The 57,671-nt window shown below is 64.3% G+C and carries 47 protein-coding genes, 1 other RNA gene and 1 pseudogene (2 of these 49 running past the window's edge); 20 read left to right on the top strand and 29 right to left on the bottom strand.

Going from position 1 to position 57,671, the window contains the following annotated elements; genetic code table 11:
* The 16 genes from HV744_RS19485 to gyrA form a co-directional block, all read right to left on the bottom strand.
* Nucleotides 1-195, bottom strand: the 5' portion of a protein-coding gene (locus HV744_RS19485) for a ComEA family DNA-binding protein (protein ID WP_175151088.1). 171 nt of this gene lie to the left of the window's left edge; the window shows 195 of its 366 coding nt (coding positions 1-195); its start codon is at nt 193-195; its stop codon lies off the left edge, out of view.
* Nucleotides 196-272: 77 nt separating this feature from the next.
* Nucleotides 273-1,265, bottom strand: coding sequence for an ADP-glyceromanno-heptose 6-epimerase (rfaD, locus tag HV744_RS19480; protein WP_175151087.1), 993 nt, complete (start codon nt 1,263-1,265; stop codon nt 273-275).
* Between the two features lie 190 nt (nt 1,266-1,455).
* Nucleotides 1,456-2,463, bottom strand: coding sequence for a D-glycero-beta-D-manno-heptose-7-phosphate kinase (rfaE1, locus tag HV744_RS19475; protein ID WP_281363658.1), 1,008 nt, complete (start codon nt 2,461-2,463; stop codon nt 1,456-1,458).
* On the bottom strand, nt 2,429-3,832 hold the full coding sequence (locus HV744_RS19470) for a UDP-glucose dehydrogenase family protein (RefSeq protein WP_175151086.1): 1,404 nt from the start codon (nt 3,830-3,832) through the stop codon (nt 2,429-2,431). The genes rfaE1 and HV744_RS19470 overlap by 35 nt, the downstream gene beginning before the upstream one ends.
* Nucleotides 3,833-3,976: 144 nt before the next feature.
* Complete coding sequence (gene lapB / locus HV744_RS19465) at nt 3,977-5,152, bottom strand: lipopolysaccharide assembly protein LapB (protein WP_175151085.1); 1,176 nt, start codon at nt 5,150-5,152, stop codon at nt 3,977-3,979.
* A gap of 69 nt (nt 5,153-5,221) precedes the next feature.
* Entirely contained in the window at nt 5,222-5,515 is a 294-nt protein-coding gene (locus tag HV744_RS19460) for a LapA family protein (protein WP_063496915.1), read from the bottom strand.
* A gap of 449 nt (nt 5,516-5,964) precedes the next feature.
* Complete coding sequence (locus HV744_RS19455) at nt 5,965-6,288, bottom strand: integration host factor subunit beta (RefSeq protein WP_074765091.1); 324 nt, start codon at nt 6,286-6,288, stop codon at nt 5,965-5,967.
* Nucleotides 6,289-6,309: 21 nt separating this feature from the next.
* Nucleotides 6,310-8,043, bottom strand: coding sequence for a 30S ribosomal protein S1 (gene rpsA, locus HV744_RS19450; RefSeq protein WP_175151084.1), 1,734 nt, complete (start codon nt 8,041-8,043; stop codon nt 6,310-6,312).
* A 165-nt stretch (nt 8,044-8,208) separates the two neighbouring features.
* Entirely contained in the window at nt 8,209-8,895 is a 687-nt protein-coding gene (gene cmk / locus HV744_RS19445; RefSeq protein WP_175151083.1) for a (d)CMP kinase, read from the bottom strand.
* Between the two features lie 35 nt (nt 8,896-8,930).
* A complete protein-coding gene (aroA, locus tag HV744_RS19440) occupies nt 8,931-10,235 on the bottom strand; it encodes a 3-phosphoshikimate 1-carboxyvinyltransferase (protein ID WP_175151082.1) in 1,305 nt (434 codons plus the stop codon).
* Nucleotides 10,236-10,254: 19 nt separating this feature from the next.
* On the bottom strand, nt 10,255-11,196 hold the full coding sequence (locus HV744_RS19435) for a prephenate dehydrogenase (protein WP_175151081.1): 942 nt from the start codon (nt 11,194-11,196) through the stop codon (nt 10,255-10,257).
* 65 nt (nt 11,197-11,261) lie between these two features.
* The gene (hisC, locus tag HV744_RS19430) at nt 11,262-12,374 is read right to left on the bottom strand and encodes a histidinol-phosphate transaminase (RefSeq protein WP_175151080.1); all 1,113 of its coding nucleotides are present in this window, start codon (nt 12,372-12,374) and stop codon (nt 11,262-11,264) included.
* A 95-nt stretch (nt 12,375-12,469) separates the two neighbouring features.
* Nucleotides 12,470-13,552 carry a prephenate dehydratase gene (gene pheA, locus HV744_RS19425; protein WP_175151079.1) on the bottom strand — a complete coding sequence of 361 codons (1,083 nt, stop codon included), beginning with the start codon at nt 13,550-13,552 and terminating at the stop codon, nt 12,470-12,472.
* A 64-nt stretch (nt 13,553-13,616) separates the two neighbouring features.
* Nucleotides 13,617-14,699 carry a 3-phosphoserine/phosphohydroxythreonine transaminase gene (gene serC, locus HV744_RS19420; RefSeq protein WP_175151078.1) on the bottom strand — a complete coding sequence of 361 codons (1,083 nt, stop codon included), beginning with the start codon at nt 14,697-14,699 and terminating at the stop codon, nt 13,617-13,619.
* Between the two features lie 351 nt (nt 14,700-15,050).
* Entirely contained in the window at nt 15,051-15,671 is a 621-nt protein-coding gene (locus HV744_RS19415) for a DUF2059 domain-containing protein (protein ID WP_175151105.1), read from the bottom strand.
* Nucleotides 15,672-15,798: 127 nt separating this feature from the next.
* A complete protein-coding gene (gyrA, locus tag HV744_RS19410; RefSeq protein WP_175151077.1) occupies nt 15,799-18,435 on the bottom strand; it encodes a DNA gyrase subunit A in 2,637 nt (878 codons plus the stop codon).
* A gap of 477 nt (nt 18,436-18,912) precedes the next feature.
* Between gyrA and ompA the strand changes: the two genes are divergently transcribed.
* The 4 genes from ompA (at nt 18,913) to ssrA (ending at nt 21,727) form a co-directional block, all read left to right on the top strand.
* A complete protein-coding gene (ompA, locus tag HV744_RS19405; RefSeq protein WP_175151076.1) occupies nt 18,913-19,560 on the top strand; it encodes an outer membrane protein OmpA in 648 nt (215 codons plus the stop codon).
* 229 nt (nt 19,561-19,789) lie between these two features.
* The gene (ubiG, locus tag HV744_RS19400) at nt 19,790-20,488 is read left to right on the top strand and encodes a bifunctional 2-polyprenyl-6-hydroxyphenol methylase/3-demethylubiquinol 3-O-methyltransferase UbiG (protein WP_175151075.1); all 699 of its coding nucleotides are present in this window, start codon (nt 19,790-19,792) and stop codon (nt 20,486-20,488) included.
* A gap of 31 nt (nt 20,489-20,519) precedes the next feature.
* The gene (gph, locus tag HV744_RS19395) at nt 20,520-21,233 is read left to right on the top strand and encodes a phosphoglycolate phosphatase (RefSeq protein ID WP_175151074.1); all 714 of its coding nucleotides are present in this window, start codon (nt 20,520-20,522) and stop codon (nt 21,231-21,233) included.
* Between the two features lie 124 nt (nt 21,234-21,357).
* Nucleotides 21,358-21,727, top strand: a transfer-messenger RNA (tmRNA) gene (gene ssrA, locus HV744_RS19390).
* 86 nt (nt 21,728-21,813) lie between these two features.
* Here the strand turns inward: ssrA and HV744_RS19385 are convergent.
* The 4 genes from HV744_RS19385 to HV744_RS19370 all read right to left on the bottom strand — a co-directional run bounded on the left by HV744_RS19385 (nt 21,814) and on the right by HV744_RS19370 (nt 27,725).
* Nucleotides 21,814-23,373 carry a TolC family outer membrane protein gene (locus HV744_RS19385; protein WP_175151073.1) on the bottom strand — a complete coding sequence of 520 codons (1,560 nt, stop codon included), beginning with the start codon at nt 23,371-23,373 and terminating at the stop codon, nt 21,814-21,816.
* A complete protein-coding gene (locus HV744_RS19380; protein WP_175151072.1) occupies nt 23,366-25,468 on the bottom strand; it encodes a peptidase domain-containing ABC transporter in 2,103 nt (700 codons plus the stop codon). The genes HV744_RS19385 and HV744_RS19380 overlap by 8 nt, the downstream gene beginning before the upstream one ends.
* A 2-nt stretch (nt 25,469-25,470) precedes the next feature.
* The gene (locus HV744_RS19375) at nt 25,471-26,664 is read right to left on the bottom strand and encodes a beta-barrel domain-containing protein (RefSeq protein ID WP_175151071.1); all 1,194 of its coding nucleotides are present in this window, start codon (nt 26,662-26,664) and stop codon (nt 25,471-25,473) included.
* 107 nt (nt 26,665-26,771) lie between these two features.
* Complete coding sequence (locus tag HV744_RS19370) at nt 26,772-27,725, bottom strand: lysophospholipid acyltransferase family protein (RefSeq protein WP_175151070.1); 954 nt, start codon at nt 27,723-27,725, stop codon at nt 26,772-26,774.
* An 845-nt stretch (nt 27,726-28,570) separates the two neighbouring features.
* Here HV744_RS19370 and HV744_RS19365 point away from each other — a divergent pair.
* Entirely contained in the window at nt 28,571-28,939 is a 369-nt protein-coding gene (locus tag HV744_RS19365) for a COG4315 family predicted lipoprotein (protein ID WP_175151069.1), read from the top strand.
* Nucleotides 28,940-29,011: 72 nt separating this feature from the next.
* On the opposite strand, the gene HV744_RS19360 is transcribed toward HV744_RS19365, so the two are convergent.
* On the bottom strand, nt 29,012-29,278 hold the full coding sequence (locus HV744_RS19360) for a hypothetical protein (protein ID WP_175151068.1): 267 nt from the start codon (nt 29,276-29,278) through the stop codon (nt 29,012-29,014).
* Nucleotides 29,279-29,410: 132 nt separating this feature from the next.
* Nucleotides 29,411-30,487 carry a substrate-binding domain-containing protein gene (locus HV744_RS19355; protein ID WP_175151067.1) on the bottom strand — a complete coding sequence of 359 codons (1,077 nt, stop codon included), beginning with the start codon at nt 30,485-30,487 and terminating at the stop codon, nt 29,411-29,413.
* Between the two features lie 133 nt (nt 30,488-30,620).
* Here HV744_RS19355 and HV744_RS19350 point away from each other — a divergent pair, with 133 nt between their 5' ends.
* The 4 genes from HV744_RS19350 to HV744_RS19335 are packed head-to-tail and all read left to right on the top strand — an operon-like array spanning nt 30,621 to nt 35,906.
* Nucleotides 30,621-31,106 carry an NAD(P)H-dependent oxidoreductase subunit E gene (locus tag HV744_RS19350; RefSeq protein ID WP_175151066.1) on the top strand — a complete coding sequence of 162 codons (486 nt, stop codon included), beginning with the start codon at nt 30,621-30,623 and terminating at the stop codon, nt 31,104-31,106.
* On the top strand, nt 31,103-32,686 hold the full coding sequence (locus HV744_RS19345) for a formate dehydrogenase beta subunit (RefSeq protein ID WP_175151065.1): 1,584 nt from the start codon (nt 31,103-31,105) through the stop codon (nt 32,684-32,686). Before HV744_RS19350 ends, HV744_RS19345 begins: the two co-directional genes overlap by 4 nt.
* 14 nt (nt 32,687-32,700) lie before the next feature.
* Nucleotides 32,701-35,646, top strand: coding sequence for a formate dehydrogenase subunit alpha (gene fdhF / locus HV744_RS19340; RefSeq protein ID WP_175151064.1), 2,946 nt, complete (start codon nt 32,701-32,703; stop codon nt 35,644-35,646).
* 8 nt (nt 35,647-35,654) lie between these two features.
* The gene (locus HV744_RS19335; RefSeq protein ID WP_175151063.1) at nt 35,655-35,906 is read left to right on the top strand and encodes a formate dehydrogenase subunit delta; all 252 of its coding nucleotides are present in this window, start codon (nt 35,655-35,657) and stop codon (nt 35,904-35,906) included.
* A 172-nt stretch (nt 35,907-36,078) separates the two neighbouring features.
* Here HV744_RS19335 and HV744_RS19330 read toward each other — a convergent pair whose 3' ends face one another.
* From HV744_RS19330 to HV744_RS19320, 3 genes are all read right to left on the bottom strand, one after another.
* A complete protein-coding gene (locus tag HV744_RS19330) occupies nt 36,079-37,803 on the bottom strand; it encodes an FAD-dependent monooxygenase (RefSeq protein ID WP_175151062.1) in 1,725 nt (574 codons plus the stop codon).
* Nucleotides 37,804-37,976: 173 nt separating this feature from the next.
* Nucleotides 37,977-39,068: a cation diffusion facilitator family transporter gene (locus HV744_RS19325; protein WP_175151061.1), complete on the bottom strand. Its 1,092-nt coding sequence runs from the start codon at nt 39,066-39,068 to the stop codon at nt 37,977-37,979.
* A complete protein-coding gene (locus HV744_RS19320) occupies nt 39,065-39,448 on the bottom strand; it encodes an ArsR/SmtB family transcription factor (RefSeq protein WP_246279116.1) in 384 nt (127 codons plus the stop codon). Before HV744_RS19320 ends, HV744_RS19325 begins: the two co-directional genes overlap by 4 nt.
* A gap of 149 nt (nt 39,449-39,597) precedes the next feature.
* Here HV744_RS19320 and HV744_RS19315 point away from each other — a divergent pair, with 149 nt between their 5' ends.
* On the top strand, nt 39,598-41,445 hold the full coding sequence (locus HV744_RS19315; protein WP_175151059.1) for a tetratricopeptide repeat protein: 1,848 nt from the start codon (nt 39,598-39,600) through the stop codon (nt 41,443-41,445).
* 179 nt (nt 41,446-41,624) lie between these two features.
* On the opposite strand, the gene tcuC is transcribed toward HV744_RS19315, so the two are convergent.
* Nucleotides 41,625-42,926: an MFS transporter gene (gene tcuC, locus HV744_RS19310; RefSeq protein ID WP_175151058.1), complete on the bottom strand. Its 1,302-nt coding sequence runs from the start codon at nt 42,924-42,926 to the stop codon at nt 41,625-41,627.
* A 307-nt stretch (nt 42,927-43,233) separates the two neighbouring features.
* Between tcuC and HV744_RS19305 the strand changes: the two genes are divergently transcribed.
* Both HV744_RS19305 and HV744_RS19300 read left to right on the top strand, forming a co-directional pair.
* Entirely contained in the window at nt 43,234-43,758 is a 525-nt protein-coding gene (locus tag HV744_RS19305; protein ID WP_175151057.1) for a GNAT family N-acetyltransferase, read from the top strand.
* 304 nt (nt 43,759-44,062) lie between these two features.
* Nucleotides 44,063-45,157, top strand: a complete 1,095-nt coding sequence (locus HV744_RS19300; RefSeq protein WP_175151056.1) for a hypothetical protein — start codon at nt 44,063-44,065, stop codon at nt 45,155-45,157.
* A 100-nt stretch (nt 45,158-45,257) separates the two neighbouring features.
* On the opposite strand, the gene HV744_RS19295 is transcribed toward HV744_RS19300, so the two are convergent.
* The 3 genes from HV744_RS19295 to HV744_RS19285 all read right to left on the bottom strand — a co-directional run bounded on the left by HV744_RS19295 (nt 45,258) and on the right by HV744_RS19285 (nt 50,110).
* Nucleotides 45,258-46,037, bottom strand: coding sequence for a DUF2968 domain-containing protein (locus HV744_RS19295; protein ID WP_175151055.1), 780 nt, complete (start codon nt 46,035-46,037; stop codon nt 45,258-45,260).
* A 604-nt stretch (nt 46,038-46,641) separates the two neighbouring features.
* Nucleotides 46,642-48,147, bottom strand: a complete 1,506-nt coding sequence (locus HV744_RS19290; RefSeq protein WP_175151054.1) for a type 1 glutamine amidotransferase — start codon at nt 48,145-48,147, stop codon at nt 46,642-46,644.
* A gap of 205 nt (nt 48,148-48,352) precedes the next feature.
* Nucleotides 48,353-50,110 carry a cation:proton antiporter gene (locus HV744_RS19285; RefSeq protein WP_175151053.1) on the bottom strand — a complete coding sequence of 586 codons (1,758 nt, stop codon included), beginning with the start codon at nt 50,108-50,110 and terminating at the stop codon, nt 48,353-48,355.
* 230 nt (nt 50,111-50,340) lie between these two features.
* Here HV744_RS19285 and HV744_RS19280 point away from each other — a divergent pair, with 230 nt between their 5' ends.
* The 8 genes and pseudogenes from HV744_RS19280 to xdhB all read left to right on the top strand — a co-directional run.
* Nucleotides 50,341-51,027: a DUF2848 domain-containing protein gene (locus tag HV744_RS19280; protein ID WP_175151052.1), complete on the top strand. Its 687-nt coding sequence runs from the start codon at nt 50,341-50,343 to the stop codon at nt 51,025-51,027.
* 7 nt (nt 51,028-51,034) lie between these two features.
* Nucleotides 51,035-51,604: pseudogene (locus HV744_RS19275) on the top strand (MFS transporter); the annotation flags it as partial.
* Between the two features lie 133 nt (nt 51,605-51,737).
* Nucleotides 51,738-51,887 (top strand): hypothetical protein, encoded by a 150-nt coding sequence (locus HV744_RS38510; RefSeq protein WP_425497776.1) that lies wholly within the window; start codon nt 51,738-51,740, stop codon nt 51,885-51,887.
* A 66-nt stretch (nt 51,888-51,953) separates the two neighbouring features.
* Nucleotides 51,954-52,634 carry a GntR family transcriptional regulator gene (locus HV744_RS19270; RefSeq protein WP_175151051.1) on the top strand — a complete coding sequence of 227 codons (681 nt, stop codon included), beginning with the start codon at nt 51,954-51,956 and terminating at the stop codon, nt 52,632-52,634.
* A gap of 100 nt (nt 52,635-52,734) precedes the next feature.
* The gene (locus HV744_RS19265) at nt 52,735-54,114 is read left to right on the top strand and encodes an amidase (protein ID WP_175151050.1); all 1,380 of its coding nucleotides are present in this window, start codon (nt 52,735-52,737) and stop codon (nt 54,112-54,114) included.
* 103 nt (nt 54,115-54,217) lie between these two features.
* Nucleotides 54,218-54,727, top strand: a complete 510-nt coding sequence (locus HV744_RS19260; RefSeq protein ID WP_175151049.1) for a disulfide bond formation protein B — start codon at nt 54,218-54,220, stop codon at nt 54,725-54,727.
* Nucleotides 54,728-55,228: 501 nt separating this feature from the next.
* A complete protein-coding gene (xdhA, locus tag HV744_RS19255; protein ID WP_175151048.1) occupies nt 55,229-56,776 on the top strand; it encodes a xanthine dehydrogenase small subunit in 1,548 nt (515 codons plus the stop codon).
* Nucleotides 56,776-57,671, top strand: partial view of a xanthine dehydrogenase molybdopterin binding subunit gene (gene xdhB, locus HV744_RS19250; RefSeq protein ID WP_175151047.1) — the 5' end (the start) only. Its footprint extends 1,528 nt past the window's final position; 896 of the gene's 2,424 nt are visible here — the first part of the coding sequence; it begins with the start codon at nt 56,776-56,778; the stop codon falls past the right edge of the window. Before xdhA ends, xdhB begins: the two co-directional genes overlap by 1 nt.

Raw genomic sequence — 57,671 nt, 5'->3', positions numbered from 1 at the left:
GCGCTTGCCGAGATCGGCCGGATCCTTGAACGGACCATGCGCTGCACGCTCGTCGAGAATGGCTTTCGCTTTGGCAGGACCGATGCCCTTGATGCCGCGCAGCGCGTCCTCGTTGGCGGTGTTGACGTCGACCGCCGCATACGCGTGGCCGAAAGCGGCGAGCATGGCCGCGGTAACCAGAATTTTTCGAAACATATGGAATCTCCCTCGTACAACCGGTTGGCGACCATCACCAACCGGGAGATTCCAGTTTAAAGAGGGATCCGAAAGATTTACACCTGGCCGAATAGCCAACGTATGTAACGATCGACCCCTTCCTGCACGCTCAGGAACGGCGCGTCGTAGCCGGCCGCGCGCAGCTTCGACTGGTCGGCTTGCGTGAAGCACTGGTACTTGCCGCGCAGTGCGTCGGGAAACGAAATGTATTCGATCAGCCCGCGCTGCACCTGATCCGCGAGTGACAGCGCCGGTTCGTGGTTCAGCGCGCGCAAGGTATTGACCACCGTGCTCGCGATGTCGTTGAACGGTTGCGCGCGGCCGCTGCCCAGATTGAAGATTCCCGACTTGTCCGGGTTGTCGAGGAAGAACAGGTTGACCTTCACCACGTCTTCGACGGACACGAAATCGCGCGTCTGCTCGCCGGCGGCATAGCCGTTGTATTCACCGAACAGCTTGACCTTGCCTTCGGAGCGGAACTGGTTGAAGTTGTGAAACGCGACCGACGCCATGCGCGCTTTATGCGTTTCGCGCGGCCCGTACACGTTGAAGTAGCGAAAGCCCGCAATCTGGCTCTTGGCGGTGGGCAGCACGCGGCGAATCACCTGATCGAACAGGAACTTCGAATAGCCGTACACGTTCAGCGGCTGCTCGACTTCGCGCTCTTCGACAAAGCGGCTCGATCCGCCATACGTGGCCGCCGACGACGCGTACAGAAACTGGATGTTCTGCGCGAGGCAGACATCGAGCACGTCGCGGCTATAGCGGAAGTTGTTGTCCATCATGTAGCGGCCGTCGGTTTCCATCGTGTCCGAGCAGGCGCCTTCATGGAAAATCGCGCGCACCTTGCCGAAGTCGCCGCGCCTGAAGCGCTCGACGAATTCGGTCTTGTCGAGATAGTCGTCGATTTCGCAGTCGACCAGATTCTTGAACTTGTCCGCGCGCGTCAGATTGTCGACAGCGATGATGCGTTGTTCGCCGCGCTCGTTGAGCGCCTTCACGAGATTGCTGCCGATGAAACCGGCCGCGCCGGTGACGATGAGGGTCATGATGATCCTGCGGTAATGAGCCTTGCATGGGATCGGAGTAAGCGCTAAAGCGCTAACTCCGATCGACAGCCTTGCATGGGATCGGAGTAAGCGCTAAAGCGCTAACTCCGATCGACACATCCAGTTGACGCCCGCGAATCCCTGTTGCACGTCGCCGGCAGGCGCATGGCCAGGGATCCGGCCGGCCGCATCAATGAAAGAGTTCGTCGTAGTCGACGGTGGCGGTGCCGAGTTTGCCGACCACGATGCCGGCCGCGCGATTCGCGAGGCCAACCGCTTCGACCAGCGTGAGACCCGCGCCCAGCATGGCGGCGAGCGTGGCGATCACGGTGTCGCCCGCACCCGAAACATCATACACTTCGCGGGCGACGGCCGAAGCGTGCAGGACGCCGTCGTCGGAGAAGAGCGTCATGCCCTCTTCCGAGCGCGTCAACAGCAACGCCTTGAACGCCAGCTCGGCGCGCAGCTTCGTCACGCGCGCAAGCAGATCCTCTTCGGATTTCCATTGACCGACGACCTCGCGCAACTCGGCGCGATTTGGTGTGATCAGCGTCGCGCCGCGATAGCGCTCCCAGTCATCGCCCTTCGGATCGACCAGCACCGGCTTGCCCGCTGCATTCGCCTTCGCGATCATCTGCGTGACGTGGGTCAGGCCGCCCTTCGCGTAGTCGGACATCAGGATCACGTCGTGCAACGGCAGCAACTCGTCGAAACGCGCGAGACCCGCGAGCAGCACTTCGTGCGCCGGCGAGTTTTCGAAGTCGACCCGCAGCAACTGCTGCTGACGCGACAGCACGCGCAGCTTGATCGTGGTGAGGAGCGCCGGGTCGCGTTCGAGATGCGGCGTCACCCCGCTTTCGCTGAGCAAATTGACGATGCGCTCGCCGGGTTCGTCATGGCCGACCACGCACAGCAGACCGGCTTGCGCGCCGAGCGCGACCGCGTTGCGCGCGACGTTCGCCGCGCCGCCGAGGCGGTCTTCCTGGCGCTGCACATGCACCACCGGCACCGGCGCTTCCGGCGAAATACGGTTCACGTCGCCGAACCAGTAACGGTCGAGCATCACGTCGCCGACCACCAGCACGCGCGCCGCGCTGAGCTGCGCGCGCGGCACGACCGGCAACTGCGGCGCCGGTGTGGACGCGGGAGCCCCCGGCATGGCCTCAGGCATCGGCCGGAAGTTCAGAGGGTTGGGCATATGGGCGTCCAATCGAGTGATAGTCGATGCCGAGTTCGGTCATCGCGTCCGGTTCGTACAGGTTGCGGCCGTCGAAAATCAGCGGTGACTTCAGCACCGATTTCAGGTGCACGAAATCCGGACTCTTGAATTCCTTCCATTCGGTCACGATCACGAGGGCATCGGCGCCGGTCAGCGTTTCGTCCTGCATGCTCGTGAAGGTCAGACGCGCGAGTTGCTCAGGCGCATCGTGCAGATCGATCGCGAACACGCGACGCGCTTCAGTCACGGCGACCGGATCGTACGCGCGCACCTGGGCGCCGCACGCCAGCAGTTCGGCGATCACACGACGGCTCGGCGCTTCGCGCATGTCGTCGGTATTCGGCTTGAACGCGAGGCCCCACACCGCGAACGTGCGGCCGCTCAGATCTTCACCGAGCCTCGCCGTGATCTTGTGAATCAGCACGTCCTTCTGCCTGTCATTCACGTCCTCGACCGCTTCGAGAATGCGCAGATTGTGGCCGCTCTCGCTGGCGGTGCGAATCAGCGCCTGCACATCCTTCGGGAAGCACGAGCCGCCGTAGCCGCAACCGGCATACAGGAAGTGATAGCCGATCCGCGGGTCCGAGCCGATGCCGCGACGCACCGCTTCGATATCCGCGCCGACCCGGTCCGCCAGATTCGACATCTCGTTCATGAACGAGATGCGCGTGGCGAGCATCGCATTGGCCGCGTATTTGGTGAATTCGGCCGAGCGCACGTCCATGTACAGCGTGCGTTCGTGATTGCGGTTGAACGGTGCGTACAGACGCTTCATCAGTTCGCGCGCACGCAGGCCGGCTTCATCTTCGTCGCTGCCGATCACGATGCGATCGGGGCGCATGAAGTCGTCGACGGCCGCGCCTTCCTTCAGAAACTCGGGGTTGGACACCACCGAAAAGCGATGCTGTGCGCTGTTGCCAAGCCCGCGTTTGGCCAGTTCCTCGTCGATCACCGCGCGCACTCGCTGCGCGGTGCCGACCGGCACCGTCGATTTGTCGACGATCACCTTGAAGCCGTTCATCGTGCGGCCGATGTTGCGGGCCGCCTCGAGCACGTATTGCAGATCGGCCGAGCCGTCTTCGTCCGGCGGCGTGCCGACGGCGATGAACTGCACGTCGCCATGCGCGACGCTCGCTTCGACATCCGTCGAAAACGTGATGCGGCGAGCCGCGCGTGTGCGGGCGATCATCTCCTGCAAACCGGGCTCGTGAATGGGCACGCCGCCGTTGTTGAGGATTTCGATCTTGCGCGGATCGACGTCGAGACAGAATACGTCGTGACCGATCTCGGCGAGACACGCGCCAGTGACGAGGCCGACATAGCCCGTGCCAATAATGGTGATTTTCATACGCTTTCTGGTAGAGGGTTCCGGTGATGATTGCCGGTCATGATGCCGGTGATGATCTCGTTGCGAACTCCGCCCGCGCAGACGCTGCCGCCATAGGCGCGGCGCGGCGGCCGCGCGGCCGAAGCCGCCACCGCCGCCGTAGCGTCAGCTCGACGCGGTAATTGGTTCGACGCGACGCGGTGCATAGGTTTCCCACCCGCTGCAACCTGGGCACTGCCAATAGAAAAGCCGCGCCCTGAAACCGCAATTCTGGCACGTATAGCGCGGCAGATTTTTGGTGCGCTGACGGATCAGCGTACGCATCAGTTCGAGCTCGCTGCGCCGCGGCTCTTCCGCGACGGCTTGCTGCGCCTCGAGCAGGCGCGTCATGCCGGCCAGATTCGGCGACTTCTGCATCTGCGAGCGCGCCAGCGCGTGCGCCGCATCGGGCCCGCGCAACGACGCGACGTGCTGATAAGCCACATCGAGCAAATCGTTGCTCGGATGGCGATCGACCCACGTGGTGAGCAGGTCGGCGCCATCCTGCGGACGGCCGAGCGCCTCGTAGGCCTTCATGATTTTTTCCGCGACCAGCGGCAGATAGGCCGGATTCTGTTCCTCGACGCGCCGCCACTGCGCAATGGCCGCTTCCTGCGCACCGCCGGCGGCGTCGACGTCACCGAACAGGATCGTCGCGCGCACGTTGGTCGGGTTCGCCTTCAGCGCGAAGCCGAGTTGACGGCGGGCTTCGTCCGGGCTTTTCAGCTGCAGCGCTTCCTGCGCGAGTTCGCAATGGAACTGCGCGATTTCCTTGTCGAGCGATTCGGCGCCCATCGTTTCCAGATGGCGCGCGGTATCGATCGACTTGACCCAGTCTTTCTCGATTTCGTATATGGTGAGGAGCGCGCGTTGCGCGCCCAGCGCGTAGTCGCCGGTTTCGAGCGAGCGGAAGGTTTCCTCCGCACGATCGAGCAAGCCCGCTTTCAGGAAGTCTTGCCCCAGTTCGTAGAGCGCGTGATCGCGCTCGCTGACCGGCAGATCGGCGCGGCTCAACAGATTCTGATGCACGCGAATCGCGCGGTCCGTTTCGCCGCGGCGCCGGAACAGGTTGCCCAGCGCGAAATGCAGCTCGACCGTTTCAGGGTCGAGCTTGACCACTTCGATGAACGCATCGATCGCCTTGTCCGGCTGCTCGTTGAGCAGGAAGTTCAGGCCGCGGAAATACGAGCGCGGCAGGTTGGCGCTTTCGGACAGCAGCGTCTTGAGGTCGTAGCGCGCAGCCATCCAGCCGAACGCGAAAGCGACGGGTATGACAAGCAGCCACCAGAAGTCTAGATCCATGCGATTAATGCAAATGTGCGGGAAAGCGGGAACGGAAAGCCGCGCTCAAACCGCGCGGCAGAAGGAATTTCAGATCAGCGGCGGCATGGGCGGCTGCTCGACCACCACCGGGGTTTCGCGCGCCACGCGCAACTCGCGCTTGAGCCGGCCATTTTCCATGCGCAAGCGCACCATCGCCGGCATCGACGACACCAGGCCGGCCAGCAGCCCCACCACGAAGAACGCGAGGCCGATCAGGATCAAAGGCGCCGGCCACGCGTAGCCAGCGAGGAAATTCAGCGTAGCAGGTTGTGTGTTGGAGAGCGCCAGCACCAGCAGCAGCACGAACACCAGCACACGGATCAACCAGACGATAAATTTCATGAATAGGTCTCTTGACGGCAGTTGCGGGGTGACGCCGGCTTGATGACGCGTCGCGCCACGGTGTCGCCCGCGCCGAAGTGACCCGTATTGTAATTGAAGCCCTCGCGGCTGGGCAGGAAGTGGCGGATTGTGGACTTACGCGAGGTTTATCTTGCCGCAAACGGATGCGTGGGTGCGTGCGTCTGATTTGCGTGACTAACAGGTGCGTGGGCATGCGTAGCTGATCGCAGGAGCGAATGTGTGGACACGCGTAGCTGATTGCCGGATTGCGTGGGCTGCAACGCAGGCCTGCACGCATGCGAACCAGAACCCAAACCAGCCGCGAAAACGCCGCTCGAAAAGTACGGACGAAAAAAAAAGCGCCCGAAGGCGCTTTTTCTGGTCTTTTGCCGACTGGCTTTGGCCGCTGACGCTACCAATGCCACGCTGCAAAACGCACAACGGAGCATTTACAGGTCGTCATCCGGCTCTTCGACCTTCAACGGCTCGCCCGCGCGACGATCCACCCGCTCACGCAATTCCTTGCCCGGCTTGAAGTGCGGTACGTACTTCTCAGGTACCAACACCTTCTCGCCCGACTTCGGATTACGTCCGACGCGGGAGGGACGGCGGTTGAGGCCGAAGCTGCCGAAGCCGCGAATTTCGATGCGATGACCGTTGGCAAGCGCCTCCGACATCGCATCAAGCATCGTCTTCACCGCGAAATCCGCATCTTTGAGTACAAGCTGCGGAAATCGCGTAGCCAGCTGGGCGACCAGTTCCGATTTGGTCATACTGCAGCAGACCTCTCAGGCTTACTGGTTCTGGCCGTCGAGCTTGGCCTTCAGCAGCGCGCCGAGGTTCGTCGTGCCGGTGGCAGCCGTGCTCGAATCCGACGAAGCCAAGCCACGGATGGCTTCCTGTTGCTCAGCCGAATCCTTGGCCTTGATCGACAGGTTGATGCCACGCGACTTGCGATCGATGTTGATGATCATCGCGTTGACCTTGTCGCCTTCCTTCAGCACGTTGCGAGCATCTTCCACGCGGTCTTGGGCGATCTCCGAAGCGCGCAGATAACCTTCGACTTCCGCCGACAGCTGAACCACCGCACCCTTCGCGTCCACCGTCTTGACCACGCCGTCGACGATCGAACCCTTGTCGTTCATGGCAACGAAGTTGCTGAACGGGTCGCCTTCGAGCTGCTTGATGCCCAGCGAAATACGTTCCTTCTCGACGTCGATGCCGAGAACGATCGCTTCCACTTCGTCGCCCTTCTTGTACTTGCGAACTGCTTCTTCGCCCGTTTCGCTCCACGACAGGTCCGACAGGTGAACCAGACCGTCGATGCCGCCCGGCAGACCGATGAAGACGCCGAAGTCGGTGATCGACTTGATTGCGCCTTGCAGCTTGTCGCCCTTCTTGAAGTTGCGGCTGAAATCGTCCCACGGGTTCGGCTTGCACTGCTTCATGCCGAGGCTGATACGGCGGCGGTCTTCGTCGATTTCGAGAACCATGACTTCGACTTCGTCGCCCAGTTGCACGACCTTCGACGGTGCAACGTTCTTGTTCGTCCAGTCCATTTCCGACACGTGGACGAGGCCTTCGATGCCCGATTCCACTTCGACGAATGCGCCGTAGTCGGTGATGTTGGTGACCTTACCGAACAGGCGCGTGCCCGACGGGTAACGGCGCGAGATGCCTTCCCACGGATCGTCGCCCAGTTGCTTGATGCCCAGCGAAACGCGGTTCTTCTCTTGATCGAACTTGAGGATCTTCGCGGTGACTTCCTGGCCAACCGACAGCACTTCGCTCGGGTGACGCACACGACGCCATGCGATGTCGGTGATGTGCAGCAGGCCGTCGATACCGCCGAGGTCCACGAACGCGCCGTAGTCGGTGATGTTCTTCACCACGCCTTCGACGATCGCGCCTTCCTTCAGCGTTTCGAGCAGCTTTGCGCGCTCTTCGCCCTGGGTCGCTTCGATCACGGCACGGCGCGACAGCACGACGTTGTTACGCTTGCGGTCGAGCTTGATGACGCGGAATTCCAGCGTCTTGCCTTCGTACGGGGTCGTGTCCTTGACCGGACGCGTGTCGACCAGCGAACCCGGCAGGAACGCGCGGATGCCGTTGACCATCACGGTCATGCCGCCCTTGACCTTGCCCGTGATCGTGCCGGTCACGAGTTCGTTGTTGTCGAGAGCCTTTTCCAGCGACAGCCACGAAGCGAGGCGCTTCGCCTTGTCGCGCGACAGGATCGTGTCGCCGTAGCCGTTTTCCAGCGCGTCGATCGCGACGGAAACGAAGTCGCCCGCCTGCACTTCTACCTCGCCCGCATCGTTGAGGAACTCTTCGAGCGGGATGTAGGCTTCGGACTTGAGACCAGCGTTGACGACCACGAAGTTGTGGTCAACGCGCACGACTTCGGCGGAGATCACTTCGCCGGCGCGCATGTCTTGCTTGGTCAGCGACTCTTCGAACAGAGCCGCAAAAGATTCGGTATTCGGGGTAGAGGTTTGCAGGTCGGACATAAAAATCAAAATTTGCATGGTTCGCGCGGTGCCCGGCTGGCCGGACGGTCAGCCACAACGGCCAGGAATGCGAATGCCACGCGGGGTTAAAGGGTTAATACAACGCTTCACGACAACGGTGAAGCACCTACCGACAACGAGATTTTTACTGCACCAGCCGCTGATGTACAACTCGTACTTCCATCAGGCTTGCGGGACTAAAGCTTCATACCATTGCACCACCTGCTCGACCGCCTGGTCGACCGACAATGCGGAGGTATCAAGCAGCTTTGCATCCGCTGCGGCCTTGAGCGGCGCGGCTGCGCGCTGACTGTCGCGCTCGTCGCGCTCACGCAAATCCCGGAGCAAGTCATCTATATTAGCAGAAAATCCTTTTTGGATCAATTGCTTATGCCGGCGCGCCGCGCGGGCCTCGACGCTGGCGGTCATGAACACCTTCAGCACGGCGTCCTGGAAGATTACCGTGCCCATGTCGCGGCCATCGGCAACCAATCCCGGCTCCTTGCGGAAAGCCCGCTGACGCGCCACCAGCGCGGCTCGCACGGGGGCGTGCACGGCGATCGCCGACGCGCGGCTGCCGACTTCCTCGGCGCGAATTTCGGCCGACACGTCGGCGCCGTCGAGCTGCGCGAGCCCCTCGCGAAACGTGATATGCAGGTCGTCGATCAATTGGACAAGGGCGTCGGCGTCGTCTGCCGCGACGCCGTAGCGCAGGCTGGCCAGCGCGGCAAGCCGGTACAGCGCGCCGCTATCCAGCAGGTGAAAACCGAGGCTCGCGGCAACCAGCGCGGCCACGGTGCCTTTGCCGGAGGCACTCGGGCCGTCGATCGTAATGACGGGCGTCTGGTGAAAAGGACGGGTCGGTTTCATCGAAAAAGTCGCACGTCAGTCGATTGTGGGTCGAATCATGGTTGGGCAAGCGCGGTGAAGCGCTCGAAATAATCGGGGAAAGTCTTGCCGACGCACTTCGGGTCGTTGATCCGGACCGGCACGCCGCCCAAGCTCACGAGCGAGAAGCACATGGCCATCCGGTGGTCGTCGTAGGTGTCGATCGAAGCGTTCGGAATCAGCTTTTCGGGCGGCGTGACGACGAGGAAATCCTCGCCCTCCCGCACCTTGGCGCCGACCTTGCGCAGCTCCGTCGCCATCGCGGCGATCCGGTCGGTTTCCTTCACGCGCCAGCTCGCGATGTTGCGCAGCGTGGTCGTGCCGTCCGCGAACAGCGCGGCGACGGCGATCGTCATCGCGGCGTCGGGGATCAGGTTGAAGTCCATGTCGATCGGATCGAGCTTGCCGTGGTCGTTGCCGACGCCGCGCACTTCGATCCAGTCGTCGCCCATCTGCAAGTTCGCGCCCATCTTGATGAGCGCATCGGCAAAACCGACGTCGCCCTGGATGCTCGCGCGGCCCACGCCTTCCACTCTCAGCGGGCCGCCGCCGAGCGCGCCGGCCGCGAGAAAATACGATGCGGACGACGCATCGCCCTCCACCATGATCGTGCCCGGCGACCGATAGCGCTGCCCCGCCGGCACGACGAACTGGTGCCAGCCATGACGCTCGACCTTGATGCCGAAGCGCGCCATCAGCTTGATAGTGATCTCGATGTACGGCTTCGAGATCAGTTCGCCGTCCACCTGCACGGTGCTCACGCCGCTTTGGGTGCGCAGCAGCGGCAGCGTCATCAGCAGCGACGTCAGGAACTGGCTCGACACGTCGCCGCGCACGCGGATCGGCGCGTCGGCGGCAATCTGCGCCGGGCGAATCCGCAGCGGCGGATAGCCTTCGCTCTCTTCGTAGTCGATCTTCGCGCCGATCTGGCGCAAGCCGTCGACCAGATCGCCGATCGGCCGCTCGTGCATGCGCGGCACGCCGTGGATCCGATAGTCGCCGCCGTTCACGGCTAACGCCGCGGTCAGCGGACGCACCGCCGTGCCCGCATTGCCAAGGAACAGATCGGCCTGGCGCGCGGTGAACGCACCGCGCGTGCCGGTCACGACGCAGGTGTCGCCGTCGCGCTTCAGACGCACGCCGAGCTTTTCGAGCGCGTCGAGCATCACGCGGGTGTCGTCGGAGTCGAGCAGGTTCGTGATCGTCGTTTCGCCTTCGGCGAGCGCCGCGAGCAGCAACACCCGGTTCGAAATGCTCTTCGAGCCTCGCAGACGAACCGTGCCGGACGCACGAGAAAATGGTCCGAGATCGAGGAATTCCATGATTGAGTCCAGTTTCCGGTTATTTCGACGCGTCGCTCTGGGCCATGCCCGTCGCGCGCTGTTCCTGCCACTCGGTGCGCGCCACTCGCGAACGCGCGAAGATGGCTTCGAGCGCGGCGCCGTCGGCGGCTTCGATCGCCGTGCGCAGGCGCGCGAGCACTGCCGTATAGGCGTCGAGCTCATCGAGCAGCGCGATGCGATTGGCGACGCACACGTCGCGCCACATTTCCGGGCTCGACGCGGCGATGCGCGTGAAGTCGCGGAAGCCGCCCGCCGCGAATGAGAATTTCAACGCGGCGTCGGGCGAATTGAGAATCTGCTCGACCAGCGCGAACGACAGCACATGCGGCAAATGACTGACCGATGCGAACACGCGGTCGTGCTGCTCGGGCGTCATTTCGCGCACGAGGGCGCCGGTGGCGCGCCACATCCCCGCGACCCGCTCGACCGCTTGCGGCGCATTCTCCGGCAGCGGGCACAGCACGACGTTGCGGTTCACATACAGATCGGGCAACGCGGCGTCCACGCCGCTCGACTCACGGCCGGCAATCGGATGTCCCGGCACGAATTGGCCGATCCGCGCGCCGAGCGCTGCGCGGGCCGCGCCGACCACGTCCGATTTGGTGCTGCCGGCATCGGTGACGATCGTGTCCGCGTCGAGATACGGCGCGATGCGCGCGAGCAGCGGCTGCGTCTGCGCGACGGGCGCCGCCAGCAGCACGAGGTCCGCGCCGGACAGCGCTTCACGCAGCGCGGCGTCGTCGTTCAGCGCCGCGGCGCCGTCGATCACACCCAAGGCCAAAGCGCGCTCGCTCGACGCGGACGAGCGTCCGACGCCGATCACCGTGCGTGCCCCGTCGGCCTCGCCGCGTTCGCGCAGCGCGCGCGCGAGCGATCCGCCGATCAGGCCGACACCAAAAATCACCAGCTTGTTAAAAGAAAACGCGGCCACGTCGGTCACAGAAAAAGCGCGCCACTCATGCCGATGAGGTTTGCCGATCAGGCGCGCGGGTCAAGGATTACCGCTTACGCGGTGGCGAGCGTCTTTTCGAGCGCCGCGAGGAACGCTTCGTTTTCTTCCGGCAGGCCGATCGTAATACGCAGCCATTGCGGCAAACCGTAGTTGCCGACCGGACGCACGATCACGCCCTGCTTCAGCAATTCGAGGTTGACGCGGTTGCCGGCCGCTGCGTCGTCGCCGACACGCACCAGCACGAAGTTGCCGTCCGACGGCACATACTCGAGACCGAGCTTGTCGAACGCGTCGGTCAAACGGCTATAGCCTTGCGCATTCAACGCCGCGCTCTTCTCGAGAAACGCCTTGTCGTTCAGCGCGGCGATCGCCGCGGCTTGCGCGAGCGTGTTCACGTTGAACGGCTGACGCAGACGATTCAGCAGATCGGTCAACTCGGGCTGCGCGATCGCGAAGCCGACGCGCAGCCCGGCGAGGCCGAACGCCTTCGAGAACGTGCGCGACACCAGCAGATTCGGGTAACGGCGCACCCATGCGATCGAGTCGTAGCGCTTTTCTTCCGGCAGGTATTCCGTGTACGCCTCGTCGAGCACGACGGCCACATGGCGCGGCACCTTGTCGAGAAACGCTTCGAGCTTCGGACCTTCGATGAACGTGCCGGTCGGGTTGTTCGGGTTGGCGACGAAGACGAGGCGCGTGTCGTCGGTGATCGCGGCGAGCATCGCGTCGAGGTCATGACCGTATTGGACGGCCGGCACGACGATCGCGCGTGCGCCCACGCCTTGCGTGGCCAGCGCGTAGACCGCGAACGAATACTGCGCGAAGACGATCGACTGCCCCTTTTCCACGAACGCATGCGCGGCGATTTCGAGGATGTCGTTGCTGCCGTTGCCGAGCGTGACCCAGTCGGCCGGCACACCATAGCGTTCGCTCAACGCGGCCTTCAGCTCGAAGCCATTCGCGTCCGGATAGCGGCCCAGTTCGCTGGCGGCTTGCACCATCGCGCGTTGCGCCGACTCCGGCATGCCGAGCGGATTCTCGTTCGATGCCAGCTTCACGATGGTCGCTTCATCCAGACCGAACTCGCGGGCCACTTCCGAAATCGGCTTGCCGGCGATGTAAGGCGCGATCGCGCGCACGTAGGAAGGACCGAAAGACACTGTCATGAATATCTCCGAACGACTATGAGTAGTTGAATGTGCGGCTGGGCGGCTGACTGCCGCCCGCGTCGCATTACCTGCATCCAGTTGCCGGCTTCCCGTTAGCGGGCGCGCGGATACGAACCGAGTATCTTCAGGAACGCGGCCTTCTCGCCGAGTTCGGTGAGCGCGGCGGCAACCGCCGGATCGTCCCGATGGCCTTCGACGTCGATGTAGAAGTAGTACTCCCACGTGCCGACGCGCGCCGGACGCGATTCGAAACGGGTCATCGACACGCTATGGCGCGCGAGCGGCTCCAGCAGCTTGACCATCGCACCGGGTTCGTTCACGACCGAAACGATCAGCGAAGTCTGGTCGTAACCGCTCGGGCCAGCCGGCTGCTTGCCGATCATCACGAAGCGCGTGCGGTTGTGCGGGTCGTCCTGGATCAGCGCGTTCACCACCTGCAAACCGTAATGGGTCGCGGCGCGATCGCCGGCGATGGCCGCGACGGTCGGATCTTCCGCCGCCATCCGTGCCGCCTCGGCATTGCTCGACACCGCCTGACGCTCCAGATGCGGCGCGTTCGTCGACAGCCAGCGCTGGCATTGCGCGAGCGCCTGCGCATGCGCGCACACCCGCTTCACGCCGGTCAAACCGCCGTCCAGCGTCAACAGATTGTGGTGAATCGGCAAGGCCAGTTCGCCGCCGATCGTCAGTTGCGTTTGCAGCAGCAGGTCGAGCGTGCGCGACACCGCGCCCTCGGTCGAATTCTCGACCGGCACGACGCCGAATTCCGCGGCGCCCGCTTCGACCGAGCGAAACACTTCGTCGATCGACGGGCACGGCAGGCCTTCGATCGACTGACCGAAGTACTCGTGCATCGCCTGTTCGCTATAGGTGCCGACCGGCCCGAGGTACGCGGCCTTGATGGTCTTTTCGAGCGCACGGCTTGCCGCCATGATCTCCCGCCAGATCGCGCTGATGTGCTCGCTCGCGAGCGGCCCTTCGCTCATGTCCTGCAAACGCGCGATCACCTGCTGTTCGCGCTCGGGCCGGAACACCGGCGCGTTGAAATGCTTCTTGACCTCGCCCACTTCGAGCGCCACCGCGGCGCGTTGATTCAGAAGTGCGATCAACTGCGCATCGAGCGCGTCGATGCGCTCGCGAAGGGGTTTGAGTCGGGTATTGAGTTCGTCGTCCATGCGTGAAAACGGTCCTGCCAGGTAACTGCTGGAAAGGATGCGCACGCCTGCTAGTCAGTGTGACTCAGGCATTGCGCTGTTCGAATTCCTTCATGTATTCGACAAGCGCTTTGACGCCTTCGAGCGGGACGGCGTTATAAATCGACGCCCGCATGCCGCCGACGGACTTGTGGCCCTTTAGCTGCACCATTCCCCGCGCTTTCGCGCCGGCCAGGAAATCCTCGTTGCGCGACTCGTCGGCGAGAAAGAACGGTACGTTCATCCGCGAGCGCGAGCGCCGCTCGACCTTGTTCAGATAGAAGCCGCTCGCGTCGATCGCGTCGTACAACAGCTTCGACTTCTCGAGATTGCGCGCTTCCATCGCGGCAAGGCCGCCCTGCTTCTTCAACCACTTGAACACCAGCCCGGCGATGTAGATCGCGTAGGTGGGCGGCGTGTTGTACATCGAATTGTTCTCGGCGACGATCTTCCATTCGAACGCCGACGGGCAGATCGCCTGCGCGCGATCCAGCATGTCTTCGCGCACGATCACCACCGTCACGCCGGCCATGCCGATATTCTTCTGCGCGCCGCCAAACAGCACGCCGTATTTGGCGATGTCCATCGGGCGCGACAGGATGTGCGACGACACGTCCGCGACGAGCGGAATATCGCCGAGGTCGGGGATCTCGAACGTTTCGACGCCGTGGATGGTCTCGTTCGTGCACAGATGCACATACGCGGGATCGTCCGACAACTGCCACTCCGAGCGCGCCGGCGCCCGCGTGAAACCGTCCGCCGTCTGACCGCTGGCGGCCAGATGCACGGTGCCGTACTTCTGCGCTTCCTTGAAAGACTTCTGCGACCAGGAACCGGTAACGACGAAGTCCGCACGCGGCTTCGCGCCGAGCAGGTTCATCGGCACGATTGCGTTCTCGCCCAGACCGCCGCCCTGCAGGAACAGGATGCGATGGCTTGCCGGCACCGCGACCAACTCGCGCAGATCGACGAGCGCGTCCTCGTGGATCGAGGTGAATTCCTTGCCGCGATGGCTCATCTCCATCACGCTCATGCCACTGCCCTGCCAATCGAGCATCTCGTCGGCTGCCTGGCGCAGCACTTCTTCGGGCATGGCCGCCGGGCCGGCTGAGAAATTAAAGACGCGCATCGTGAAGTCCTGGAAGCGGGCGCGAAAAATGAAAGATCGCGCAAAAAACGGCGAAGGTGGCAGCCACAAAGGCAGCCACGGTGAAACGGGCCACGCGAATTCGACGACACGGATTCGTTAGCGCGAACCGGCCAAAGCGAATTACCACAACGAATCCGCCGAGCGAATCTGCCAGGCGAATCTGCCAGGGATTTCGCGCCGAAAAAGAAAATGGCCGTCTGCGCGCGTGCGCAAACGGCCATTATCGCATTGTCACCGCCAACCCGCCAAACCCGGCACGCGGTACAGCCTACCTGGCGCGCCTACCAGCGGCGGCTCGCGCGAGGTCAGCGCAGCCTTTCGACCCGGGAATTACTTGGCCGGCTTGACCGAAGCGACTTCCTTGTCAGCCTGGTCACGCGTTGCCTTGATCGATTGCGGCATGTACTTCTGCATCAAACCGTTCACGACGTCGCGGCCAACCTGGTCTTGCACCTGGATGAACTTGCGGCCGGTCGGGCTCTTGTAGAACGTGGTCAGATCCTTGATTTCCGACGTGCTGTAGTACTTCGCGTAAGCGTCGTACTGAGCCTGCATCGCGTCCTGACGGAAAGCGTCCGTTGCGAACACCTGACCTGCACCGTCTACCAGCTTCGGCACTGCATTCTTTTGCAGCGCCGGGACGGAAGCCTGCTTCTGCTTGTCCGTCATCGTCTTGTTTTCGCTCAGCGCGTCCGACAGGATAGCCGGAACCAGTTGCTTGGCCTGCATCTGCGCGCTGTTGCCGATCGCGCCGACCAGCTTCTGTGCGTCGATTGCGTCCAGCAGGTCCTTGATCGCAGCCTGCTTGGCCGGGTCAACCGGTGCTGCGGCAGCAGCCGGAGCCGCCGGGGCCGCCGGGGCCGCCGGGGCCGAGCTTTGCAGTGCTTGAGCCATAGCGAAGGTCGGCACGAGGGCAGCCAGCAACATCAGCTGTTTGAATCGTTTTTGCATCATTACTCCCTGAGAGAAATTAACTTGGACTGCGCGCTGCGCGGGATACGTATCGATCCAACACGCCATTAATCCCGGCGCAGCTTAGCTTTCAACCATTAACTGAGACTGAAATCTGCCGACGCGATCAGGCTGCACCACCGTCTTCACTGCCGTTGTCACCTTCGGCAGGACCTTCGGCGTCGCCTTCCACATCACCTTCCGCTTCCGCCTCAGCAACCTGTTGCAGACCGGAAAGCTTGGTCCCTTCGTCAAGGCTGATGAGTGTAACACCTTGGGTTGCACGTCCCATTTCGCGGATTTCCGACACGCGCGTACGAATCAGCACGCCCGTATTGGTGATCAGCATGATCTGCGCTTCCTGATCCACCAGCGTCGCTGCGACGACCTTGCCGTTACGCTCCGACGTCTGGATCGCGATCATGCCCTTCGTGCCGCGCCCGTGACGGGTGTACTCGATGATCGGCGTGCGCTTGCCGAAGCCGTTTTCGGTGGCGGTGAGCACCGACTGCTGCTCGTCGCCGGCGACCAGCAACGCGATCACGCTCTGTCCGTCTTCAAGCTGCATGCCGCGTACACCGCGGGCCTCGCGGCCCATCGGACGCACGTCGTTCTCGTCGAAGCGAACCGCCTTGCCCGAATCCGAGAACAACATCACGTCATGCTCGCCGTCCGTGATGGCCGCGCCGATCAGGTAATCGCCGTCATCCAGACCGACCGCAATAATACCCTTGCGCAACGGGCGGCTGAAGGCTTCCAGCGGCGTCTTCTTTACCGTTCCCAACGCGGTGGCCATGAACACGAACTTGTCGGCCGAGAATTCCTTCACCGGCAGCACGACCGTGATCTTTTCGCCTTCCTGCAACGGGAACATATTGACGATCGGGCGGCCGCGAGAGTTCCGCGAACCTTGCGGAACTTCATAGACCTTGACCCAGTACACACGGCCGCGATTCGAGAAGCACAGAATGTGATCGTGTGTGTTAGCGATGAACAGCGTATCGATCCAGTCGTCTTCCTTCATGGAAGTCGCCTGCTTGCCGCGTCCGCCACGCTTTTGCGCGCGATATTCGGACAGCGGCTGCGATTTCACGTAGCCCGCGTGCGACATGGTCACGACCATCTCCTGCGGCGTGATCAGATCTTCGGTGTTCAGTTCGGTCGCGTTCAGCTCGATCTTCGAGCGGCGTGCGTCGCCGAATTCGGCCTTGATCGACGTGAGTTCGTCGACGATGATCGCCGTAATGCGTTCCGGGCGAGCCAGAATGTCCAGCAGGTCGGCGATCTGCGCCATCACTTCGCGGTACTCGCCGATGATCTTGTCCTGCTCCAGGCCGGTCAGGCGCTGCAGACGCATCTGCAGAATTTCCTGAGCCTGGGTGTCGGACAGACGGTAAAGGCCGTCGGCCTGCATACCGAACGACGGGTTCAAGCCGTCAGGACGATAGGCTTCGCGGCCACCCGCCGACGCGTTTTCGGTCTCGGCGCGCGACAACATTTCTCGCACCAGCGACGAATCCCACGGACGCGCCATCAATTCCTGCTTGGCGATCGGCGGGGTCGGCGCGGCCTTGATAATCGCGATGAATTCGTCGATGTTGGCGAGCGCGACCGCCAGGCCTTCGAGCACGTGACCGCGTTCGCGCGCCTTGCGCAGTTCGTATACAGTGCGCCGCGTCAATACTTCCCGGCGATGCGACAGGAAGCACGACAGCATTTCCTTCAGGTTCAGCAGCTTCGGCTGGCCGTCGACCAGCGCGACCATGTTCATGCCGAAGGTGTCCTGAAGCTGGGTCGCCTTATATAGATTGTTGAGAACGACTTCCGGCACTTCGCCGCGCTTCAGCTCGATCACGACGCGCATGCCGCTCTTGTCGGATTCATCGCGGATGTCGGAAATGCCTTCGAGCTTCTTCTCGTTGACCAGCTCGGCGATACGCTCCAGCAGCGAGCGCTTGTTCACCTGGTACGGCAGTTCGTCGACGATGATCGCCATGCGCTGGCCGCGGTCGATTTCCTCGAAGTGCGTGAGCGCGCGCATCACCACGCGGCCGCGGCCGGTGCGATAGCCGTCGCGCACGCCGGCCACGCCGTAGATGATGCCGGCGGTCGGGAAATCAGGCGCCGGAATGATCTCGATCAATTCGTCGATCGTGGCTTCCGGATTCTTGAGCAGGTGCTGGCAGGCGTCGACGACCTCGTTGAGGTTGTGCGGCGGAATGTTGGTCGCCATGCCGACCGCGATGCCGGACGAGCCATTGATCAGCAGATTGGGAATGCGCGCGGGCAGGATGGCCGGCTCGTTTTCGCTGCCGTCGTAGTTCGGCGTGAAGTCGACCGTTTCCTTGTCGATGTCGGCCAGCAGTTCGTGGCCGATCTTCGCCATGCGGATTTCGGTGTAGCGCATCGCCGCGGCGTTGTCGCCGTCGACCGACCCGAAGTTGCCCTGGCCGTCCACCAGCATGTAGCGCAGCGAGAAGTCCTGCGCCATCCGGACGATGGTGTCGTAAACAGCCGTGTCGCCGTGCGGGTGATATTTACCGATGACGTCGCCGACAATACGCGCCGACTTCTTGTACGCGCGGTTCCAGTCGTTGTTCAGTTCGTGCATCGCGTACAGCACGCGCCGGTGCACCGGCTTCAGGCCATCGCGAACATCGGGAAGCGCACGCCCTACGATCACGCTCATCGCGTAATCGAGATACGAACGGCGCATTTCCTCCTCTAGGGAGATTGGCAGAGTCTCTTTGGCGAATTGATCCATTATCCGTATCTTTTACGTGCCAAGGCGACGGCTACACCGTCGCCTTCGCGTAAGCATTGCAGGCGCAACGCATCACGCGATTCTAACATGCCGTGAATCCGCTCCCGCCGAGGGTACGTATACCTATTAGAGGGCGCTCCCAAAAGCGTCCGTAGACGCGCCGCTTTTGGGCCGGTCAGGCGCGATTCGTGCGTGGGGCGATCCGCCGCTCAGCCATGACTGGCGGCGCGTTCCGGCGATTACTTCTGTTGCGCATGCACCACAATTGAGGGGGGATTTGATCGGGGGCGGATTTTTTTATCGTCGGAAGGGAACGATATGGCAAAATGCCAACGCACAAAGAGTTAGACACTGCTCGAAGTCTACACACCAGGTTTTTTGTTCCGCACCAATGTTATACTTCGAGCAATGTATGACTTGTCTTCGTCAACAGGCTCGCAGTAAACCTGCGGTAATCTCAATTTCGAGAGGAGAAATATGAATAAACTTTCAAAGCTCGCGTTCATTGCAGCTACCGCGGTTATGGCTGCATCCGCCATGGCGCAGTCGGTGCCGGCGTCGCGACAAGCTACCAACGACAACTGGGTGAATGGTACTGGCGAATACGTGTGGATGAACGGCACGAACGAGCTTTGCTGGCGCGACGCATTCTGGACGCCGGCAACGGCCAACGCAAAGTGCGATGGCGCCCTGGTTGCCCAGGCTCCGACCCCGCCGGCTCCGGTCGCACCCCCACCGGCTATCTCTAGCGAAAAGATTACGTATCAAGCTGACGCGCTGTTCGACTTCGACAAGGCAATCCTGAAGCCGGCCGGCAAGGAAAAGCTGGACGAGTTGGCATCGAAGATTCAAGGCATCAACCTCGAAGTCGTCGTCGCAACGGGTCACACGGACCGCATCGGTACGGTCAAGTACAACGACCGTCTGTCGCTGCGCCGTGCTCAAGCTGTGAAGGCATATCTGGTCAGCAAGGGCGTCGAATCCAACCGTATCTATACGGAAGGCAAGGGCCCTCGCAACCCGGTCACGACCGGTTGCAACCAGAAGAACCGCAAGCAACTCATCGCCTGCCTCGCACCGGATCGTCGCGTGGAAGTCGAAGTTGTCGGTACGCCGAAGCAGTAAGCTACACATTACCGCAGTATCAAAGCCCCGCTTCGGCGGGGCTTTTTTTATGGGCGGTTCGCGGCGCACGCCGGCCCGCGCTCCGGCAGCCGCAGGCATTAGCGCAGCACGCCCGCACCGCTGTGGCGCCGCGCGACTGCCGCATTTTTGCCGCCCTGTCCCTCGACCTATATACTCAGGGTTTATCCTCGAGCGCCCGCTCACCGCTCTCATCGAGGCAGCTTCCGCCATGACCAACGCCGATCCCCACGAACTACAGAAATTCAGCGACCTCGCGCATCGGTGGTGGGACCCGAATGCCGAATTCAAGCCGCTGCACGAACTCAACCCCATTCGCCTGAGCTGGATCGACGCCCACGCGCATCTCGCGGGCAAGAACGTGCTGGATATCGGCTGCGGCGGCGGCATCCTGTCCGAATCGATGGCCGGCCTGGGCGCGCATGTGAAGGGTATCGACCTGTCGACCCAGGCGCTCGGCGTCGCCGATCTTCACAGTCTTGAAAGTGGTGTAACCGTCAGTTACGAAGAAATCGCCGCCGAGGCGCTCGCGGCCCGCGAGCCAGGAACGTACGACGTGGTCACCTGCATGGAAATGCTGGAACACGTGCCCCAGCCCGCCGCCATCGTCGAGGCGTGCAAGACGCTGGTGAAGCCCGGCGGCTGGGTGTTCTTTTCCACGTTGAACCGCAACATGAAGTCGTACCTGTTCGCGGTGATCGGCGCCGAATACATCGCGCGGATGCTGCCCAAGGGCACGCACGACTACGCGCGTTTCATCCGTCCGTCGGAACTGGCGAGCTTCGTGCGCGCCGCCGAGCTGCGCACAGCCGACATCAAAGGCATCGTCTACAACCCGCTCAGCAAGCATTTCACGCTGTCCGCCGACACGAGCGTGAACTACATTCTCGCCTGCCGCCGCGACGCCTGATCTGCCCCGACCCACCGGACCTAATCGAACAATGAGCGATCCCACCCCCCTGCCCCAGCGCGAAGACAACGACAACGCCCTCGGTCTTTGCCTGGCCGTGCTTTTCGACCTCGACGGCACGTTAGCCGACACGGCGCCCGATCTCGCGGCCGCCGTCAACAAGATGCGCCACGACCGCGGACTCGAGATGGTGCCGCTCGAAGACCTGCGTCCGCTGGCGTCCGCAGGCGCGCGCGGGCTGATCGGCGGGGCATTCGGCATCGGCCCGGACAATCACGAGTTCACGTCGATGCGCGACGAGTTTCTCGCCAATTACGAAGCGGACCTGTGCATCGAGACCACGCTGTTTCCCGGCATCCCTGAATTGCTCGACGAACTCGACGCACGTGGCGTGCGCTGGGGCATCGTCACGAACAAGGTCGCGCGGCTCACCGAGCCGCTGGTCGCGCTGTTGGGGCTCGAGGAACGCGCGGGCTGCGTCGTGAGCGGCGACACGACTGCGCATTCGAAGCCGCACCCGGCGCCTTTGCTGCACGCGGCGCGCGAGCTGGACGTGGTGCCGGAGCACGTCGTCTACGTCGGCGACGATTTGCGCGACGTGCAGGCGGGCTTCGCAGCCGGCATGAAGACCGTCGCGGCTGCGTACGGCTATTGCGGCAACGATATTCCGCCGACCCAATGGCACGCACAGCATGTCGTGCAATCGCCGGTCGAACTGCAGAAGCTGCTGCGCGATATCGGCTGAAGCACACCTGGCCCGCAACACCGGCATGAAGTGCCGCCGCGGCCGCCACGCCAATGAGTCGGGACGCGGCCGTCAATCTACTGTAAAATCTACGCTGGCTCAGAAGTCTTGAGCAACGAACCGCGGGGGCGACCTGGTTTCGACAGGGGTTGCGAAGCGGCTAGGGCATGTCGAGGACCCGTCACCTCGTTAATCAATGGGAAAAACGTAACTGCAAACGACGATACGTTCGCACTGGCAGCCTAAGGGCCGCCGTCCTCTGCCTAGTTCACTGACGGGCTAGTGTCGCAAGACCGGTAGCAATACCGACAGAGGTCATATACGTCAGTTAAGCCTTGGCGGCGTCACGACGTCCGGGTCGAAAATCTAGTGAATCGCCGTAGTGCAGCGTGTTCGTCCGCGTCGCTAGGGTTAAATCAAATGACAGAACTAAACATGTAGAACTGGTCGTAGAGTGCTTCTGGACGCGGGTTCGATTCCCGCCGCCTCCACCAGACACCGCGTAAGCAACAGTCGTTTATAAGAAACCCCGCTAGCCTCAGGCGCGCGGGGTTTTCTATTTCCAGCCCGGCCGCGCTCTTCAGCGAGCCGCCGCAAGCGCTTTCTGTTGTGCAAGCCGCAAGGCTTCGATTGGGCTCATCACTGGTAGACCGGCGCTCGCCGGTGTCTGCTGCAAGCCGGCACCCGCGGCGGCCTGGTCGTTTTTTGCAACGGCCTGCCGATCCGCCACGACGCCTTGGCCATTGCCTGCGACAGCCTGGCCATCCCCCATGACGACCGGGTCATTTCCCGCCGCGCCCTGCCGATCCCCGACCACGCCCCGCCCCTCTTCCGCGCCAGCCAGCAACCCATTCACCCGCGCGACCTCGCCCAGGTCCAACGTCGCCGTCGCGGCTTTGAGCTGCAGCAGCGCCACAATCGCCGTATAGCGCGCCCGAATCAGATCGCGACGATTCGCGTAAAACAAATCCGCCGCCCGCAACACATCCGTGCTCGTCCGGCCGCCCGCCTTGTAGCCCACCTGCGTCGCGACCAGCGCGGCGCGCGAAGTCTGCGCGAGGCGCACCAACGCTTCGACCCGCGTGACGCCGTCATGAAAGCGCGACCAGTTCTCACGCGCCGTCGCGCCCGCCACCCGGGTTGCGCCGAGCAATTCGTCCTGCGCCTTGTCTTCGAGTGCAAGCGTTTCGTCGATGATCGCGTCCGTTTCGCCGCCCTCGAAAATCGGAATCGTCACCGACAGCATCGCCGTCGTGGTCGTCGTCGGACGGGAATAGCCGGAAGCCGCGCCTGCCGGCGTATGACTCGCCGTCAGATTCACGACCGGCAGATTCCTTGCCCGCGCCTTCTCGACTTCGAATTGCGCAATACGCCGGTCGATCTGCTTCAACTGCACCAGGTAGTCGTGAGCTTCGGCCTGCGCGGCCCAGCTGTCCCGGTTGTCGGGACTCAGGCGCGGCATCAATGCGGTATCCGACAGCCGCGACAGCCCCACAAACGGCTGCCCGGTGATCTGCTCCAGCGACAGCCGCCGCAGTTGCAAATCGCTGCGGGCATCCAGCTGCTGCACCTGGGCCTGCTCGCGCGCCGCCTCGGCTTCCCGCAAGTCGATCACGGTCGCCTCGCCCGCCGCCTGCCTGCGATGCAGCTGGTCCCTATGCTGTTCGAGCGCCGCCGTGTAGTCGTTCGCGCGCGCCAGTTCGTCTTCGGCAGCGAGTTCGTCGAAGTACGCGCGCACCGCTTGCAGAATCGCCGATTGCTGCGCGCGCGCCGCGTCGACCGCGCCGCGCGCGCCGACCAGGTCGGCCTGTCGGTAGGCCGTCCAGCGGCTCCAGTCGAAGACCGGCTGCGCCAGCGTGACGGTCCATCCGTTCTGCCAGTAGCTGTCGCGCGGAAAGCCTTCCATCGACGTGCGGTTGTACGCGCGCCCCCAGCCGCCCGCGAGTTGCGGCAACAACGCCGCGCGGGCCTTGGGCACCGCCTGCCGCGCGGCTCTGGAGCCCGCGCGCGACGCGGCCAGATCGGCGTCATGGTCGACAGCCTGTTCGGCGACCGTGAGCAGGTCGACGGCCGCCGCGGTGCTCGCATGAGCGGCGCAGGCGAGCGCGATCAACAGTCCCGACACGGTGCGCTTATTCATCGACGACCGCCTCCGCGCGCGCCTCGCACAGCAGCTCACCGTCGACCAGCCGATAGCGTGTATCGAACGCCGCCGCGAGCGACATGTCGTGCGTAATCACGACGACAGTCCGTTCGATACGCTGCAGCAGCGCAACGATCTGCCGCACCGAAGCGGGATCGAGATTCGACGTCGGTTCGTCGAGCAACAGCAGTTCGCGCTGCTGATACAGCGCACGCGCGAGCAGCAGACGCTGCCGCTGACCGGCGGAAATATTCGCGATCGTGTCGCTGATCACCGTGCGGGTGCGCATCGGCAAGCGCATCACGTCGGGCAGCAGGCCGACGTCGTCGAGCAACGCGTGGATCCGCGCTTCGTCCGCGTTGCCGGCGAACAGCGACACGTTATCCGCAATCGAGCCGTGCAGGATCAGATCGCCCTGCCGCATATGCACGGCATGGCGGCGGATTTCGTCGACCGTGAGATTCGGCCACGCGATGCCGTTCAGCATGATCTCCCCTTCCTGCAGCGGTTCGGCCGCCGCGAGCAGCTTGAACAGCGTGGACTTGCCGCTGCCCGACGCGCCGGTGATCACGATCTTGTCGCGCTTGCGAATCACGATGTTCGCGTGCTTGAGCACCGGCTGATCCGACACGCCGTAGCGGAACGTGACGTCGCGCACGTCGATGCGCTCGAAGCTGCGGACCTCGACGGTCTTATGCGCATCGCTCGGCGGCGTATAGCGCTCCGCTTCGCCGTCGACGATATCGCCGACCCGCGCGACCGGCACGCTCAGCATGAAATACTCGAACGCCGCGTTGATCGAGCGCGCGAAGCGCTCCGACAGCAACGATTTGTAGATCAGAAACGAATAGAACACGCCGACCGAGATCGCGCCGCCGAGCATCAGGCGCGCGGCGAACCAGGTGATCGCAATCATGTCCGCGTAGTTGACGAGCTTCAGGATCGCGTCGCGCGCGCTGCCCAGACGGCTGTTATGGACCACCGCCGCGAAATAGGCGCGGTACTTCGCCATGAAGATCGCGGTGCGCCGCGTCTCGCCCTGCGACAGCTTGATCAACGAGGCGCCGCGAATCGTCTCGATCAGCGTGTCGTCGCAGCGCGCCGACTCTTCCAGCACGAGCGCGTGTGTGTCGCGCATTCGCGTGAACAGCGCAAACGACACCGCGACGTACAGCACGAAGATCAGCAACGCGATCAGTGTCAGTTGCCGGCTCTGCACCAGCATCAGCCCGAGCGCGAGCGTGCCGACGACCAGGTCGATCCCGAGCGAAATCGCGGTGCGTGTGGCGTACACGCTGATCTCGTCCTGCGCCTTCACGCGCGCGAACAGATCGCCGACGTGGCGCTTCTCGAAGTACGGGATCGGATTGCTCAACAGCTTCGCCAGCAAGCCCTCGGTCATGTTCATCTGCACGAGGCCGTGCAACAGTTCGACGAGGTACGTTTCGATGTACTGACTCAGCGCGCCGACGATGAAAATGCCGGAGAACGTCAGCACCAGCACGTTGAGCAGATTCAGATTGTCGGCGGCGACCACGTCGTCGAGCACCAGATTGCCCAGGTACGGCATCGCCAGAATCGCGAACTGGCTGCCGAGCGCAATGAACATCACCTTGACGATCTGCGCGTTGAGCTGCGGATTCAGCGCGCGCACCCGCGCGAGCGCCGCCGGCACCCGCGACTTGTTGCGCATGCGCGGCATGGCCGGCGTCGGCGCGCATTCGAGCAGGTAGCCGGACACGTTGGCGACGAAGGTGTCCATCGAGATGCGGCGCCGGCCGGTCGCCGGGTCGATCACCTGCACGTAACCGCGCCCGTACTTTTCGAACACGACGAAATGGGCGCCGCCGAAGTGCATGATCGAACCGCGCTTCACGCTCGGCAGATCACCGCTGCCGAAGCGGTAGGCCTGCACGGCAAGCCCGTATTCGACCGCGACATCGTACAGGTCCATCAACGTCAAACCGTTGGCGGAGACCGGCCTGAACGCCTGCAACTCGCGCACTTCAGTCGCGCGGCCGAAGTGCGACAGCACCATCGCCAGACAGGCGTAACCGCACTCGGCGACTTCGTTCTGATAGATCGCGCGCATCGTCAACCTCGCAGCACACGGAACAGCGGTGCGAGCACCCATTCGGCGATGGTGCGGTGCTCGATCACGATGCTCGCCGTCGCGACCATGCCCGGCAGAATGTCGAAGCGCTGCCGCTCGAAGTTGAACGTGTCGCCACTCAGCGTGGCCCACGCCATGTAATCGCCGTCGGGACTGCGCGGCTCGGACGCGCCCGCCGGCGACATTGCCGAGCGCACGGTAGTGCGGGAAATCGAATCGATCCGGGCCGGGTAGCTGCCGAATTTCGCGTACGGAAACGCGTCGAACTTGAGCCGCACGATCTGCCCTTCGCGAACGAAACCGCGCCGGCGCGACGGAATGCGCAGCGCGGCGCGCAACGCGCCCTTCTCGCCGGTCGAGATGACGAGCGCGACGTCGTCGGGCACGAGCGTGCGCCCCGGCACCAGCCCGGAATAGGTCACGACGCCCGCTTTCGGCGCGGAGATCGTCGCGTCCTGGCGGGTCTGTTCGAAGCGCATGCGAATCTCCTGCAGCTCACGTGCGTGACGCGCGTCCAGTTCGTTGAGCTGGGCGCCAAGGCCCGTTTGCGTGCCGATCGCCGCGCCGAGATCCGCGCTGAGCTGCTGACGACGCGCCGCGCTTTGCGCGAGCGCGACTTTGGCCTGATGGGTATCGGCGCTCGCCTGCTCGATCCGGTCGGCGGTGACGTAGTCGGCGACCGACTCCAGCCGCGCCAGCTTGCGGCCGGCTTCGTCCGAGAGCGCGCGGTTCTGGGCCAGCTGCTCGTCGAGCGCGGAGATTTCCGCGCGCCGGCTTTGCGCGGTGAGCCGCGCGGCGTTCAGTTGCGCGGCCAGGTCGGCCTTGCGCTGCAGGTATTGCGCGTCGCTCGTGCGAATCTGTTCATCGCGGTCATGTTCGTCGAACGCCTGGCGTTGCAGCCCGTTGCTCGCGAGCGAGAGATCGCGAGCGAGGCGAAATAGCGGGGCGCCCTGCGCCACGCGCGTCGAGCGGCTCACATAAATGTCCGACACGAGGCCGCTCAGCCCCTGAATCTTGATCTCGGACGGCGACACGATTTCCGCGCGCACGTCCTGCTTCAATTCGACGTCTTGAACGAACGCGAACACGATCGCGACGCTCACGAGCGTGGAGGTCGCGTACGCGATCCAGCGCCATGAGACGTCCCTGAACTGGGGGAGATTGATTGGTTCCATAGCGTCATTGCAGCCGGGTGCCAGCCGGCGCTGTTTTCATCCCGCTGTATCTGTTCGTCTGGGGCGGACGTTGTGCCGCGCGGCTGCGTTACCGGGCGGATAAATGTCTAGCGGACCGGCGCGAACGCGTACATCGACGGATGTCCTGAAACGAGCCAGTCCGGATAGTTGTCGAGCACCGCTGTTTCGATATACCTGGCGAGCCGTTGCGGGGCGTCGGGATCGGCGAGCGGCAACGGCTCGAACAGTTCCGCGCTGAACCGGCCTTGTTTGAAGCGCAGATAGAACGGCAGCAACATCGCATTGAACGGCGCACCCAGCCGGAACACGCCGTTGTGAATGCGCGCATTGCGTCCGAAGATCGAGACGCCGACCGTTTCCATCGGGTAGCGGTGCAGCGTGAACGGCGGCACGTCGGCAAACAGCACCGCGACGCCGTTGCGCCTCAACGTTCTGGCGACGCGCAGGCCAAGCCCATTGCGATCGTCGTCGCCATAGGTGTAGAGCACGGTCACGCTGGGGATCAGCGTCTGGTCGTCGCCGTACATATCGCGCGGCACGCCGGACACCACGGAAATCGATTCGAGCCCGAGTATTTCCCGCAAGTCGTCGATCACATAAATGTTCGCGTATTGCGACACGTAGTGAAACGGCGACACGATCACGGGACGCCCCGGCACCTCGGCCTGCAACTGCCGGATTTTTGTGGCAAGCGTTGCCGCGACGTGTTGCAGGTCCGGCCACGCTTCGCTGCCGCGAGACAGACGGCCGTAGTAGATCCGCTTGTCGATCAGGCTCTCACGCAAGCCGCAGGACGAAACGTGAGTGGTGCTGAACGGCGCCAACCCCAGTACGTCACGGCCAATCTCGCAGCGCGAGATCCCGTTCCAGCGCGTGCGCGCGTCGACGAGACTGTGGATTTTCCATACGACAGCGGCAAATGGTCCGATTGCCGAAGCCGGCATGCGGGCGATCAACCCACCTTGCAGTCTGCGCTTTGCATGCGCAATCCTGTTGCGCAGCGAAGCCAGCATGACCGACGCGGCGGCCCACGACCCCATGTTTCACTCCACGTTGATGCTATAAGCCGGGGCGGTCCCCTGGGGACTTCCCCGGCGTACCCGAGCTATTAGCCCCTTACGACAGCCGCCGGCGTTGCTGCAGCAGCAACCGGCGGCTTGTTAGCCGTCTTGCAGCAGCCGCCTGCAACTGCGGATTTAGCCAGGTCATTGCGATTGATCTTTTGCATTTCACGTACCTTTTTTAGTGATTAAACGAATTAACTCGCGAGCAATACCCCCGTCTCGTCGAGCGATGCAGATCCTAACATCAAGAATTATTAATAGGTGGATATTTGCGTTTTTTTACATTCTTATCTTATATTTAAAAACGCTTTTGGCGAAAACTTGATCGAATACACGGAAAGTCCAGCGGACGTTTTTCTTTTAAATCGTCGCCCCGACCCTTCGCCAGGCGGCGTATCAGCCAGCTTGCCGCCATGCAACCCAGTTCGTTTGATAGCCGGTTTTATTAAAACTTCGTCCTGGTCAAGATAATGAATGGAATTTACTTAATAGCCATCCGCTACCCATTGATCAACACAAAATCCAATTATATAGAAGATTAATTTTCATAAAAATAAAAAGGAAATTTCCGCAAATTAAACGGAAACATCGCATTCATTCAAGATGGACCATACAAGTCAATCGCTAAAATCGTAACGACGCGAAGAGAATAAGACTTTGACATCCGACAAAGCGTCCCAATCCGCCCCAGGGATGACCCTGGCACGCGGAATATTCAGCCGCCTCGATCCGTTCATGGCTGGCAGGCGGACTGGCAGTCCGCGAGTATCCGCCCGCTGTCTATACTCAAACAACACGTTGTCAACACAGGAACCCGCATCATGCGCAAGACGATCCTTTTCCTCGCCCCGCTCGCACTGGCCGCGCTGCAACAAACCGCCTTCGCCGACCCGCCGAAGCTGGACAACGGCCGCTTCGTCACCGCGGACGGCATGACGCTGTACACGTTCGACAAAGACACCACCCCCGGCGTCAGCGCCTGCACCGGCGGCTGCATGAGCAACTGGCCGGCGGCCACGGCCAGTTCGATGGACAAACCATCAGGTGACTGGACGCTGATCCCCAGCGCTGACGGCAAACAGCAATGGGCGTACAAGGGCCATCCGCTGTATCGCTACGCAGCGGACAAGCAGGCGGGGGATGCGAAGGGAGACGGCTTCAAGGACATGTGGCACGCGGCCAAGCCCTGAGCGCCAGCCGATTGAACATCGGCCGTCAAACAGCGGCGCCGGCAGAACGCCGGCGCCGCACCGAGAGAAACCTTACTCGTCTTTAGGACACTGCAGATTGCAGCCGTTCGGATCGCCCATATCGCCGCGCTTGCGCATCGTCGATTTTTTGCCGGACTGATACTTGTCCGAAGGCGCCGACGCGGCAAACGGCATTTGCGGATGCTCGGCAAGACGGAACTGGTCTTGCAGGATGCCGCCCGGCACGCCGGGTGAATTCTGCGCGAAAGCCACCGAAGCGGTGGCGAGAAGCACACCCGCCGTCGCGGCGGCGGCACATACGTGTAGAAGAACTTTCATATCGATTCAGCGCGGCGGAGCGCGCGGTTTAGGCGGAAGCGGAAGGTTAAAGGTTATCCGAAACGGCCCTGCTGCGCAGCGCCGCACGCAGCTTGATGGTTACAGCGTCTTACGCCGCCGCTTCAGCGCGCTTCAATGCGCTTCACCGAGGCCCACCGCGAGGTCGACCAGCTTGCCGCAGTCGGTCGGATCGTAGCCTTCGAGATGCTCGACGCTGTGGTGAAACGCACTGCCGCGCAGCAAGTCGATCACCGTTGCGAGCGGCGCGCGTTCGAGATGCGCGCGGTTGCAAGCGAAGTAATAGTCTTCGTCGACGATCGGAATGAAGTCGAGCCCGAAGTGATGCGCGGCGGGCTCCACGCCGAAGCCCACATCCGCCATGCCGCTCGCGACGAACGCCGCAATCGCCGAATGCGTGAGTTCGGCCGATGCATAACCATTGACCCGCTCAGGATCGATGCCGAGTTGACGCAGAGCGAGATCGAGCAGCATGCGCGTGCCGGAGCCCGGCTGACGGTTGACGAAGCGAATGTCGTCGCGCGCGAGATCGCCCAGCCCGCCGATCCGTTTCGGGTTCCCCTTGCCGATGAACAGCCCCTGCTTGCGTCGCGTGAGATGCAGCAGCACGTGGCGCTGCGGATCGAGCCAGCGCCGGTAGGTATCGGCGCAGGCCGCGCGGAACTCGCCGAGCGGCAAATGGAAGCCCGCCAGATCGCATTCCCCGCGCGCCAGCGCGCTGACGGCGTCCGCGCTGTCGCGATACTTGATGTCGACCGGCAGATCGTTCGCGACCAGCGCGGTCACCAGCGCGGCCACCGCATAGCCGTGCGACGCGTGAATCCGCACGTCGTCGGCGGGCGGCGCGAGCCAGCGGTTCAGATCGCTCGCCACTTCGCTCGCGAGCGCCCGCATGTTGCCGTCGAGCCGCTCGCCGCACAGACGCTGCGCGCGCAATACCGCTTGCCCGAGTTCGGAGAGCACCGAGCCGCGGCCACGCTCCTTCGCGATCAGCGGACCGCCCAGACGCTCCTCGATGCTGCGCAGCAAACCCCATGCGTGCCGGTAGGACAAACCCTTAAGCGTTGCCGCCTGCGCAATGCTGCCGGATTCGTCGACGAGCGCGAGCAGCGGCACCACGTCCGACAGGCTGGCCTCACGGCCGTCCGGGCCCTTCACCATCAGTTGCGCGTGGCATTTGATTCTGATCATATATGCTGAACTCTTTCCTATTGCGTACGCCGATTTGCCCGCCTATCGTTCGGCTATCCCATGTCGAATATACGAAGCATAAGTGCACCAATTATGAATAACAAGTGCATATATGACTTCGGAGGAGCCCCCTTTGGACGATTCCCACGCCATCGCGCCGGATCAACTCGTGCAGCGTCACGCGCGGCCCGGTCTGTCGCTGCTCGCGGTGTTGCACGCGATTCAGGACGAACTCGGCTACGTGCCGCCCGCCACGGTAGCACCGCTCGCGCGTGCGCTGAACCTGTCGCGTGCGGAAGTGCACGGCGTCATCACCTACTATCACCACTTCCGCAGCGAGCCCGCCGCGCCCGTCACCGTGCAGTTGTGCCGCGCGGAAGCGTGCCGCAGCATGGGCACCGAAGCGCTCGCGCAGCACATCGAGGCGCACACCGGTTGCCGCTTCGACGCTGAACACCAGCACGGCGCGACAGTGGAACTGGAGTCGGTGTATTGCCTCGGCCAATGCGCGCTGTCGCCGGCGCTGATGCTCAACGGCACGCTGCACGCCAAAGTCACGCCGCAAAAATTCGACGCGATTTTCGCCGCCGCCAGCAAGTGCGTGGAGGTGACGGCATGACGCGCATCTACGTTCCCCGTGATTCGTCGGCGCTGGCGCTCGGCGCCGATGCGCTGGCACAAGCCATCGAAACCGAAGCGGCGCGCCGCGGCGTCGCGATCGAACTGGTTCGCAACGGTTCGCGCGGCCTGCTGTGGCTCGAACCGCTCGTCGAAGTCGCGACGGCCGCAGGCCGCATCGGCTACGCGAACGTCGAAGCCGGCGACGTGGCCGGCCTGTTCGACGCCGGCTTCGTCGCAGGCGGCGAGCATGCGCGGCGCGTCGGCGTGGTCGACGAGATTCCGTATCTGAAGAAGCAGCAGCGTCTGACTTTCGCGCGCATCGGCATCACCGATCCGCTTTCCATCGACGACTACGTCGCCCACGGCGGCCTCGAAGGCTTGCGCCACGCGTTGCAAACCGACGGCGACGCCGCCTGCGCAGCATTGATCGAATCCGGTCTGCGCGGCCGCGGCGGCGCGGCCTTCCCTGCCGGCATCAAATGGCGCACGGTGCGCGGCGCGCAAGCGGCGCAGAAGTACATCGTCTGCAATGCCGACGAAGGCGACTCCGGCACCTTCTCCGATCGCCTCGTGATGGAAAGCGATCCGTACGTGCTGATCGAAGGGATGCTGATCGCGGGCGTCGTGACCGGCGCGACGGTCGGCTACATCTATGTGCGCAGCGAGTACCCGCATTCGATCGCGACGCTCGAAACGGCCATCGCCCGCGCGCGTGCCGCCGGCTGGCTCGGCGACAGCGTGCTCGGCTCGACCGCGCATCGCTTCGATCTGTTCGTCGCGAAGGGCGCCGGATCCTACGTGTGCGGCGAAGAAACCGCGCTGCTCGAATCGCTCGAAGGCAAACGCGGCATCGTCCGCGCGAAGCCGCCGGTGCCGGCGCTCGCCGGCCTGTTCGGCCAGCCGACCGTGATCAACAACGTGATCACGCTCGCCACCGTGCCCATCATCTTCGCGCGCGGCGCGGCGTTCTATAAGGACTTCGGCATGGGCCGCTCACGCGGCACGCTGCCGTTCCAGCTCGCCGGCAACATCAAGCAAGGCGGGCTAGTCGAACTCGCGTTCGGCGTGACGTTGCGCGAATTGCTCTATGACTACGGCGGCGGCACGGCAAGCGGCCGGCCGGCGCGCGCGGTGCAGGTCGGCGGTCCGCTTGGCACGTATCTGCCGGAAAGCCAGTGGGACATTCCGATCGACTACGAGGCGTATGCGGCGGTCGGCGCGGTGGTCGGTCACGGCGGCCTGGTCGTCCATGACGACACGTCGAATCTCGCCGAACTCGCGCAGTACGCGATGCACTTCTGCGCGCTCGAATCGTGCGGCAAGTGCACGCCGTGCCGGATCGGCTCGACGCGCGGCGTCGAAGTGATCGCACGGATTCGCAACGGCGACACGTCGACGCGGCAGGTGCAGTTGCTGCGCGACCTGTGCGACACGATGGTGTCCGGCTCGCTGTGCGCGATGGGCGGCATGACGCCGTTCCCGGTGCTGTCCGCGCTCGACCATTTTCCAGAAGACTTCGGTCTCGCCAACGCGTCCACCGACGCATCCCATCACGCGCCCAAAGCGGCCGCGGCCTGACCCAGGAGCCCACCATGTCCGACATGCTCAACTCCCCCGCCGGCGGCTGCGGCTCCGGCAATTGCGCGTGCAAGTCACAGGCGCAGCAACGCACAACCCGTTCGATTTTCGACGACACCGACTACGGCACACCCGCGCGTCACGCCGACATCGACGTCACGCTCGAAATCGACGGCCAGGCGGTGACGGTCCCCGCCGGCACTTCGGTGATGCGCGCCGCGGCCGAAGCCGGCGTCAACGTGCCGAAGCTCTGCGCGACCGATTCGCTCGAACCGTTCGGCTCGTGCCGTCTGTGCCTGGTCGAAATCGAAGGCCGGCGCGGCTACCCCGCGTCGTGCACGACCCCGGTCGAAGCCGGCATGAAGGTCCGCACGCAAACCGGGCGTCTGCAGTCGCTGCGTCGCAACGTGATGGAGCTGTACATCTCCGACCACCCGCTCGACTGCCTCACCTGCCCGGCCAACGGCGACTGCGAATTGCAGGACATGGCGGGCGTGACCGGCCTGCGCGAAGTGCGCTACGGCTTCGACGGCGCGAATCACCTGACGGACCAGAAGGACGAGTCGAACCCGTACTTCACGTACGACCCGTCGAAGTGCATCGTCTGCAATCGCTGCGTGCGCGCGTGCGAGGAAACCCAGGGGACATTCGCGCTGACCATCGCGGGACGCGGCTTCGAATCGCGCGTCGCGGCGAGCGAAAACCAGCCGTTCATGGAATCGGAGTGCGTGTCGTGCGGCGCGTGCGTCGCCGCGTGCCCGACCGCGACCTTGCAGGAAAAGTCCGTCATCATGCTCGGCCAGTCTGAGCACTCGGTCGTCACCACTTGCGCGTATTGCGGGGTCGGCTGCTCGTTCAAGGCGGAGATGAAGGGCAACGAGGTCGTGCGGATGGTGCCGCACAAGAACGGCCAGGCCAACGAAGGCCACGCCTGCGTGAAGGGCCGCTTCGCATGGGGCTACGCGACGCACAAGGACCGCATCACCAAACCGATGATCCGCGCGAAGATCACCGACCCGTGGCGCGAAGTCAGCTGGGAAGAAGCGCTCAGTTACGCCGCGTCGGAGTTCCGCCGGATCCAGGAGAAGCATGGGCGCGATTCGATCGGCGGCATTACCTCGTCGCGTTGCACGAACGAAGAAACCTATCTGGTGCAAAAGCTCGTGCGCGCCGCGTTCGGCAACAACAACGTCGACACCTGCGCGCGCGTGTGCCATTCGCCGACCGGCTACGGCCTGAAGACCACGCTCGGCGAATCGGCGGGCACGCAGACCTTCGCGTCGGTCGATAAGGCCGACGTCATCATGGTGATCGGCGCGAATCCGACCGACGGCCATCCGGTGTTCGGCTCGCGTCTGAAGCGCCGCGTGCGTGAAGGCGCGAAGCTGATCGTCGTCGATCCGCGGCGGATCGATATCGTCGATACGCCGCACGTGAAGGCGTCGCATCATCTGCAATTGCGCCCCGGCACCAATGTGGCCGTGGTGAACGCGCTGGCGCATGTGATCGTGACCGAAGGCCTGATGAATGAAGCGTTCATCGCCGAGCGTTGCGAAACGCGCGCGTTCGAACAGTGGCGCGATTTCGTCGCGCTGCCGGAGAACGCGCCGGAAGCCACCGAAGCGGTGACCGGCGTGCCGGCCCAGCAGGTGCGCGAAGCCGCCCGCATTTATGCCACCGGCGGCAATGCCGCGATCTACTACGGCCTGGGCGTCACCGAACACGCGCAAGGCTCGACGACGGTGATCGGCATCGCCAACCTCGCGATGGCGACCGGCAACATCGGCCGCGAAGGCGTGGGCGTGAATCCGCTGCGCGGTCAGAACAACGTGCAGGGTTCGTGCGACATGGGCTCGTTCCCGCACGAACTGCCGGGCTACCGCCATATCGGCGACACGGTCACGCGCACGCTGTTCGAAGAAGCCTGGAACGTCACGCTGCAGCCGGAACCCGGCCTGCGCATTCCGAACATGTTCGACGCCGCCGTGCACGGCAGCTTCAAGGGCCTCTACTGCCAGGGCGAAGACATCGTTCAGTCGGACCCGAACACGCATCATGTGTCGGCGGCGCTGTCGTCGATGGAATGTATCGTCGTGCAGGACATCTTCCTCAACGAGACCGCCAAGTACGCGCACGTGCTGCTGCCCGGTTCGTCGTTCCTCGAAAAGGACGGCACCTTCACCAACGCGGAGCGCCGCATTTCGCGCGTGCGCAAGGTCATGCCGCCAGTGCCGGGTTACGCCGACTGGGAAGTGACGGTGATGCTCTCGCGCGCGCTCGGCTATGAGATGGACTACACGCATCCGTCGCAGATCATGGACGAGATCGCGCGTCTCACGCCGACCTTCCACGGCGTGTCGTACAAGAAACTCGACGAGCTCGGCAGTATCCAGTGGCCCTGCAACGAGAACGCGCCGGACGGCACGCCGACCATGCACGTCGACACCTTCGTGCGCGGCAAGGGCAAGTTCGTGATTACCAGGTTCATCGCGTCGCCGGAAAAGGTCACGCGCAAATTCCCGCTGCTGCTCACGACGGGCCGCATCCTGTCGCAGTACAACGTGGGCGCGCAAACGCGCCGCACCGAAAATTCGCGCTGGCACGACGAGGACCGGCTGGAACTGCATCCGCATGACGCCGAAGAACGCGGCATCAAAACCGGCGACTGGGTCGGCATCGAATCGCGCGCGGGACAGACCGTGTTGCGCGCGAAGGTGACTGAGCGGATGCAGTCGGGCGTGGTCTACACCACGTTCCACTTTCCCGAATCGGGCGCCAACGTGATCACCACCGACAGCTCGGACTGGGCGACCAACTGTCCGGAATACAAGGTGACCGCGGTGCAGGTGACGCCGGTCGAACAACCGTCGCAATGGCAGCAGGACTATTCGCGCTTCAACAGCGAGCAGCTCGATCTGCTGAAGCAGCGTGAGCTGGCCAACACGACGTCGGGCAAGTGAGGCGCGCGATGGACAATCAGAACCTGATCGACATGGCGAACCGGATCGGCGACTTCTTCGAATCAATGCCGGACCACGAAGAGGCGCTCGCCGGCGTCGCCGATCATATTCGCCGCTTCTGGGAACCACGCATGCGGCGCGCGCTGCTGGCGACGCTCGACGAACCGGATGCGAACGGCGTCGCGATGTCGGGCTTCGTCAAGGAGGCGCTCATCAAGCATCGCGAGCAGTTGACGCCCGCGGCGCCTTCGACAATTTAAGTCGCGGCGCTGCCTCGCGGGTCAAGCAGCGGCGCGCTGCAGGGTTCCGCTAGCGGCGCGCGCTGCGATTCAAGCAGTGGACAAGCAGCGGCAAGCAGTGGCGAGTTCGCGGTTCTCTCACGCTTCTCGCCCCTGCCACGTCGCCTGTCATCCAACGACACGACGGCCCACCTCACAGCGCCGCCTGCTCCGGTATCTCGCCCCCCACCGTGAACCACGCTTCGCAATGCCGCAGCAGGCCGTGCAGATCGGAGCCGGTACGCCCGCGCGCGCTGATGTAGCCGTCAGGCCGCACCAGATAGAACGACGGCCGCGTGCGTCCGTACGATTCGGACAACGCCGGAGCGCCGTCGCCGGTCGTATCGGTGATGCGCCAGATCCGCACCGCGCCCGGCAGCAAGCGCTCGATATCGGCGGCGAGCCGCTCCAGTTCCGGGTCCGGCGGCGGCGCATGTTTTGCGGCCGGGTCGAGCGGCGTATCGTCGACCGGCAGCGGCGGCACCAGCAGAAACAGCGAGAAGAACGCCGGATCGTGCAGATCGAAAATGCAGCCGACACCCGGCGCGCGGCCAAGCGGACCGTCCACGACATGCACCAGCGCATCGGGCGCGCGCTCGCCGGCGCGCGGGCCGCCGTCGAGCACCCGTTCGAGCGTGAGCGGACTGCGCCGGTACTGGATCGACAACTCGCTGATGGTCAAACGCGCGGCATCGCGCAGCGGACCGAGCGCGGCCAGCACCGGCATCACGCGCTCGCGCAGCAGCTTCAGCGGTCCGTGATCGGCCTCGGCCATCTGCGTGATGAAGCCGGTCTGCCGCAGCACGTCGCGCTCGATCGGATGCCGTTCGAGGTGATAGGTATCGAGCAGGCGGTCCGGCGCCGCGGCCTTCAACACGCGCGCGAGCTTCCAGCCGAGATTGAACGCTTCCTGAATGCCGGTGTTCATGCCTTGCGCGCCCGCCGGGCTGTGCACATGCGCGGCGTCGCCGGCGAGGAAGATGCGGCCGACGCGCAGCCGGTCCACCATCCGGCTATTTAGATGGAAATACGAGGACCAGGCCAGGTCCGACACGTCGACGCGTTCCCGCACGCGCCGCGCGATCAACTCTTTGCATTGCTCGAGCGAAGGCGCCGGTACGCTGTCGAGCGGCGGTTCGCCCAGCACCGCCGGAGTCGCGGGCGCGGCGACAGCGGGCGGCTCGACCGCATGATCCGCAATCAGCCGATGCCGCCCATGGCCCATCGGAAACAGCGCCACCAGACCCTCGCCCGAAGCGAAGATATGAAACTCGTCTTCGGGCCAATCGGTTTCGGCGTGCAGATCGGCGAGCAGGAAAGTCTGTTCGAAGGTCTTGCCCTCGAAGCTCAGACCCAGCCGGTGACGGATCGCGCTATGCGCGCCGTCGGCGGCGATCAGGTACGACGGGCGCATCGTTTCGGTGTGGCCGTCCGGGCGCCGCAGCGTCGCCTGAATGCTCGCGGCGCCCTGCGAAAACATCGTCAGTTCGACACCCCGCTCGATCGTCACGCCCAATGTGGCGAGATGCTCGGTGAGCAGACGTTCGGTGATGGACTGCTCGATAAACAGCAGATACGGATAGCGCGTGTGCAGCGGATCGAAGTCGAGTTGCGCGAGCCGCATGCCGTTCGAAAAGAGATTGGCGATGCGCGCGCGATGACCGAGTTCGAGAAACGGTTCGATCAGCCGATGCTGTTCGAGCAGTTCGAGCGTGCGCGCCTGGATGCCGATGGCGCGCGAATACGGGTTCGGCTGCATCGCTTTGTCGATCAGGCGCACGGGGATGTGGGCACGCGCGAGACTCATCGCTGCGGCGAGACCGGTAGGACCCGCCCCGACGATCAGCACCGGCGACGCATCGTATGCAGCAGCGTCCATGCGGCACTCCGGAAGCAACAATGCGTTCTAGTGTACGCCGCCGATGCCGCGTTCAGCGGTGCGCTGCATCAATCGCGATGCCTGCGTGGCGTTGTGTGTGGGGTACTGTGTGGGGTACTGCGCGGCGTCGCCGGGTCAAGCGGCGTGAACGCCGTCGCGCGTCGCCGTCGGCGTCAATGCGCGTGCGGCGCGTGATCCATCGCGCAACGATGCTCGGTCGTGCCGAGGTCGACTTGCAGCGTCGCATGCTGCATCGAAAAGCGCTCGCGCAATGCGACGACGATGCGGTCGAGCGACTCGTCGCCGGGATGGCCCCCCGGCATCACCAGATGCGCGCTGAGCGCGTTGCCGGTGGTCGACAGCGCCCACACGTGCAGGTCGTGCACGTCGACCACGCCGGGTTGCGCGGCCAGATAGTCGCGGATGCGTTGCAGATCGACGCCCGACGGCACGCCGTCGAGCGCGAGGCGCACCGAATCGCGCAACAGACCCCACGTGCCCGCCACCACGACCGCGACCACCAGCAGGCTCATCACCGGGTCGAGCCACATCCAGCGGGTGTAGAGAATCACGAGGCCGCTGAGCGCGACCGCCGCCGAGACGCCTGCATCGGCGGCCATGTGCAGGAAGGCGCCGCGAATGTTGAGATCTTCCTTCTGACCGCGCATGAAGAGCCACGCGGAAATGCCGTTGACCACCACGCCGATCGTCGCGACGACGAACACCGCGAGACCGGCCACCGGCGCCGGGGTCATCAGGCGTCCGAGCGCTTCGGCGACGATCACGCCGCACGCGAACAGCAGCAGCCCCGCGTTGATGAGCGACGCGAGAATCGACGAGCTGCCGTAGCCGAACGTGTAGCGCGCCGATGGACGGCGAGTGGCAAGCCACGCGGCGCCCCATGCGAGAAGCAGGCCGAGGACGTCCGAGAGGTTGTGGCCCGCGTCGGCGAGCAGCGCGGTGGAGTGCGCGAGCACGCCGTAGACCGCCTGGACGACGACGATGGCCACGTTCAGGGTGACGGCGATCGCGAATGCGCGGCCGTGGCCTGCGACTGGGGTGTGGGTGTGGTGGTGGCCGGGGTGGGTGTGGCTAGAGTGGGCGTGGCCGGTGAGACTGGGGCTGCTGTGGTTGTGGCCGCTGTGGTCGTGACCGCCGTGGTCGTGACCACTGTGGTCGTGGCCGCTGTGCTCCCGTCCGCCGAGCCCGCCCCGCTTCGCCCCACGCCCTTCGTCATCCCGGTCCGGCGTATCGGTTTTGTTCATGACGGGTCCAGAGAATAGTCGTCGACCGGCTCGGCCACATGCTCGAGCATCCCGGCGAGCATCGCGCTGATATGGCTGTCCGCGGCGCGATAGAACACCTGCTTGCCCTGGCGCTCCGCGCGCACGATCCGCGCCGCGCGCAGCCGCCGCAGATGATGGCTCACCAGCGACGGCGACAAGCCCAGACCTTCGGCGATCGCCCCCACAGCGCGCCGCCCGCCGACGCATGCCAGCACGATGCGCAAACGCGTCGGGTCGCCGAGCAGGCGAAACAGTTCGGCCAGCGGCACGACCGGATCCGCCGCACTCTCCTGACCATCCGTCAGCGACAAGGGCAAAGCGGACGCGGCAGCAGTAGAAGAAACCGGCGAAGAACCCATGGCAGACGGCATCGAATCAGGCATCCCGCCAAAACATATGAACAGGTGTTCAGATGTTATAGATCGTAAGCGGACCGGTCAAATCGGAGCGTCGTCCGGCGAGTGTGGGAAAATGCGGCCTCTGCCTCACCCGAATGCCATTCCCCGTCATGCAACCTGTATTTGACCGCGCTTTCGCGGCGCATCGTGACGGCCGCCTCGACGACGCCGAACGCGGCTACCGCGCGACGCTCGACGGCAATCCCTCGCACGTCGATGCGCTGCACCTGCTGGGCGTCCTGCGCCACCAGCAGGGCCAGCACGCCGAAGCCGTCGAGCTGGTGCGGCGCGCGGTGCACCTGCGTCCCGAAGACGCCGCGCTGCAACTGAACCTCGGCAACGCGCTGAAAGCGCTGGGCCAGATCGACGACGCCATCGAACAGTTCCGCAACGCGCTGACGCTCGCGCCCTCTTTCCCGATGGCGCACTACAACCTCGGCAACGCGTACGCGTCGGTGGGCCGCCACGAAGACGCCGCCGACGCGTTCGAGAAATCGCTGCGCCTGCAACCGGACGACGCGTCGTCCCACAACAATCTCGGCAACGCGCTGCACGCGCTCGGACGTCACACGGACGCCATCGCGTCGTTCCGGCGCGCGCTCGCACTGCGTCCCGGTCACGCGGGCGCGTTGAACAACATGGGCATGGCGCTGAACGCGCTGGGTCGCGCGGACGACGCGATCCCCTGCTTCCAGGCGGCGCTCGCCGCCGAGCCGCGCTTCGTCGCCGCGCACTTCAATCTCGCCAATACGTTCGACGCCACCGGCCGCCATGCCGAAGCGGTCGCGTCGTTCGAGGCGGCGCTGGGCTTGCAGCCGAATCTGCCACCGGCCATCTACGGGATGGGCAATGCGCTCGCGGCCTTGGGACGTCACGCGCAGGCGCTGCCATATCTCGAACGCTCGGTCGGTCTCGATCCGCAATTCGCGCTCGCGTGGCTAAGTCTCGGCACCGCGCACCAGGCGCTCGGCGCGCACGCGCCCGCTGTGCGCGCGTTCGATCAGGCGCTGCGCCTGCGCCCCGACCTCGCCTCCGCGCACATGAACCGCGCGCTCGCGTGGCTCGCGCAGCGCGACTTCGCACGCGGGCTGCCGGAGTACGAGTGGCGACTGCAAACCGTCGCGCAGCCGGTCATCCAGACGCTGCCGCGCTGGCACGGCGAGCCGATCGAACAGCGCACGCTGTTGATCCATGCCGAGCAAGGTTTCGGCGACACGCTGCAATTCGTGCGCTTCGTCCCGCTCGCCGCGCTGCGCGCCGCGCGCGTCGTGCTCGAAGTGCAGCCGCAATTGCTGCCCTTGCTGGCCCCGGCCGCGCAGGCATGGCGCGTGACGCTGATCCCCCAAGGCGCGCCGCGCCCCGCCGCCGATCTGCAATGCCCGTTGCTGAGCCTGCCGCTCGCGCTCGGCACGAGCTTCGACACGATTCCGGGCCGCACGCCCTATCTCGACGTGCCACCTACGTATGGCCGCAAATGGCGCGGCTCGCTCGGCGGTCAGGCAAAACGCAAAGTCGGCATTGCGTGGTCGGGACGCATCCAGCAGAACGAAACGCGTTCGATGCCGCTCGCCGCGCTCGACCCGCTGTTCGCGCTCGACGGGATCGACTGGATCGTGCTGCAACCCGCACTGAGCGTCGACGAACGCGCGGCGCTCGACGCGCATCCACGGGCGGCGTGGATCCATCGGTTCGACACGCGGATCGGCGACTTCGCGGACACCGCGGCGATCATCGAGCGGCTCGACGCGGTGGTGTCGATCGACACCTCCATCGCTCACCTGGCCGGTGCGCTGCGTAAGCCGCTGTGGCTGATGCTGCCGTTCGCACCGGATTGGCGCTGGTTCGACGGCGACACGCGCAGTCCGTGGTATCCGGGCGCGACGCTGGTCCGTCAGCCGCGGCCCGACGCGTGGGGCGAGGTCGTCGATGCGGTGGCGAACGAATTGCGCACGGGCTAGCTTCGAGCGACGTTCGGTGCAATCCGCGCGGCGCAGCGAAGCACACAGCCTGCACGACACAGCACCGCATTGCATTGCATTGCGCCGCGCGCAACAAAAAACCCCGCGTCCTCACGAACGCGGGGTTTTTCTTTAACCAAACCAACTTAACCGCACCAACCACGGCGGGCAGTCAACCGTCAGGCCGCCCGATACTGATTGCGCGACTCCGGCGTGCGATACAGCACCAGCGTCGCGATCAGCCCGCAAATCGCCGCCACGCCGAGGAACAGACCCGGCGCCGCCTTGTTGTTCGTGACGTGAATCAGCAGCGTCGCGATAGCCGGCGTGAAGCCGCCGACCGTCGTCGCCAGACTGTACGCGAGCGAGAAGCCGGCGGTGCGGACTTCGACCGGCATCACTTCGGTCAGCGCCACCACCATCGCGCCGTTATAGCTGCCGTACAGGAACGACAACCACAACTGAACCGCCAGCAGGCGCGCGAACGACGGCTCGGCGACCAGCCATTGCAGCGCCGGATACGCGGTGACGATCGTCAGGACCGTGAACGCGAGCAGCACCGGACGGCGGCCGATGCGATCCGACAGCGCACCCGAGAGCGGCAGCCAGATCAGGTTCGACAGACCCACGCAGACCGTGACGACGAGCGTGTCGATCGCCGACAGCTTCAGCACTTCCTTGCCGAAGGTGGGCGTGTACGCGGTGATCATGTAGAACGACACGGTGGTCATGATGACCATGCCCATGCCGCCCAGCACGACGCCCCAGTTGGTGGCCATCGACTTCATGATCTCGCTCATGCTCGGACGATGCTTGCGCGCCTGGAATTCCTCGGTTTCCCTCAGCGAACGGCGAATGATGAACAGGAACGGCACGATCAGGCAGCCGATCAGGAACGGCACGCGCCAGCCCCAGGCGGTCATCTGGTCGGCCGGCAGCAACTTGTTCAGCAGCACGCCGATCAGCGCGGCGAACACCACCGCGACCTGCTGGCTGCCCGACTGCCACGAGCAATAAAAACCCTTGTTGCCCTTGGTGGCGATCTCCGACAGATACACGGACACGCCGCCCAGTTCGACCCCGGCGGAGAAGCCTTGCAACAGACGCCCGCCCAGCACGAGCACGGGCGCTAGCAGGCCGATCGTCGCGTAGCCTGGAATCGACGCGACCGTGAGCGTGCCGAGCGCCATCAGGCCGAGCGTGAGGATCAGGCCTTTGCGGCGGCCGTGGTGGTCGATGTAGGCGCCGAGCACAATCGCGCCGAGCGGGCGCATCAGGAAGCCCGCGCCGAACACCGACAGCGACAGCATCAGCGACGCGAACTCGTTGCCGCTTGGGAAGTAGGTCTTGGCGATCGCCGATGCGTAATAGCCGTAGACCATGAAGTCGTACATCTCAAGAAAGTTGCCGCTGACGACGCGAAAAACGGTCTTGACCTTGGATTCTTCCCGGACGGGGATGGCGTGTGACGCAGTCGACATGACATTCTCAGATAAGCCGGTCGCCCTGTATGCGATGACGACCAGGCAGTTGAAACGATCCACGGCGTTAGGCAAGCGGATGCCGCAGGCGAACGGTAAGGAAAGGACGCACCGGGGGCGCTGCATTCTCATGGCGAACGCATTCACGCGGTATCAGGGTAAACCTTGTGACTCATGCGGAGGCCGCGCCAGGTAATGTTACCGTTGTTGGCGTTGTCGCGAAAAGCATACAGTTTGCTTACGGGCGACGCGGACGAATCGTCACGGTAAACTTTGCGGCTTGGCACTTCCGTTGATCATTACCCCGATGCGACCCACCCCCGCCCTTTCGCTGCGCCCCGCGACTCTCGACGACGCCGCGCTGATCGCTTCGATTCACAGCGCCAGTTGGCAGGCCACTTATCGCGGCCTGTTGCCCGACGCGTTCCTCGACTGCGAAGTCACGCGCGAGCGCGCCGCCTATTGGGAGGCGCGGCTGGGCGCGCCGGGCGGCGAGCGCCGCATCGTGCTGATCGCCGAACTCGCGGGCGAGCCGATCGGCTTCGTGTGCGCCGAACGGCAACCGGAGTCCGCGTGGGGCGTGCTGCTCGACAACCTGCATGCGCTGCCCGGCTATCAGGGCATTGGCGTCGGCAAGCTGCTGATGCGCGCCGCCGAGGACTGGGCTCGCGCGCAAGGCGAGGCGCAACTGTATCTGTACGTGCTCGAAGGCAACACGGCGGCGATCGGTTTCTATGAACGGCAAGGCTGGCAGTTTGTCGGCGCCGAACCGGATCACATGGGCGGCGTGGACATCACCGCGTTGCGCTACGTGTACAGGTTGAATCGATAAAGTACGCGCGCAGCGATCGGTCGTTGTTCGTGCATGAGTCGATCTCTCGCGGAGCGTCCCTATTTTTCAGAACCGTCTGATCGCCGGATCAGCGGTCTGCCCGCATCATTGTCTGCAGCCGATGGCTTCACCGTGTAGCGCCCACGCACCCACTATGTGTTCCACCTGAGCACGGCGTTTGGGGCGGCGTTGATGTACGGCGTGCACGAAAGGCGTTCCGCCCGCATCGCCTCGAGGCCTGAGTCCCCACAGACCCCCGCGGCCGTCAACCGGCGGTCCCACTACGAGGCGCTGGAAGAGACCAATGTCCACCATTCCGCTCACTCTGGTCGAAGGCCCCATCGCGCTGCCGCGCGTGCGGCCGCTCGGTCACCTGCCGGCGCCCTTCGGCCGCGACTGGGCGCTGCTTCCGCCTGGCCATAGCTGGCGGACGGAACTCAAGGCGCTCTATGCAGCGATGCTGCGTACCTTTTGCATGAGCGACAAGGCCATCCTTTCGTTTTGCAGATGGGTGCCGCTAAACCCACGGCGCGCTGCTGCGGCGGCCTCGGCCGCAACGGCGAAGCGCGCCACGGTATTCGCCCCCCCGCGCGACGAAGCCCCGCATGTGTTCGCTGAAGCAGCGGCTTTGCCGATGGCCGAGGGGCCTGCGGTTGGAACCCTGTCACGCGGCGCGCCGCCACATTGGAGAGCGCTAGCGGGCGGCGCCTGCGCACTCAGCGGTGCGGCGATGCTCGCGTGGATTGCGTTCGGTCATCTGGCGCATCGCCAGTTGATCGACGATGTGAAACCCGCGGACACGGTAACGGCCAGCCTCGACGCACAACCAGCAAAGCCGCCGCAGCATCGCTTGTCCGATGCTGTCACGACTCGGGAGCCGGCGGCCGGCAAGGGCAATGCGCGAACTCGAAGCGCGGCATCGGCACGCGTGGGCGGTGCGCCCATCTATGCGCCTGCGCCCAATCAAACTAGAGCAACGGCAGCGCGGCGCGCGTCGACCAACGATACCCTCTCGCATCGTCGCCACGCGCTTCGCGAAACGACCGACAGCCGGCGCGAAAAAGCACGCCGTTACCTCGCGCATGGCGCCGCTGCAAACCCGCTATCGCAGATTGCGGCGATGTCGGACGACATGCCTCGCATCGCCGTCCCACCCGTCGCGCAGCGAGCGTCGCCGAGGCCTTCGGCTGCGGGGTCTTACTCGCCGCTCGCGCCGGCACGGCTCGGCATCGACGAATATGCCGACGTGACGACGTTCGCGGCGACGCACCTGCGCGATATGGCGCCGCCGTCCCGCCCTGCTACGTCAATCAATCCGTCGGCGGCCAACGGGACGGAATGGATGAATCACCTGTCGCAGCGTCGCGTGACCGAGGTTCCGGATCAATTCGCGAAGTAAGCGTTAACCGGGTAATTTCGGGAAAATCGCGGCGCAAAAAAAAGCCCGGCTGTTGTTCGTAGCCGGGCTTTTCTTCTATCACGCCGCCTCTACTTCTCCGTTACTTCTGGTTCGGCAGTCCGTTCCGAAGCGGTAGTCCAAATTCCGTCTGGCGCTGCAACTGCATGACTTCGCTCTGCACCTGCCGCAATTGCGCCTGCGCTTTCTCCTTCTCTGCATGCAGCGTGACCGCCTCGCCCTGCGTTTGCCTCTGGTAGTCGTCGACCTTGGCCTGCTGCGTGCGTGCGACGTCGAGATCGGCTTGCAAGCGTTTCGCGCGATCCTGCGAAATCGCAATGATGTTTTCGATGTAGGCCTTTTGCGCCTGCAATTGCGTGCGGCGAATTTCGACGTCGGCGAGTTGCGCTGTCTGCTGGGCGAAACCCGCGTAGATCGCTTCCGCGCGATCCACATTCTCCAACTTGATCACGCGCCAGAAATGTTTGTCCTGAAATAACGCGACGTAGTACGTCACCTCTTGCGGATAGAAGAACAGACTCGCGCCGTAACTGCCGTTATACGTGGTGCGCAGTTCGCTCAGCTTCGCGTCGTGAATCAGCCGCATCAACTCGGCGACATTGCCTTGCGCATTGCTGGCCGCGTCCTGTGCGTCCTGTGCGTCCTGTGCGTCCGGCGTATCCGCGGGCGCCCCGGGCAGCGCGGCAACCTGGGGCAGCCCGGCAACGTTGGGTTGCGGCATCAGCTCACTGTTGGCCGGTCGCATGCCGGCGATCAGCGCGGCCTCTACGCTTTGCGCAGCGAGCCCGAAGCCGGCGTGCTGCAACAGCGCGCACGAGGCCACGAGCAGCATGGCACGCCGTATTATTAAGGGATGCTTCATACCTGCTTGCTCCATGCAAATCCGAAAACAGCCGCAGATTATCACGCGGATTTGCTGTTAAGCGAAGCACTCAAATGCCGTCTGAAGCGGCTCTAAATTGAGATAAATCGACAGCGAATGAATCTCGTCGAATGAATCGCGCAATTGCGGAATAAAAGTGTTCAGATATGACGAAAACGCAGCAATCTACCTCGCGCAGACGCTTCCCAACTTACGCTGAATTTGTACGAATCCAACGGCAAGCGGGCTTGCAATATTGCGATAGACGGATTGCCGGATCGTAAAAGCCGAATCGGGTCTATCGCGTTTGAGATCGGCGAATTAAAAGCGGGCCTGATACGGCGAAAAATCTCAGGCGGAGAATCCGGCATTGCCCCATTGCGGCCATGAAAACCCGGATTCCTTATTATCTCGATAAAGGGAAGCCGACGAGGAAAATGCACAGGAAACCGCGTGGAAGAGGTGGCGCAGCGCCATGTCGCGCGCAACGCACCGCCGCATAACGCGACGGCGCGTCGGACAAATCAGCTTCAGGAGACGGCACCCAACCCAAACCCAAGCCCAAGCCACGCGGTCGAAGCGTGAGCCTAAAAACCCAACCGCATCAAAACCGCGTCTCGCGCGCCACCCGCAGGAACGTATCGAGCAAAGGCGTGCAATCGAGCAACTCCGGGCCGCCCGCGCGATGAAACTCCGGATGCCACTGCACCCCCATCACGAACGGCGCACGCCGATAGCGCACGGCCTCGATGATGCCGTCCGACGCCGATACCGCCTCGATATTGAGATCGCGTCCGAGCGTCTTCACCGCCTGGTGGTGGATCGAGTTGACGATCGCGTCGCGCCGGCCCGGGAACATGTTGACCAGCGTCGAACCGTCCGGAAAGTGAACCCCGTGCCGATGCTGATCGTAGTCCTCGTTGACGTGCGTGCTTGCGGTCGGCACATCGGTCGCGATGTCCTGATACAAGGTGCCGCCGAACGCCACGTTGATCAGTTGGCAGCCGCGGCACACGCCCAGCACCGGCTTGCCCGATTCGACGAATTCGTGCAGCAGTTCGAGCTCGTACATGTCGCGCACGCGGTCGCCGGGCCACTCGTGGCTGGTCGCCGCTTCCGCGTACGATTGCGGCGAGACGTCGGCGCCGCCTTGCAGAAGCAGGCCGTCGAGATGCTTCGCGTAGTCGCGCAAACGGATGTTGCTCGGGTGCAGCATGCCCTGATGACCGACCGTCGGAATCATGAACACCAGCACGTCGCGCGACATCACCCAGTGCGCGATCGATTCCTCGAGGTACTGCAAAGTCTTGCCGCGCAGCCCCTTCGCACCCGGCTCCGGATGGAAGATGCGCGCCGACACGCCGATGCGCAGCGTACGCTGGGTGATCCGTTGCCCCGCGCGATCGAACATCTGGCGCGCACGTGCCGCGACGATGCGGCCAAACACGGTCCATGCCGAATCGCTCTGCTTCAGATAGCGCGGCGGCGACTGCGGCAACGCGTTGGGCGGCGGCGGATTGGTCGCGGTGAAGTCGGGCGCCGCGCCGAAGCCCGGCGGCGGCGCGCCGGCCGGACGCCTGGTGGCAGCCTCGGGTTCTTCGGTCGCGACGACGTCGTCCGCCGAGGCGGTTAGTTTGCCGGCAAGCGGCTCGCTGCTCGTCAGCGTGGATGCGGATGGCGCGCTTTTCATGCCTTTCGTGATCTCGGGATGCGCCGCAGGTGCGCCGGTACGCCGTGCAGCGCGCTCATGAACTTCGGCCTCCTGCTTCGCGGTGGACGCCGCAGCCGAACTGCGTGCCTCGGCCGCGTCGCGTTGCCGGGCCGTTTGCGGATCGGCCGGCGTCACGGCCGACGCGCTGGCGGGGCTGTCAGTCGATGACCTTGCGGCCGCCTCTGCGGCAGCCGGTGTCACGACATCCTTGATCGGCGACTGGATCGCGTCTTCATGCAAGGGCGGTAGCGAGGCCGCCGGTTCAAGCGGCGAGGTGCCGGGTTTCGCCGCGCCCGAGCTTACGTCGGGGGTTGCACCGGAAGACGCTGTAGCTGGCGACGCCGAAGGCGACGACGGGCTGCCGGGCGCGCCGGTGTTTTCAGGTTTATTTTCGCTCATGACAGTCAGACAGGCGCCTTCCACGCGAACGAATGAATATGCCCTGATTATCCGCTAGCGCAGCACGCGCCGCAAACCCGCACACAATTGCTCACATTGTCGCGGACGCCCGCAGGAAGCCCCTTGCGGGACGCCTGAACGAAATCCCCTTGGACCACACCGCGAAGGAAGTCCCCTTGGGGACCACAGCGCAAAGCCCGCTGACTCAAGGATCCGGCTGCTCTTCAAAAGTCTCGCGCAAGGCGATCTGCATCGACGCGTGAATCTTCACGCACCAGCGCCACACGAGCGCCAGCAGCACTGCCGCGCAGATCAGTACGGCGGCGAGCAGGCCGGTCGGCGGCAGGATGCTGCCCGAGAGCGCCGCAACCAGCAAAAACACGCCGGCCATCGACACCACCGGCACCAGATCGGCGATCGCGTAACGGAGCGCGCTCGTCAAGCGCCCCGCTGTCGCCGGCTGCACGCTGACTTCGGCGAGCAGCAGCGCGAGCGACTTGGTCTTGCGATAGACCGCCACCAGAAACGGCATCGACACGACCAGCGCGACGCTCCACTGCACCACGCGCTGCATCGGCTCGGAACTCAACCAATGTGCGAGCAGCTTGCCGGTATAAGGCGCGCTATACGATACGGCCAGAAAAATCGCGGCGACCAGCGCAAGGTTGACGGCAATCTGCAGAATGATCCGCCGCGTCAGGCTGAATAGGGTCGGCTCGCCGCTGGCCGTGCTCAGGCTGCGCAACCACTGACCATAGAGGCCGAACACCTTGGCGAGCGTGCCCGGCATCGCGCGAGCTAGACACCGGGTCAGCGGATCGGCGGCGCGAATCAGATACGGCGTGAACAGCGTGGTCAGCGCCGACACCGCCACCGCGATCGGATACAGAAACGCGCTCGTCACCTTCAGCGTCACGCCGAGCGACGCGATGATGAACGAGAACTCGCCGATCTGCGAAACGGTCATGCCGACCCGCGTCGCCGTACGTCCGTCCTTGCCGGCGAGCAAGGTGCCGAGCCCGCACGACACGATCTTGCCGACGATCACCGCCGTCGTGATCACCGCGATCGGCCACGCGTAGTCGACCAGCACGGCCGGATTCAGCATCAGGCCGATCGTCACGAAGAAGATCGCCGAGAACGCGTCGCGCAACGGCGCGATCAGATGTTCGATCCGATGCAGATGGCGCGATTCGGCCATGATCGCGCCGATCAGGAACGCGCCGAGCGCCATGCTGTAGTCGAGCTTGACCACCAGCAGACAGAAGCCGAAGCAGAAGCCGAGCACGGACACCAGCAGCATCTCGTCGCTGCGCGTGCGCGCCACGTAGTTCAACGCGCGCGGCACCACCAGCACGCCGATCAGCAGCGACACCGTCATGAACAGCAGCAGCTTGCCGAGCGTGACCATCGCGAGACCGGCGCTCAACTGCCCGGTCTGCGCGATACCGGTCAGCAGCACCAGCATCGCGATACCGAGTATGTCCTCGACGATCAGGATGCCGAACACTAGCTGCGCGAAGCTCTCGCGCTTCAGGCCCAACTCGGACAGCGCCTTGACGATGATGGTGGTCGACGAAATCGCGAGGATCGCGCCGAGAAACAGCGAGTCCATCGAACTCCAGCCGAACGCGCTGCCGATCTCATAGCCGATCCACAACATCAGCACGATCTCGGAGAGCGCCGCGACGATCGCCGTCGCGCCGACCTTGAAGAGCTTGCGCAAGCTGAATTCGAGTCCCAGCGAAAACATCAGGAACACCACGCCGAGTTCGCCTAGCGTCTGGATGGTCTGCTCGTCGTGGATCAGCTGGAACGGCGGCGTGTACGGTCCGATGATCACGCCGGCGGCGATATAACCGAGCACCACCGGCTGCTTCAGGCGATGGAACAGCACGGTGACGACGCCGGCGAGCGCCATCACGACCGCCAGATCCTGAATGAAGCCGATGCCATGGTGCATGGATGCGTTCCTTACAAAAAGTAATCTCAGAGAAGCGCAGTGTAGCAGCCGACCAGAACATGCCGAATCGCGCAAAGGGTCGAAGGGCTTGGGATTGGCGCTGGGCGACGCATCCAGCCGCCTGCGGTCGGCTTCGCTCGTCCTCAGTCGGCCAGGAATATTTTTGACACGCTGGACTCATGTGAAATATCACAATAATATTTGACGCATATTTTCTTCGGAGTCGAGTGATGCAGCAGTTGTCCTTCAATGTCGTAGACCGAGCCGGCCAGAGTCGTGCGGAGCGTGTCGAAGTGAGCCGTCTGACGATCGCCGGTTGGGCCGGGCGCGACCAGGCCGCCATCGAGCATCACATCGCCGAACTGGCCGAACTCGGCGTGAAGCGGCCGTCCACCACGCCGTGCTTCTACCGTCTCGGCGCGGAGCTGCTGACGCAGGCCGAGCAGATCGACGTGGTCGGCGCGAAGTCCAGCGGCGAAGCCGAATGCGTGCTGGTGCAGGCAAACACGGGCTTGCTCGTCACGATCGGCTCCGACCACACCGACCGCGAAGTCGAGGCCTACGGCGTGACCGTCTCCAAGCAGGTCTGCCCGAAACCGCTCGCGCGCGACGCGTGGCGTTTCGACGAGGTGGCCGGCCACTGGGATCAACTGGAATTGCGCGCTTACGCACTCGCGAACGGCGAGCGGCGCGTCTATCAGCAAGGCAGCGTCGCGTCGTTGCTGCCGGCCGCGGACCTGCTCGCACGCGCGCCGCTCGCACAACGCGCGGCGATGTTCTGCGGCACGCTGGCGGTGCAAGGCGGCATCGTCGGGATGGCCGACGGCGACGCGCTCGAACTCGAACTGCACGACCCCATCCTGAACCGCACACTGCGCCACGCCTATCGCGTGCGCGCGCTACCTATCGTCGAATGAGGCACTCATGAGCTCCCCGTCGCTATCCGTCAGTGCCGCCGCGTCGTCCGACGCGTGGCTCGAAGCCACCGCGTTGCGCAAGATCACCTGGCGCATCATGCCGTTCCTGTTTCTCGTCTATGTGCTGTCGTATCTGGACCGCGTCAACATCGGCTACGCGAAGCTGCAGTTCACCGGCGACCTCGGCCTCTCGAACGCGGCGTACGGACTCGGCGCGGGGATCTTTTTCTTCGGCTACTTCGTGTTCGAAGTGCCGAGCAATCTGCTGTTGAAGAAGTTCGGCGCGCGCGCCACGATCGCCCGCATCACGATGCTGTGGGGGCTGCTGTCGTGCCTGATGATGTTCGTGCGCAGCGAGACGATGTTCTACGTGCTGCGCTTTTTCCTCGGCGTGGCCGAAGCCGGGCTGGTGCCGGGCGTGGTGCTGTATCTGACCTTCTGGTTTCCATCCGACCGGCGCGCGCGGATGGTCGCGGTGTTCATGGCGGCGATTCCGGTGGCGGGCATCATCGGCGCGCCGTTGTCGGGCTTTCTGATGTCGGCGCTGCATGACGCGCACGGCCTGCGCGGCTGGCGCGTATATCGGCATCCTCGCGGGCTTCGGCATCTTCTGGTCGATGTCGACGACCTTCCTGCAAGGCACGGCGGCGGTCGCCGGGATCGCGGTGATCAACTCGATTGCGAACCTCGCGGGCTATGTGAGCCCGTACGTGCTCGGCATCGTCAAGGACGCGACGCATAGCGTGACGTTCGGGCTCGTGCTGATCGCGGGGGCGCTGATCGTCGGCGGGCTGGTGACGCTGCTGATGCCGCGCGTCAAGGTGCAGCATGCGGCGGCGGTTTCGCCGGGGCGTGCCTGAGTTGCCGCGCCGTCGACGCAAAACCTTGCTCTACAATGCGGACGACATCGCCCGCTAGCTCCTCCCATGACGCTCCTGCAGACTGCCCGCCCCTCCCCGCCCACCCGCGCGAGCGCCGCCGCGAGCCTCGCCGAACAGGCCTATGCGTTCGTCAAGCGCGAGATCATCACGATGCGGCTGCGGCCGAGCGAGGTGCTCAACGAAGCGGAATTGATGGCGCTGACCGGGATCGGCAGAACGCCGGTTCATCAGGCGCTGCACCGGCTGGTGCACGAAGGCATGCTGACCATCATGCCGAGAAAGGGCATCATGGTCCGGCCGGTTTCGCTCGACGACGTGCTGGCGATCATTGACGTGCGCCTTGTCAACGAAAGCTACTGCGTGGAACTCGCCGCGCGCCACGCGCAGCAGCACGATTACGACGCGATGCAGGCGCTGCTGGAACGCTCGTCGGTATGCGCCGCCGCGCACGATATTGAAGGCATGATGGACATCGACCGCGAGTTTCATCTGGCGATCTCGGCCGCCTCGCGCAACCCGGTGCTGGCCGATATCCTGCGCGGACTGCATGAACGCTCGCTGCGCTTCTGGTTCATTTCGCTGTCCGAGCCGCATCATCTCGAAGACGTCCACGAAGAACATCTCGAACTGTTTCGTCTGCTGCGCGAACGCGATGCCGAAGGCGCCCGTCAATCGGTGCAAAAGCATATCGAGGCGTTCCGCGCGACACTGTTCAATCGCATCTGAGCGCCCGCAGCGCATCGACGGTTCTCAATCGCACGCTTTATTTGCCGCATCCATTTGATCAACCGGCTTGCCCCGGTTCAACCGGATTCCTACCGACATCATGGCCACTGAATTCACGCCCTTCCCGCCGCTTGCCCAGCTTGCCGCCGACCTCGCCGCCGGCCGCACCGCGAGCCGCGCGCTCGTCGAAACCGCGCTCGAACGGATCGCCGATCCGGCCGGCCAGGGCGCGGTCGCCTTCATGCACGTCGACGCCGACAGCGCCCGCGCCGCCGCCGACGCGCACGACCGCCTGCGCGCCGCCGGCACCGTGCTGTCGCCGCTCGCCGGGATTCCGGTGTCGGTCAAGGACCTGTTCGATATAGAAGGCCAGCCGACCCGCGCCGGTTCCGTGGTGCTCGCCGACGCCCCCGCCGCGAAGGCGGACGCCGTCGCGGTCGCGCGTTTGAAGCGGGCCGGCGCGGTAATCGTCGGGCGCACCAACATGAGCGAGTTCGCGTTTTCCGGACTCGGCCTGAATCCGCACTACGGCCATCCGCTGTCGCCGTATCAACGCAACGTGAAAGGCGACGAGCGGATTTCGGGCGGCTCGTCGTCGGGCGCGGCGGCGTCGGTCGCGGACGGCATGGCGGCCGTCGCGCTCGGCACCGACACCGGCGGCTCGATCCGCATCCCGGCCGCGCTGTGCGGCCTGACCGGCTTCAAGCCGACCGCTTCGCGCATCCCCAAGCAAGGCGGCGTGCCGCTCTCGCCGACGCTCGATTCGTTCGGGCCGATCGGCGTGTCGGTCGCGTGCTGCGCGCTGGTCGACCGGATGCTGGCCGGGCTCGAGCCGCGCATCCCGGCCGCCCGGCCGCTCGAAGGCGTGCGCCTTGGCGTGCTGACCCACTTCGTCACTGACGGCGTCGAACCGGCGGTCGCCGCGGCAATCGACACCGCGCTCAAGCACCTGGAGGCGGCCGGCGCGATTGTCAGCGAAGTGCGTTTTGCGCCGCTCGACCGCTTGCCCGAGATCAACCGCATCGGCTTCTCGCCGATCGAGGCGTATGCGTGGCATCGTCCGCTGCTCGACAAGCACCGCGAGCAATACGATCCGCGCGTGCTGGTGCGCATCCTCAAAGGCCAGCCGGCCAGCGCCGTCGACTATCTGGACCTGCTCGCCGAGCGCGCGGCGATGCTCGACGAAGCCGCCCGCACGCTGTGGCAGCGCTTCGACGCGGTCGTCGCGCCGACCGTGCCGGTCCTGCCGCCGCGCGTGGCCGACCTGATTCACGACGACGATGCGTTTGGCCGCATCAACGCGCTGATCCTGCGTAATCCGAGCGTCTTCAACTTCCTCGACAGCTGCGCGCTGTCGCTGCCCTGCCATCTGCGCGGTGACGCGCCGGTCGGCCTGATGCTGGCGGGCGCGCCGCACGCCGATGACGCGTTGCTGGCGATCGGCCGCGGCGCGCAGGCGGTGCTCAACGCGATTCGCTGAGCGAGCGGCAGCGCGGCGTCATGGCGCGATAAGCGTCGGGGCGGGGGTTCGCGCTAGAATCGCGGGCACCCGTCCTTTTTGTTTCCAGACCGCCATACGATCCATGAACAACGACATTGCGATGCTGCGCCGCGAGCGCTCCCTGCTGGTTCTGCTTGGCCTGATCTGCGTCGCCCTGGTGGGCGGCGCGTTGTATCTGCAGTACTTTGGGCGCGAAGACCCGTGCCCGTTGTGCATCATCCAGCGTTATTTCTTCCTGCTGATTGCGATCTTCGCGTTCCTCGGCGCACGCTTCAACCACTGGCGCAGCGTGCGTCTGCTGGAATTGCTGGCGGCCTTGTCGGCGCTGGCGGGCATCGTGACCGCCGCGCGGCATGTGTACGTGCAGGCCAATCCCGGCTTCAGCTGCGGCTTTGACGCGCTGCAGCCGGTGGTCGACAGCCTGCCGCCCGCGCGTTGGCTGCCGGGCGTGTTCAAGGTCGCCGGCCTGTGCGAAACGGCCTATCCGCCGATTCTCGGTCTGACGCTGCCGATGTGGTCGCTGGTCGGGTTCGTGGTCGCGTTCATCCCGCTGGTGCTGAGCCTGATCCGCAATCGCCGCCGGGTCGCCTGATCGCGGTTCCTGCGGTGAAATAACGCCGGACTTCGGGGCGCCTGTCGGGGGGCGCCCGGCGAAGGCCGGCGTTTTTTCGCCGCAATTTCCCGCGAGCTTTGCAGCCGACCTTTCCACCCGCGCTTTTTGCAGCCGCGCTTTTGCCGACGCACTTTTGCGCCCGCGTACTTGCACCCGCGTACTTGCACCCGCGTACTTGCGCCCGCGTTCTTGCACCCGCGCTTTCAAACCTGCGTCGCTCACCCCGCTGTTAACAACAATTCCCCCGCCGCCCCGCCCCGTCTGGCTTTGCGCCCCCTTCCCGCGTCCCGCCACTTCCCCGCCGCGCGAATCGTACTGAGGTCATGACCGCCGCCGAATAGGCTTCATGCGATATGGGAAATATTTTTGGGACGCGGTAGTGCTATCTTCGGGTCTGGATGGCGATCTACGTGCGCGAGGCCGGCTTTGGCGACCCCATGCGTAACGCGCGCCCGGTCCGCACTGTCTTTCGGATTCGCCATGACAACGCAAACCATCCGCTTTTATCACCAGGGGTCCGTCCGTGAGGTTGCGGGCGTCCCGGCGACGCGCACCGTGCTCCAGCACCTGCGCGAGGATCTGCATTGCACCGGCACCAAGGAAGGCTGCGCGGAAGGCGACTGCGGCGCCTGCACAGTGGTCGTCGGCGAACTGGACGCGGGTGGCGCGCTCGCGCTGAAAGCGGTCAACGCCTGCATCCAGTTCCTGCCCACTCTGGACGGCAAGGCCCTGTTCACCGTCGAAGACCTGCGCGCCGCCGATGGCGCGCTGCACCCGGTGCAACAGGCGCTGGTCGATTGCCACGGTTCGCAGTGCGGCTTCTGCACACCCGGCTTCGTGATGTCGATGTGGGCGCTGTACGAAAACCAGCCGGCCGACGCCGGCCTGCCCACCCGCGACGAGATCAAGGCCGCGCTGTCCGGCAACCTGTGCCGCTGCACCGGCTACCGGCCGATCGTCGACGCGTCGCAGAAGATGTTCGACTATCCGCAGTACCCGCGCGTGACGCTGGATCGCGAGGCCGTCGCGGATAAGCTGCGCGCCCTGCAACGCGATGACACCTTCGAATACAGCGCGCCCGATACGCGCGGCGCCGCGTTCGGCTCGCCCACCTTCCGCGCGCCGGTCACGCTCGATGCGTTCGCCACGCTGCGCGCGGCCCATCCGCAAGCCCGGCTGCTGGCCGGCAGCACAGACGTCGGCCTGTGGGTCACCAAGCAGTTCCGCGATCTCGGCGACATTCTGTACATCGGCAACGTCGCCGAACTGAAGACCGTCGAGCGCGATGCGCAAACGCTGACGATCGGCGCGGCCGTCACGCTCGAAGACGGGTACGCGGCCCTCGCCGTCGATTACCCCGAGCTCGCCGAAATGTGGACGCGCTTCGCGTCGCTGCCGATCCGCAATGCCGGCACGCTCGGCGGCAACGTCGCGAACGGCTCGCCGATCGGCGATTCGATGCCGGCGCTGCTCGCGCTCGGCGCCGAAGTCGTGCTGCGCCACGGTCCGAAAACCCGCACGCTGCCGCTCGACGCGTTCTACCTCGGCTATCAGAAAACCGCGCTCGCGGCCGGCGAATTCGTCACGGCGCTGCGCGTGCCGCGCCCGGCCGGCAATCTGCGCTTTCGCACGTACAAAGTGTCGAAGCGCTACGATCAGGACATCTCGGCGGTATGCGCGGCGTTCGCGCTGCATCTCGGCGACGACGGCGCGATTCGGCAAGCCCGCGTCGCGTTCGGCGGCATGGCCGCCACGCCAAAGCGCGCCGCACAAACCGAAGCCGTGCTGAACGGCGCTACATGGAACGAAAGCACCGCGCGGCAGGCGATGAACGCACTCGTCGCCGATTACCAGCCGCTCACCGACATGCGCGCATCGAGCGCCTATCGACTGAAGGTGGCGCGCAACCTGCTGTGGCGCTTCCACCTCGAAACGCGCAATGACGCGCCGCTCGCCCTGCTCGACGTGAATGCGTTCGCGTTCGAAGCCGGCGCGCCGGATGCGGCCATTGCGAAGGAGTCGTCGTGATGAACCGGACTGAAGCTTTCGTCGAACACGCCGGTGGAACGCTTGCCGCAAAGAACGCCAGCGCGCATGACCACGACGCGGCGATCGGCGTCTCGCTGCCGCATGAATCGGCCGCGCTGCACGTGAGCGGCGAAGCCACCTACACCGACGACATTGCCGAACTGCACGGCACGCTGCACGCGGCGCTCGGGCTGTCGCGCCATGCGCACGCGCGGATCGTGTCGATGGATCTGGACGCAGTCAGAAAAGCGCCCGGCGTGATCGCGGTGCTCACCGCCGAGGACATCCCCGGCGAAAACAATTGCGGCCCGGTGCTGCACGACGACCCGATTCTCGCGGTCGGCGAAGTGCTGTATCTCGGTCAACCGGTGTTCGCGGTGATTGCCGAGAACCACGAGTTGGCGCGTCGTGCCGCGGCGCTCGCGAAAAGCGACGACGTGGTCCGCTACGAACCGCTCGAAGCCATCCTCACGCCCGCCGAAGCGAAAGCCAGCAAGCAGTTCGTGCTGCCGCCGCTGCACCTCAGACGCGGCGAGCCCGACGCGAAGATCGCCGGCGCACCGCACCGGATCAGCGGCACCTTCGAAGTCGGCGGCCAGGAGCAGTTTTATCTGGAAGGGCAGATCGCGTACGCGGTGCCGAAGGAAATGGACGGCATGCTCGTCTACAGTTCGACGCAGCATCCGAGCGAAATGCAACAGGTGGTCGCGCATATGCTCGACTGGCCCGCGCATAACGTGGTGTGCGAGTGCCGGCGCATGGGCGGCGGCTTCGGCGGCAAGGAATCGCAATCGGCGCTGTTCGCATGCGTGGCGGCGCTGGCGGCGAAACTGCTGCGCCGTCCGGTCAAACTGCGCGCCGATCGCGACGACGATTTCATGATCACCGGCAAGCG

This window comes from Paraburkholderia ultramafica (genome assembly GCF_902859915.1).
Lineage (GTDB): Bacteria > Pseudomonadota > Gammaproteobacteria > Burkholderiales > Burkholderiaceae > Paraburkholderia > Paraburkholderia ultramafica.
Note: the sequence above shows the minus strand (reverse complement) of the source record. Positions and strands in the feature narration are given on the sequence as shown.

Coding starts and splice junctions, on each gene's coding strand:
- rfaD (WP_175151087.1), bottom strand. CDS start 1,265: ATGACCCTCATCGTCACCGGCGCGGCCGGTTTCATCGGCAGCAATCTC.
- rfaE1 (WP_281363658.1), bottom strand. CDS start 2,463: ATGCCCAACCCTCTGAACTTCCGGCCGATGCCTGAGGCCATGCCGGGG.
- HV744_RS19470 (WP_175151086.1), bottom strand. CDS start 3,832: ATGAAAATCACCATTATTGGCACGGGCTATGTCGGCCTCGTCACTGGC.
- lapB (WP_175151085.1), bottom strand. CDS start 5,152: ATGGATCTAGACTTCTGGTGGCTGCTTGTCATACCCGTCGCTTTCGCG.
- HV744_RS19460 (WP_063496915.1), bottom strand. CDS start 5,515: ATGAAATTTATCGTCTGGTTGATCCGTGTGCTGGTGTTCGTGCTGCTG.
- HV744_RS19455 (WP_074765091.1), bottom strand. CDS start 6,288: ATGACCAAATCGGAACTGGTCGCCCAGCTGGCTACGCGATTTCCGCAG.
- rpsA (WP_175151084.1), bottom strand. CDS start 8,043: ATGCAAATTTTGATTTTTATGTCCGACCTGCAAACCTCTACCCCGAAT.
- cmk (WP_175151083.1), bottom strand. CDS start 8,895: ATGAAACCGACCCGTCCTTTTCACCAGACGCCCGTCATTACGATCGAC.
- aroA (WP_175151082.1), bottom strand. CDS start 10,235: ATGGAATTCCTCGATCTCGGACCATTTTCTCGTGCGTCCGGCACGGTT.
- hisC (WP_175151080.1), bottom strand. CDS start 12,374: ATGACAGTGTCTTTCGGTCCTTCCTACGTGCGCGCGATCGCGCCTTAC.
- pheA (WP_175151079.1), bottom strand. CDS start 13,552: ATGGACGACGAACTCAATACCCGACTCAAACCCCTTCGCGAGCGCATC.
- serC (WP_175151078.1), bottom strand. CDS start 14,699: ATGCGCGTCTTTAATTTCTCAGCCGGCCCGGCGGCCATGCCCGAAGAA.
- HV744_RS19415 (WP_175151105.1), bottom strand. CDS start 15,671: ATGCAAAAACGATTCAAACAGCTGATGTTGCTGGCTGCCCTCGTGCCG.
- gyrA (WP_175151077.1), bottom strand. CDS start 18,435: ATGGATCAATTCGCCAAAGAGACTCTGCCAATCTCCCTAGAGGAGGAA.
- ompA (WP_175151076.1), top strand. CDS start 18,913: ATGAATAAACTTTCAAAGCTCGCGTTCATTGCAGCTACCGCGGTTATG.
- ubiG (WP_175151075.1), top strand. CDS start 19,790: ATGACCAACGCCGATCCCCACGAACTACAGAAATTCAGCGACCTCGCG.
- gph (WP_175151074.1), top strand. CDS start 20,520: ATGAGCGATCCCACCCCCCTGCCCCAGCGCGAAGACAACGACAACGCC.
- HV744_RS19385 (WP_175151073.1), bottom strand. CDS start 23,373: ATGAATAAGCGCACCGTGTCGGGACTGTTGATCGCGCTCGCCTGCGCC.
- HV744_RS19380 (WP_175151072.1), bottom strand. CDS start 25,468: ATGCGCGCGATCTATCAGAACGAAGTCGCCGAGTGCGGTTACGCCTGT.
- HV744_RS19375 (WP_175151071.1), bottom strand. CDS start 26,664: ATGGAACCAATCAATCTCCCCCAGTTCAGGGACGTCTCATGGCGCTGG.
- HV744_RS19370 (WP_175151070.1), bottom strand. CDS start 27,725: ATGGGGTCGTGGGCCGCCGCGTCGGTCATGCTGGCTTCGCTGCGCAAC.
- HV744_RS19365 (WP_175151069.1), top strand. CDS start 28,571: ATGCGCAAGACGATCCTTTTCCTCGCCCCGCTCGCACTGGCCGCGCTG.
- HV744_RS19360 (WP_175151068.1), bottom strand. CDS start 29,278: ATGAAAGTTCTTCTACACGTATGTGCCGCCGCCGCGACGGCGGGTGTG.
- HV744_RS19355 (WP_175151067.1), bottom strand. CDS start 30,487: ATGATCAGAATCAAATGCCACGCGCAACTGATGGTGAAGGGCCCGGAC.
- HV744_RS19345 (WP_175151065.1), top strand. CDS start 31,103: ATGACGCGCATCTACGTTCCCCGTGATTCGTCGGCGCTGGCGCTCGGC.
- fdhF (WP_175151064.1), top strand. CDS start 32,701: ATGTCCGACATGCTCAACTCCCCCGCCGGCGGCTGCGGCTCCGGCAAT.
- HV744_RS19335 (WP_175151063.1), top strand. CDS start 35,655: ATGGACAATCAGAACCTGATCGACATGGCGAACCGGATCGGCGACTTC.
- HV744_RS19330 (WP_175151062.1), bottom strand. CDS start 37,803: ATGGACGCTGCTGCATACGATGCGTCGCCGGTGCTGATCGTCGGGGCG.
- HV744_RS19325 (WP_175151061.1), bottom strand. CDS start 39,068: ATGAACAAAACCGATACGCCGGACCGGGATGACGAAGGGCGTGGGGCG.
- HV744_RS19320 (WP_246279116.1), bottom strand. CDS start 39,448: ATGGGTTCTTCGCCGGTTTCTTCTACTGCTGCCGCGTCCGCTTTGCCC.
- HV744_RS19315 (WP_175151059.1), top strand. CDS start 39,598: ATGCAACCTGTATTTGACCGCGCTTTCGCGGCGCATCGTGACGGCCGC.
- tcuC (WP_175151058.1), bottom strand. CDS start 42,926: ATGTCGACTGCGTCACACGCCATCCCCGTCCGGGAAGAATCCAAGGTC.
- HV744_RS19305 (WP_175151057.1), top strand. CDS start 43,234: ATGCGACCCACCCCCGCCCTTTCGCTGCGCCCCGCGACTCTCGACGAC.
- HV744_RS19300 (WP_175151056.1), top strand. CDS start 44,063: ATGTCCACCATTCCGCTCACTCTGGTCGAAGGCCCCATCGCGCTGCCG.
- HV744_RS19295 (WP_175151055.1), bottom strand. CDS start 46,037: ATGAAGCATCCCTTAATAATACGGCGTGCCATGCTGCTCGTGGCCTCG.
- HV744_RS19290 (WP_175151054.1), bottom strand. CDS start 48,147: ATGAGCGAAAATAAACCTGAAAACACCGGCGCGCCCGGCAGCCCGTCG.
- HV744_RS19285 (WP_175151053.1), bottom strand. CDS start 50,110: ATGCACCATGGCATCGGCTTCATTCAGGATCTGGCGGTCGTGATGGCG.
- HV744_RS19280 (WP_175151052.1), top strand. CDS start 50,341: ATGCAGCAGTTGTCCTTCAATGTCGTAGACCGAGCCGGCCAGAGTCGT.
- HV744_RS19270 (WP_175151051.1), top strand. CDS start 51,954: ATGACGCTCCTGCAGACTGCCCGCCCCTCCCCGCCCACCCGCGCGAGC.
- HV744_RS19265 (WP_175151050.1), top strand. CDS start 52,735: ATGGCCACTGAATTCACGCCCTTCCCGCCGCTTGCCCAGCTTGCCGCC.
- HV744_RS19260 (WP_175151049.1), top strand. CDS start 54,218: ATGAACAACGACATTGCGATGCTGCGCCGCGAGCGCTCCCTGCTGGTT.
- xdhA (WP_175151048.1), top strand. CDS start 55,229: ATGACAACGCAAACCATCCGCTTTTATCACCAGGGGTCCGTCCGTGAG.